The 53,652-nt window shown below is 71.0% G+C and carries 61 protein-coding genes (2 of these 61 running past the window's edge); 32 read left to right on the top strand and 29 right to left on the bottom strand.

Annotated features, from left to right (window positions below):
* The 3 genes in view from AB0H43_RS33100 to AB0H43_RS33090 are tightly spaced (each overlapping or abutting the next) and all read right to left on the bottom strand, a layout consistent with a single transcriptional unit that may run on beyond the window.
* A protein-coding gene (locus AB0H43_RS33100) for an ABC transporter ATP-binding protein (protein ID WP_360005905.1) crosses the window boundary here: on the bottom strand, nt 1-1,005 show its 5' portion. Its footprint begins 780 nt before the window's first position; the window shows 1,005 of its 1,785 coding nt (coding positions 1-1,005); it begins with the start codon at nt 1,003-1,005; its stop codon lies beyond the left edge, outside the window.
* Nucleotides 1,002-2,873 carry an ABC transporter ATP-binding protein gene (locus AB0H43_RS33095; RefSeq protein WP_360005903.1) on the bottom strand — a complete coding sequence of 624 codons (1,872 nt, stop codon included), beginning with the start codon at nt 2,871-2,873 and terminating at the stop codon, nt 1,002-1,004. Before AB0H43_RS33095 ends, AB0H43_RS33100 begins: the two co-directional genes overlap by 4 nt.
* Nucleotides 2,870-3,781, bottom strand: a complete 912-nt coding sequence (locus tag AB0H43_RS33090; protein WP_360005901.1) for a glycosyltransferase — start codon at nt 3,779-3,781, stop codon at nt 2,870-2,872. The genes AB0H43_RS33095 and AB0H43_RS33090 overlap by 4 nt, the downstream gene beginning before the upstream one ends.
* Nucleotides 3,782-3,977: 196 nt before the next feature.
* On the opposite strand from AB0H43_RS33090, the gene AB0H43_RS33085 reads away from it, so the two are divergent.
* The 3 genes from AB0H43_RS33085 to AB0H43_RS33075 all read left to right on the top strand — a co-directional run bounded on the left by AB0H43_RS33085 (nt 3,978) and on the right by AB0H43_RS33075 (nt 6,035).
* Nucleotides 3,978-4,856 carry a hypothetical protein gene (locus AB0H43_RS33085; RefSeq protein ID WP_360005899.1) on the top strand — a complete coding sequence of 293 codons (879 nt, stop codon included), beginning with the start codon at nt 3,978-3,980 and terminating at the stop codon, nt 4,854-4,856.
* Nucleotides 4,857-4,921: 65 nt separating this feature from the next.
* Entirely contained in the window at nt 4,922-5,170 is a 249-nt protein-coding gene (locus AB0H43_RS33080; RefSeq protein WP_360005897.1) for a nickel-binding protein, read from the top strand.
* 139 nt (nt 5,171-5,309) lie between these two features.
* On the top strand, nt 5,310-6,035 hold the full coding sequence (locus tag AB0H43_RS33075) for an NAD(P)H-binding protein (protein ID WP_360005895.1): 726 nt from the start codon (nt 5,310-5,312) through the stop codon (nt 6,033-6,035).
* Nucleotides 6,036-6,043: 8 nt separating this feature from the next.
* Here the strand turns inward: AB0H43_RS33075 and AB0H43_RS33070 are convergent, their stop codons facing one another.
* Complete coding sequence (locus AB0H43_RS33070; RefSeq protein WP_360005893.1) at nt 6,044-6,622, bottom strand: helix-turn-helix domain-containing protein; 579 nt, start codon at nt 6,620-6,622, stop codon at nt 6,044-6,046.
* 91 nt (nt 6,623-6,713) lie between these two features.
* Between AB0H43_RS33070 and AB0H43_RS33065 the strand changes: the two genes are divergently transcribed.
* Nucleotides 6,714-7,346, top strand: a complete 633-nt coding sequence (locus AB0H43_RS33065; RefSeq protein WP_360005891.1) for an SDR family oxidoreductase — start codon at nt 6,714-6,716, stop codon at nt 7,344-7,346.
* A gap of 83 nt (nt 7,347-7,429) precedes the next feature.
* Here the strand turns inward: AB0H43_RS33065 and AB0H43_RS33060 are convergent, their stop codons facing one another.
* Genes AB0H43_RS33060 through AB0H43_RS33050 form a run of 3 tightly spaced genes read right to left on the bottom strand, consistent with a single transcriptional unit; the run spans nt 7,430 to nt 9,803 of the window.
* Complete coding sequence (locus AB0H43_RS33060; RefSeq protein ID WP_360005889.1) at nt 7,430-8,494, bottom strand: hypothetical protein; 1,065 nt, start codon at nt 8,492-8,494, stop codon at nt 7,430-7,432.
* Between the two features lie 51 nt (nt 8,495-8,545).
* Nucleotides 8,546-9,205: a lysophospholipid acyltransferase family protein gene (locus tag AB0H43_RS33055; protein WP_360005888.1), complete on the bottom strand. Its 660-nt coding sequence runs from the start codon at nt 9,203-9,205 to the stop codon at nt 8,546-8,548.
* A gap of 1 nt (nt 9,206) precedes the next feature.
* Nucleotides 9,207-9,803 carry a TetR/AcrR family transcriptional regulator gene (locus tag AB0H43_RS33050; RefSeq protein ID WP_360005886.1) on the bottom strand — a complete coding sequence of 199 codons (597 nt, stop codon included), beginning with the start codon at nt 9,801-9,803 and terminating at the stop codon, nt 9,207-9,209.
* 200 nt (nt 9,804-10,003) lie between these two features.
* Here AB0H43_RS33050 and AB0H43_RS33045 point away from each other — a divergent pair, with 200 nt between their 5' ends.
* The 5 genes from AB0H43_RS33045 (at nt 10,004) to AB0H43_RS33025 (ending at nt 14,676) form a co-directional block, all read left to right on the top strand.
* A complete protein-coding gene (locus AB0H43_RS33045) occupies nt 10,004-10,978 on the top strand; it encodes an alpha/beta hydrolase (protein WP_360005884.1) in 975 nt (324 codons plus the stop codon).
* Nucleotides 10,979-11,038: 60 nt separating this feature from the next.
* Nucleotides 11,039-11,800 carry an SDR family NAD(P)-dependent oxidoreductase gene (locus AB0H43_RS33040; RefSeq protein WP_360005882.1) on the top strand — a complete coding sequence of 254 codons (762 nt, stop codon included), beginning with the start codon at nt 11,039-11,041 and terminating at the stop codon, nt 11,798-11,800.
* A gap of 20 nt (nt 11,801-11,820) precedes the next feature.
* Entirely contained in the window at nt 11,821-12,726 is a 906-nt protein-coding gene (locus AB0H43_RS33035) for an alpha/beta hydrolase (RefSeq protein ID WP_360005880.1), read from the top strand.
* Nucleotides 12,727-12,790: 64 nt separating this feature from the next.
* Nucleotides 12,791-13,303, top strand: coding sequence for a SigE family RNA polymerase sigma factor (locus AB0H43_RS33030; RefSeq protein ID WP_360005878.1), 513 nt, complete (start codon nt 12,791-12,793; stop codon nt 13,301-13,303).
* Complete coding sequence (locus tag AB0H43_RS33025; protein WP_360005876.1) at nt 13,300-14,676, top strand: hypothetical protein; 1,377 nt, start codon at nt 13,300-13,302, stop codon at nt 14,674-14,676. Before AB0H43_RS33030 ends, AB0H43_RS33025 begins: the two co-directional genes overlap by 4 nt.
* Before the next feature lie 10 nt (nt 14,677-14,686).
* Here AB0H43_RS33025 and AB0H43_RS33020 read toward each other — a convergent pair whose 3' ends face one another.
* Together AB0H43_RS33020 and AB0H43_RS33015 are read right to left on the bottom strand one after the other, a co-directional pair.
* Nucleotides 14,687-16,255, bottom strand: a complete 1,569-nt coding sequence (locus AB0H43_RS33020) for a glycoside hydrolase family 43 protein (RefSeq protein ID WP_360005875.1) — start codon at nt 16,253-16,255, stop codon at nt 14,687-14,689.
* A 9-nt stretch (nt 16,256-16,264) separates the two neighbouring features.
* Nucleotides 16,265-16,582, bottom strand: a complete 318-nt coding sequence (locus tag AB0H43_RS33015) for a DUF6223 family protein (protein ID WP_360005873.1) — start codon at nt 16,580-16,582, stop codon at nt 16,265-16,267.
* 163 nt (nt 16,583-16,745) lie between these two features.
* Between AB0H43_RS33015 and AB0H43_RS33010 the strand changes: the two genes are divergently transcribed.
* Genes AB0H43_RS33010 through AB0H43_RS33000 form a run of 3 tightly spaced genes read left to right on the top strand, consistent with a single transcriptional unit; the run spans nt 16,746 to nt 18,969 of the window.
* The gene (locus AB0H43_RS33010; protein ID WP_360005871.1) at nt 16,746-17,873 is read left to right on the top strand and encodes a sensor histidine kinase; all 1,128 of its coding nucleotides are present in this window, start codon (nt 16,746-16,748) and stop codon (nt 17,871-17,873) included.
* Complete coding sequence (locus AB0H43_RS33005; RefSeq protein WP_360005869.1) at nt 17,870-18,532, top strand: response regulator transcription factor; 663 nt, start codon at nt 17,870-17,872, stop codon at nt 18,530-18,532. The genes AB0H43_RS33010 and AB0H43_RS33005 overlap by 4 nt, the downstream gene beginning before the upstream one ends.
* A gap of 17 nt (nt 18,533-18,549) precedes the next feature.
* Nucleotides 18,550-18,969 carry a nuclear transport factor 2 family protein gene (locus AB0H43_RS33000; protein ID WP_360005867.1) on the top strand — a complete coding sequence of 140 codons (420 nt, stop codon included), beginning with the start codon at nt 18,550-18,552 and terminating at the stop codon, nt 18,967-18,969.
* Here AB0H43_RS33000 and AB0H43_RS32995 read toward each other — a convergent pair.
* From AB0H43_RS32995 to AB0H43_RS32985, 3 genes are all read right to left on the bottom strand, one after another.
* On the bottom strand, nt 18,956-19,675 hold the full coding sequence (locus AB0H43_RS32995) for a carbon-nitrogen hydrolase family protein (protein WP_360005865.1): 720 nt from the start codon (nt 19,673-19,675) through the stop codon (nt 18,956-18,958). The two genes, AB0H43_RS33000 and AB0H43_RS32995, sit on opposite strands and share 14 nt — an antisense overlap.
* A gap of 66 nt (nt 19,676-19,741) precedes the next feature.
* Nucleotides 19,742-21,001 carry a phosphopyruvate hydratase gene (gene eno / locus AB0H43_RS32990; RefSeq protein ID WP_360006040.1) on the bottom strand — a complete coding sequence of 420 codons (1,260 nt, stop codon included), beginning with the start codon at nt 20,999-21,001 and terminating at the stop codon, nt 19,742-19,744.
* A 173-nt stretch (nt 21,002-21,174) separates the two neighbouring features.
* Nucleotides 21,175-21,729 (bottom strand): helix-turn-helix domain-containing protein, encoded by a 555-nt coding sequence (locus AB0H43_RS32985; RefSeq protein WP_360005864.1) that lies wholly within the window; start codon nt 21,727-21,729, stop codon nt 21,175-21,177.
* Nucleotides 21,730-21,792: 63 nt separating this feature from the next.
* Here AB0H43_RS32985 and AB0H43_RS32980 point away from each other — a divergent pair, with 63 nt between their 5' ends.
* Nucleotides 21,793-23,043: an erythromycin esterase family protein gene (locus AB0H43_RS32980; RefSeq protein WP_360005862.1), complete on the top strand. Its 1,251-nt coding sequence runs from the start codon at nt 21,793-21,795 to the stop codon at nt 23,041-23,043.
* Between the two features lie 34 nt (nt 23,044-23,077).
* Here AB0H43_RS32980 and AB0H43_RS32975 read toward each other — a convergent pair whose 3' ends face one another.
* A complete protein-coding gene (locus AB0H43_RS32975) occupies nt 23,078-24,793 on the bottom strand; it encodes a sodium:proton antiporter (protein ID WP_360005861.1) in 1,716 nt (571 codons plus the stop codon).
* 52 nt (nt 24,794-24,845) lie between these two features.
* Nucleotides 24,846-25,145: a hypothetical protein gene (locus AB0H43_RS32970; protein WP_360005859.1), complete on the bottom strand. Its 300-nt coding sequence runs from the start codon at nt 25,143-25,145 to the stop codon at nt 24,846-24,848.
* A 169-nt stretch (nt 25,146-25,314) separates the two neighbouring features.
* Between AB0H43_RS32970 and AB0H43_RS32965 the strand changes: the two genes are divergently transcribed.
* The gene (locus AB0H43_RS32965) at nt 25,315-26,391 is read left to right on the top strand and encodes a class I SAM-dependent methyltransferase (protein ID WP_360005857.1); all 1,077 of its coding nucleotides are present in this window, start codon (nt 25,315-25,317) and stop codon (nt 26,389-26,391) included.
* Nucleotides 26,392-26,451: 60 nt separating this feature from the next.
* Entirely contained in the window at nt 26,452-27,609 is a 1,158-nt protein-coding gene (locus tag AB0H43_RS32960) for a low temperature requirement protein A (RefSeq protein ID WP_360005855.1), read from the top strand.
* On the opposite strand, the gene AB0H43_RS32955 is transcribed toward AB0H43_RS32960, so the two are convergent.
* Nucleotides 27,606-28,403 (bottom strand): family 1 encapsulin nanocompartment shell protein, encoded by a 798-nt coding sequence (locus tag AB0H43_RS32955; protein WP_360005853.1) that lies wholly within the window; start codon nt 28,401-28,403, stop codon nt 27,606-27,608. The genes AB0H43_RS32960 and AB0H43_RS32955 overlap by 4 nt on opposite strands.
* Nucleotides 28,400-29,425 (bottom strand): Dyp-type peroxidase, encoded by a 1,026-nt coding sequence (locus AB0H43_RS32950; RefSeq protein ID WP_360005851.1) that lies wholly within the window; start codon nt 29,423-29,425, stop codon nt 28,400-28,402. Before AB0H43_RS32950 ends, AB0H43_RS32955 begins: the two co-directional genes overlap by 4 nt.
* A gap of 136 nt (nt 29,426-29,561) precedes the next feature.
* On the opposite strand from AB0H43_RS32950, the gene AB0H43_RS32945 reads away from it, so the two are divergent.
* Nucleotides 29,562-30,308, top strand: a complete 747-nt coding sequence (locus AB0H43_RS32945; RefSeq protein WP_360005849.1) for a metallophosphoesterase — start codon at nt 29,562-29,564, stop codon at nt 30,306-30,308.
* A gap of 192 nt (nt 30,309-30,500) precedes the next feature.
* Here AB0H43_RS32945 and AB0H43_RS32940 read toward each other — a convergent pair whose 3' ends face one another.
* A complete protein-coding gene (locus AB0H43_RS32940; protein ID WP_360005848.1) occupies nt 30,501-30,815 on the bottom strand; it encodes a hypothetical protein in 315 nt (104 codons plus the stop codon).
* Nucleotides 30,816-30,991: 176 nt separating this feature from the next.
* On the opposite strand from AB0H43_RS32940, the gene AB0H43_RS32935 reads away from it, so the two are divergent.
* Together AB0H43_RS32935 and def are read left to right on the top strand one after the other, a co-directional pair.
* A complete protein-coding gene (locus AB0H43_RS32935) occupies nt 30,992-32,332 on the top strand; it encodes a helix-turn-helix domain-containing protein (RefSeq protein WP_360005846.1) in 1,341 nt (446 codons plus the stop codon).
* Entirely contained in the window at nt 32,329-32,907 is a 579-nt protein-coding gene (gene def, locus AB0H43_RS32930) for a peptide deformylase (protein WP_360005845.1), read from the top strand. The genes AB0H43_RS32935 and def overlap by 4 nt, the downstream gene beginning before the upstream one ends.
* 150 nt (nt 32,908-33,057) lie before the next feature.
* On the opposite strand, the gene AB0H43_RS32925 is transcribed toward def, so the two are convergent.
* A complete protein-coding gene (locus tag AB0H43_RS32925) occupies nt 33,058-33,594 on the bottom strand; it encodes a heme-binding protein (RefSeq protein WP_360005843.1) in 537 nt (178 codons plus the stop codon).
* 386 nt (nt 33,595-33,980) lie between these two features.
* On the opposite strand from AB0H43_RS32925, the gene AB0H43_RS32920 reads away from it, so the two are divergent.
* From AB0H43_RS32920 to AB0H43_RS32910, 3 genes are read left to right on the top strand one after another with little or no spacing between them, the layout of a single operon-like run.
* Nucleotides 33,981-35,039: a sensor histidine kinase gene (locus tag AB0H43_RS32920; RefSeq protein WP_360005841.1), complete on the top strand. Its 1,059-nt coding sequence runs from the start codon at nt 33,981-33,983 to the stop codon at nt 35,037-35,039.
* The gene (locus tag AB0H43_RS32915) at nt 35,036-35,668 is read left to right on the top strand and encodes a response regulator transcription factor (protein WP_360005839.1); all 633 of its coding nucleotides are present in this window, start codon (nt 35,036-35,038) and stop codon (nt 35,666-35,668) included. Before AB0H43_RS32920 ends, AB0H43_RS32915 begins: the two co-directional genes overlap by 4 nt.
* A complete protein-coding gene (locus tag AB0H43_RS32910; RefSeq protein WP_360005837.1) occupies nt 35,665-36,342 on the top strand; it encodes an ankyrin repeat domain-containing protein in 678 nt (225 codons plus the stop codon). Before AB0H43_RS32915 ends, AB0H43_RS32910 begins: the two co-directional genes overlap by 4 nt.
* Nucleotides 36,343-36,359: 17 nt before the next feature.
* On the opposite strand, the gene AB0H43_RS32905 is transcribed toward AB0H43_RS32910, so the two are convergent.
* Together AB0H43_RS32905 and AB0H43_RS32900 are read right to left on the bottom strand one after the other, a co-directional pair.
* Nucleotides 36,360-36,941 carry a hypothetical protein gene (locus AB0H43_RS32905; protein ID WP_360005835.1) on the bottom strand — a complete coding sequence of 194 codons (582 nt, stop codon included), beginning with the start codon at nt 36,939-36,941 and terminating at the stop codon, nt 36,360-36,362.
* A gap of 81 nt (nt 36,942-37,022) precedes the next feature.
* A complete protein-coding gene (locus AB0H43_RS32900) occupies nt 37,023-37,442 on the bottom strand; it encodes a MarR family transcriptional regulator (RefSeq protein ID WP_360005833.1) in 420 nt (139 codons plus the stop codon).
* Between the two features lie 95 nt (nt 37,443-37,537).
* Between AB0H43_RS32900 and AB0H43_RS32895 the strand changes: the two genes are divergently transcribed.
* The 3 genes from AB0H43_RS32895 (at nt 37,538) to AB0H43_RS32885 (ending at nt 38,913) form a co-directional block, all read left to right on the top strand.
* Nucleotides 37,538-37,897, top strand: a complete 360-nt coding sequence (locus AB0H43_RS32895; protein ID WP_360005831.1) for a multidrug efflux SMR transporter — start codon at nt 37,538-37,540, stop codon at nt 37,895-37,897.
* A gap of 71 nt (nt 37,898-37,968) precedes the next feature.
* Nucleotides 37,969-38,289, top strand: coding sequence for a multidrug efflux SMR transporter (locus AB0H43_RS32890; RefSeq protein WP_360005829.1), 321 nt, complete (start codon nt 37,969-37,971; stop codon nt 38,287-38,289).
* 66 nt (nt 38,290-38,355) lie between these two features.
* Complete coding sequence (locus tag AB0H43_RS32885; RefSeq protein ID WP_360005827.1) at nt 38,356-38,913, top strand: hypothetical protein; 558 nt, start codon at nt 38,356-38,358, stop codon at nt 38,911-38,913.
* On the opposite strand, the gene AB0H43_RS32880 is transcribed toward AB0H43_RS32885, so the two are convergent.
* The gene (locus tag AB0H43_RS32880; protein ID WP_360005825.1) at nt 38,910-39,407 is read right to left on the bottom strand and encodes a MarR family transcriptional regulator; all 498 of its coding nucleotides are present in this window, start codon (nt 39,405-39,407) and stop codon (nt 38,910-38,912) included. The two genes, AB0H43_RS32885 and AB0H43_RS32880, sit on opposite strands and share 4 nt — an antisense overlap.
* Nucleotides 39,408-39,487: 80 nt before the next feature.
* On the opposite strand from AB0H43_RS32880, the gene AB0H43_RS32875 reads away from it, so the two are divergent.
* Together AB0H43_RS32875 and AB0H43_RS32870 are read left to right on the top strand one after the other, a co-directional pair.
* A complete protein-coding gene (locus AB0H43_RS32875; RefSeq protein ID WP_360005823.1) occupies nt 39,488-40,684 on the top strand; it encodes an amidohydrolase family protein in 1,197 nt (398 codons plus the stop codon).
* 46 nt (nt 40,685-40,730) lie between these two features.
* Entirely contained in the window at nt 40,731-42,356 is a 1,626-nt protein-coding gene (locus tag AB0H43_RS32870) for a DUF222 domain-containing protein (RefSeq protein WP_360005821.1), read from the top strand.
* 172 nt (nt 42,357-42,528) lie between these two features.
* Here the strand turns inward: AB0H43_RS32870 and AB0H43_RS32865 are convergent, their stop codons facing one another.
* Together AB0H43_RS32865 and AB0H43_RS32860 are read right to left on the bottom strand one after the other, a co-directional pair.
* On the bottom strand, nt 42,529-42,987 hold the full coding sequence (locus AB0H43_RS32865; protein WP_360005819.1) for a TIGR03618 family F420-dependent PPOX class oxidoreductase: 459 nt from the start codon (nt 42,985-42,987) through the stop codon (nt 42,529-42,531).
* Entirely contained in the window at nt 42,984-43,484 is a 501-nt protein-coding gene (locus AB0H43_RS32860; protein WP_360005817.1) for a cupin domain-containing protein, read from the bottom strand. Before AB0H43_RS32860 ends, AB0H43_RS32865 begins: the two co-directional genes overlap by 4 nt.
* 119 nt (nt 43,485-43,603) lie before the next feature.
* On the opposite strand from AB0H43_RS32860, the gene AB0H43_RS32855 reads away from it, so the two are divergent.
* From AB0H43_RS32855 to AB0H43_RS32845, 3 genes are all read left to right on the top strand, one after another.
* Nucleotides 43,604-44,194, top strand: coding sequence for a TetR/AcrR family transcriptional regulator (locus AB0H43_RS32855; RefSeq protein WP_360005815.1), 591 nt, complete (start codon nt 43,604-43,606; stop codon nt 44,192-44,194).
* 9 nt (nt 44,195-44,203) lie between these two features.
* Complete coding sequence (locus tag AB0H43_RS32850) at nt 44,204-45,016, top strand: oxygenase MpaB family protein (RefSeq protein WP_360005813.1); 813 nt, start codon at nt 44,204-44,206, stop codon at nt 45,014-45,016.
* Between the two features lie 92 nt (nt 45,017-45,108).
* Nucleotides 45,109-45,675 carry a class I SAM-dependent methyltransferase gene (locus AB0H43_RS32845; RefSeq protein ID WP_360005811.1) on the top strand — a complete coding sequence of 189 codons (567 nt, stop codon included), beginning with the start codon at nt 45,109-45,111 and terminating at the stop codon, nt 45,673-45,675.
* Here the strand turns inward: AB0H43_RS32845 and AB0H43_RS32840 are convergent.
* From AB0H43_RS32840 to AB0H43_RS32830, 3 genes are read right to left on the bottom strand one after another with little or no spacing between them, the layout of a single operon-like run.
* Nucleotides 45,654-46,220: a GerMN domain-containing protein gene (locus AB0H43_RS32840; protein ID WP_360005810.1), complete on the bottom strand. Its 567-nt coding sequence runs from the start codon at nt 46,218-46,220 to the stop codon at nt 45,654-45,656. The genes AB0H43_RS32845 and AB0H43_RS32840 overlap by 22 nt on opposite strands.
* Complete coding sequence (locus AB0H43_RS32835) at nt 46,217-47,623, bottom strand: HAMP domain-containing sensor histidine kinase (RefSeq protein ID WP_360005808.1); 1,407 nt, start codon at nt 47,621-47,623, stop codon at nt 46,217-46,219. The genes AB0H43_RS32840 and AB0H43_RS32835 overlap by 4 nt, the downstream gene beginning before the upstream one ends.
* Entirely contained in the window at nt 47,620-48,294 is a 675-nt protein-coding gene (locus AB0H43_RS32830; protein ID WP_360005806.1) for a response regulator transcription factor, read from the bottom strand. Before AB0H43_RS32830 ends, AB0H43_RS32835 begins: the two co-directional genes overlap by 4 nt.
* A 173-nt stretch (nt 48,295-48,467) precedes the next feature.
* On the opposite strand from AB0H43_RS32830, the gene AB0H43_RS32825 reads away from it, so the two are divergent.
* Genes AB0H43_RS32825 through AB0H43_RS32815 form a run of 3 tightly spaced genes read left to right on the top strand, consistent with a single transcriptional unit; the run spans nt 48,468 to nt 50,550 of the window.
* Nucleotides 48,468-48,848 (top strand): STAS domain-containing protein, encoded by a 381-nt coding sequence (locus AB0H43_RS32825; RefSeq protein WP_360005805.1) that lies wholly within the window; start codon nt 48,468-48,470, stop codon nt 48,846-48,848.
* Entirely contained in the window at nt 48,848-50,260 is a 1,413-nt protein-coding gene (locus AB0H43_RS32820) for a trehalose-6-phosphate synthase (protein ID WP_360005803.1), read from the top strand. Before AB0H43_RS32825 ends, AB0H43_RS32820 begins: the two co-directional genes overlap by 1 nt.
* Nucleotides 50,248-50,550: a hypothetical protein gene (locus tag AB0H43_RS32815; RefSeq protein WP_360005801.1), complete on the top strand. Its 303-nt coding sequence runs from the start codon at nt 50,248-50,250 to the stop codon at nt 50,548-50,550. Before AB0H43_RS32820 ends, AB0H43_RS32815 begins: the two co-directional genes overlap by 13 nt.
* Here AB0H43_RS32815 and AB0H43_RS32810 read toward each other — a convergent pair.
* The 3 genes from AB0H43_RS32810 to AB0H43_RS32800 all read right to left on the bottom strand — a co-directional run.
* Entirely contained in the window at nt 50,547-51,179 is a 633-nt protein-coding gene (locus AB0H43_RS32810) for a response regulator transcription factor (RefSeq protein WP_360005799.1), read from the bottom strand. The two genes, AB0H43_RS32815 and AB0H43_RS32810, sit on opposite strands and share 4 nt — an antisense overlap.
* Nucleotides 51,167-52,381: a sensor domain-containing protein gene (locus tag AB0H43_RS32805; RefSeq protein ID WP_360005797.1), complete on the bottom strand. Its 1,215-nt coding sequence runs from the start codon at nt 52,379-52,381 to the stop codon at nt 51,167-51,169. The genes AB0H43_RS32810 and AB0H43_RS32805 overlap by 13 nt, the downstream gene beginning before the upstream one ends.
* A 100-nt stretch (nt 52,382-52,481) precedes the next feature.
* Nucleotides 52,482-53,652, bottom strand: the 3' portion of a protein-coding gene (locus AB0H43_RS32800) for an ABC transporter permease (protein ID WP_360005795.1). Its footprint extends 1,304 nt past the window's final position; only the last 1,171 of its 2,475 coding nucleotides appear in the window; its start codon lies off the right edge, out of view — the gene reads right to left on this strand; it ends in the stop codon at nt 52,482-52,484.

The raw sequence follows: 53,652 nt of genomic DNA, 5'->3' as shown, positions 1-53,652 counted from the left end.
TTCCGGCGGAGCCTCCCGAGCCGGCTCTGCTGATGGTGGCGCGACCTGCTCCCGGAGCGTCCGCAGCCGTTGGTACGCGCTGCCCATCCGCTGCAGCGTCTCCATCAGGCTGACGGCCAGCGCCACCTGCTGGTTCACCTGCACCGCGAGCACGATCACCAGGACGACGTCGCCGATCGAGCCGTGGCCGGCGATCGCCTGGCGGATCACGAGGAGGACGGCGGCGATGTAGGAGACCGCGAACACGAGCTGCCCGACCGTGTGGACCACGGTCGCGAGGAAATGCCCGCGTGCCAAGCCTTTCGTGGCGGCCGACCAGTGCCGCCGGTGCCGGTCCAGGAGTTCCCGGCCGAGCCGGAAGACACGCAACTCCCCGGCGACGGTGACCGAGGTCGACAGGTGGAACAGGTTGAGCGCCACCCGTGTGGACTCGGCGGTGCGCGTACGCGCCCGATCGCGGGACCGCTCGGCCAGCCGTCCGGCGATCAACGGCGGCAGCGCCGCCACCGGCAACAGGAGCAGCAACGGATCGACCCGGACGAGCAGCGCCGCCGTGATGGCCATCGCGACCACCAGTCCGACCCCGTTCATCAGGGCGTCCATGGCGTTCTCGAACTGGCGGCCCTCCTGCCGCAGGACGGTGATCGCGTCGGCCTGCTCGGCCCGCTCGTGGTGCCCGATCCCGGGCGTGCCGTTCGAGACCTCCATGAGCTGGGCGTCGAAGTCCTCCTCGGCCATCTCCGCCAGCTCGAAGTAGGCGATGTGCGCGAAGTGGGAGAAGGTCAGCATCGCGATCGCCAGGACACCGGCGACGGCGCCGGCGGCCGCGGCCGCACCTCCGTCACGGTCGGCCAGCGCGTTGGTCATCCGGCCGAGGGCGTACGCCATGAGCGGTGCGGCGGCCGCGCCGCCCAGCATCAGGACGACTGCGGTGGCCGCCCGCCGGCGATCCAGCCGCCACGCCGTCCGCAGGATGCGCCAGGAGGCCGCCCATGCCTCGATCATGCCGCCACCTCCGTGTCGGTCGGAACTCCGGTCGTGGCGTCCACGAACCGGTCGGCTTGCAGGCTGAACAGGCCGGCGTACCGGCCGTCGAGGGCCATCAGCTCCTCGTGCGTACCCTGCTCCAGCACGGAACCGCCGTCGAGCACCACGATCTGGTCCGCTCGGCGAACCGTGGAGAACCGGTGCGAGATCAGCAGCGTCGTCGCCCCCTGGGTCAGGGCCGCGAACTCGTCGAAGAACTGTGCCTCGGCGCGTACGTCGAGGCTGGCGGTCGGCTCGTCGAGGATCACGACCGTGGTGCCATGGCGCAACGCGAACAGGGCGCGAGCCAGTGCGACGCGCTGCCACTGCCCACCGGACAGGTCGACGCCGCCGGACAGGTGCCGGGCCAGGGGAGTGTCGAGCCCGTTCGGGAGAGCGGCGATCGTGTCACCCAGTCCGATCGCCTCGGCGGCTTGGCGTACGCCGTCCCGGTCGCCCTTGGCGGCGACGGCCCCGAACCCGATGTTGTCGGCGATCGAGGCTTCGAACCGGGCGAACTCCTGGAAGATGACGCCGAGGCGGGCCCGCCACTCGTCGTGGGCGTACGCGCGGATGTCGATCCCGTCGGCGAGGATCGCCCCACCGGTCGGCTCGTAGAGCCGGGCGAGCAGCTTGACGACGGTCGTCTTGCCCGCCCCGTTGAGCCCGACGAGCGCCGTGCACTGTCCGATGGGGATGGTCAAGGTCAGCCCGTCGAGCACCGGAGTCGCCTGCCCCGGATAGTGGAAGGTGACGTTCTCGAAGCGGATCTCCGAGATCGGCGCGGGTGCGGCGCGTACCGCCGCCGGGGGAGCGGCGGCGTCGATCCGGTCGGTGAACCGTTGCAGCGCCTCGTATCCGTACATCCCCACGCAGGTCTGCGAGTCGGCCTCGGCGTAGTACTCCGACAGCCGGAGCGCGCCGAGAATCGACTGGACCACCAGCACGAACTCGGTGAGAGACAGGCCACCGACCGCGGTCGTGCCGAAGGTCGCGAAGACCGCGACCGACACCGCGAGACCCCAGAGCGTCGCCCAGATGAACGGCCAGAGGTAGACCCGCCGGCGCGCGGCCCGCACATCCCGGAGCAACAAGTCGTACGCCTCGCGCAACTGTTGCCGCAGCCAGACGAGCAGCCCGAAGACCCGGATCTCCTTGCCCGCTCCACTGTCGACGGCGAGCCCGCGGACGTAGTCGAGCTTGCGGTGGGCTCCGACGGTGTCGAACCGGACCTTGACGTACTTGCGTAGCCCCCCGCGCTGGCAGTAGCGGAACACGAGCACGGCGGTCACCAGCGCGGCGGCGGCGAGCCAGGAGAACACGACGCCGACGACGATCGCGAAGCCCAGCAGCGCCGTGTAGCGGGCGACGAGCGCGAACAACCCGGGGACCGCCTGGCCGGGACTCTGGAAGCCGAACTCCAGCTGCCGGGCCGCGTTGCGCAGGTCGTCGAGGGTGTCCTGATCCTCCAGCGCGCTGATGCCGGGGCTGCGCAGCGAGGCGGCCATCAGGTCCTCCAGCAGCAGCCCGTCGACCCGGCGCGCGGCCAGTTCCCGCAGCAGCGTCACGATCGGCGCGAGCAGTTGCTGCGCCACGAACGCGGCCGCACCGAGCAGGAACACCTTCAGCAGGCCCGTCCACTCCGCCGACGGCACCCCGGCCTGGACGGCGGCGGGCACGCGGCCGATGACGACGCCCGTGGCCACGACGAACAGCACCGGCAGTACGCCCAGGGCGAGGTTGATCAGCAGAAGTCCGGCCACGAGCCCGGGTCCGGCCCGGCCGGCGAGCCGGACGATCTTCCAGCGTTCGGTGATCCGCTGCGCCAACCAGTTCGTCGGGCTCATCGGGCCGTGACCCGCCTGTCGAACTCGTCGCAGCTCGGCAGGCCGCGGTCGCGGATGACGTCGTTGATGTTGAACGGGTGGACGGCCAGGCTCGCGAACTCGCGGAGCAGTCCGGTGATCGGGGTGTTGTACTTGGCCGCCAGGTACTCGTAGTTCCGCCGCTCGCCCTGCTTCGACTCGCGCTCATGCGGCACGTGCAGGCCCGCCGCGGCTCGGTTGACCGCGAAGTACGCGCCGGCCCGGTGCAACCGGTAGCCGAGGTCCATGTCCTCGCCGCCCCAGGCGTGCAGGCTCTCGTCGAACATTCCCACCTCGCGTAGCAACGCGGTGGGGGCCGAGACGTTGCAGGTCCAGTAGATGGCCCAGGGGGCGGGCTGCCGGCCGAAGTCGTCGCCGTACTTGGCGTAGTACTGATCGCGGATGTCGGGCCACCGCCCGCTCTCCCGGAGCAGGGCGATCGACCGGTCGGCGTCGTCGTAGTCGAGCAGCCGGTCCATCTCGGCGGCGCCCTCGGGATCGGCGTCGATCATGAGGCAGTAGACGTAGCCGACGAGCGCGAGCGGTCCCGGCGCGGCTTCGTGGGAGTCCACATGGGCCTGCAGGCAGCCCGACTCGGGCAGTACGCCACAGTCCAGCAGGACGCAGACGTCGGCGGCGGCCTGCGCGATGCCGAGGTTCCGGGCGGACGAGGCGCCGAAGCCGTCCCGCTTCTCCTGGTGGAAGTAGCGGATGGTGAGCACGTCGGCGAAGCTCTCGGCCACCGCGCGCGTCTGGTCGGTCGATCCGTCGTCGCAGATCAGCACCTCGAACTGATCCGGGGGCAGAGTTTGGCGGGCCAGCGCCCGCAAGGTGAATCGCAGCAGGCGTTCCCGGTTGTAGGTCGGAATGACAACGCTGCACCTCAGCATGGCGGCTCCTGCTTCTCGGGCGGTGCCGACCCGGCGCCTTCGGCGGGCGGCATCGAGCACGGAGCCGAGCGCGGCCCCGCTATAGCTGAGTCGTAGCCAGGCTGGGCGATTTCGACATCCGAACCGCGCAATCTGACGGGGATGCGGAGCGGAACCGGCGGCGCGACGGCGGCGTCCTACCGGAATGAAGCGATCCGTGCTCATGCTCTCGCTGCTGGCGCTGCCGCTGGCGGCGGCAGGGTGCGCGAAACCGATGGCCGACGGCGCGGCGGCTCCGTCGCCGGGCGTCTCGATCAGCCCGCCGGCCCCGGAGAACCTCGTCCGCGACGGCTATCACGGCCGGTTCCAGGTGACGGCGTACGTGTTGGCGAGCGAGCAGCACGGTCCCCAGCTCTGCCGGGCGCTCGCCGAGTCGCTGCCGCCCCAGTGTGGGGGTCCGGAGGTCGTCGGCTGGACGTGGGACGGACTCCAGTACGAGTCGGCGCTCCAGACGAAGTGGGGTGAATATCAGCTCGTCGGCACGTACGAGAACGAGAAGTTCACGCTGACCGAGCCGCCGCGGCCACCCGTCCGGGAGACCCCGCCCACCGGCCCCGCCGCCTTCCCGACGCTGTGCGCGCCGCCCGCCGGGGGCTGGAAGGTCGTCGACCCGGCCAAGGTGTCGAGCGATGCGATGGAGGCCGCGATCGCCGTCGCGCAGAAGTCACCGGACTATGCCGGATTGTGGATCGACGAGGCGAACGCCACTGCCGACCCGACCCCCCACAACGATCCGGGCCGGTTGATCGTCAACGTGCGGTTCACCAAGAACCTCGCCGAGCACGAGCACGAGCTCCGTGAGCAGTTCGGGGGCAAGCTGTGCGTGCTGCCGGCCCGGCACACGGAGAAGGAGCTGCTGGCGATTCAGGACCAGATCGTCGCAACGCCGGGTGTGACCGCGAGCAGCCCGGATCCGGTCACTGAGACCATCAACGTCCGGTTGTTCCTGGCCACCGAGGCGCAGCAGCGCGACTTCGACGCCCGGTACGGCGTCGGGCTGATTGTGCTGAAAGGCGAGCTCAAACCCCTCGACTGAGCGCATGCTGAAGGCGAAGGCGAAATCCTGCGGCAGTCGCCGCACATCCGAGAAGGGGGAGACGGATGCCCACGTTCATGGACGTTCATGAGGGGTTCGTCAACGCCACGGGGGAAGACTTTCGTAAGGCGCATCAGGCCGACCTCGCGATCGAGGCCGACGAGATGGTCCACTTCGAGAAGGCGTGGCTGGATCCCGTGTCCGGCAAGGCGTTCTGCCTGTCGACCGGGCCGGACAAGGAATCGGTGATGCGGGTGCACGAGAAGGCCGGTCACGCCACCGCGGAGATCTACGAGGTGTCGATCGAGGTTTAGGACGAGGTCTGACCACCAGGCCGGTGTCGGATCGGCGGACAGGTCCTCCGGAAGAAATTCCGGAGGACCTGTCACATTCGCGCGCCACGTCTCGTCAGTGGGTTGACGACACGATGAGCGAAGCAGACAGGAGCCGATCATGACGACGATTCTGGTCACCGGGGGTACGGGAACGCTGGGCCGCCAGGTGGTGCCCCGGCTGCGGGAGACCGGGGCGAAGGTGCGGGTGCTGAGCCGGAACGCGGCCCACGGCGACGTGGTCGCCGACCTGATCACCGGTGAGGGAGTGGCGGCGGCCGTCGACGGGGCGGACATCGTCCTGCACCTGGCCGGCGGGCAGAAGGGCGACGACGTGGCCACGCGCAACCTGGTCGCGGCGGCGCGGGAGGCGGGCGTACGCCATCTGGTCTACATCTCGGTGATCGGGGTGGGCCGGGTGCCGCTGGCCTGGCTGCGGATGAAGGAGGCGGCCGAGCAGGCGGTCGCGGAGTCGGGCGTACCGTGGACGACTTTGCGCGCCGCCCAGTTCCACGACCTCGTCCGCAAGACGCTGGCGGGCATGACGAAGTCGCCGATCGTGCCGGTGCCGGGCGGGCTGCGCTTCGAGCCGGTGGACGCCCGCGACGTGGCCGACCGCCTCGTGGAACTGGCCCTCGGCGAGCCGGCCGGACTCGTGCCGGACCTGGCCGGGCCGAAGGTCTACGACATGCGGGACCTGATCACCGGGCATCTGCGGGCGACCGGGAAGCGGCGGCTGCTGCTGCCGGTGCGGATCCCCGGCGCGGCCGGGAAGGCGTACCGGAGCGGGGGCAACCTGGCCCTCGCCGGCGCCGATCACGGTACGCGCACCTGGGAGGAGTTCTGAGCCGCCGCTCAGCCGAGTCCGGGCAGCAGGGTTCGCACGTATCGCTCCGCGGCGGCCCGATCGACCGGGCGTCCCTGGTAGTGGCAGAGGAAGGCGTGCTGGAAGCAGCAGCCCATGAGCAGGTCGGCCGCGGCGGCCACGTCGGCGTCGGCGCGTACGCGGCCCGCCTGCTGCTCGCCCGAGAGGTAACCGGCGACGACCTGGTTCACCTTGTGCGGGCCGGCGCCCTTCTGGCTCAGCCGCGCGCGGTGCGTCTCGAACACCCGGCGTTCGGCGAAGATCGAGCCCAGCAGCGGAAAGTTCTCGTGGTAGAACGCCATAGCCGCGGTCGCGATGGCGATCAGGTTGCCCTCGACCGTCCCGCTGCCGGGCTTGGCGGCCAGCGCGGCGTGCAGGGGTGGAAAGCCGGGCGACCGCTCCTGCAGGACGCCGAGGAAGATCTCCTCCTTGTCGGCGAAGTGCTTGTAGAGCGCGGCTTCGGAGAACCCGGCCTCCTGGGCGATCGCCTTGGTGGTGGCCTTGCCGAGGCCGCGCTCGCGGATCACGGTCAGCGCCGCGTCGAGGATCACGTCCCGGGTCTGGGCCACGGCGCCTCCTAGGGAATCGGGTTTGACAGGTGAGTGTTCACTAACCATCATAGTGGTTAGTAAGTGCTCACTAACCAGCTGGGGAGAAGCCATGAAAATCACCGTGTTCGGCGCCACCGGGCGGATCGGTCAGGAACTCGTGAAGCGGGCGCTGGTCGAGGGACACCAGGTCACGGCGGTCGTCCGGGACCCGAGCCGGCTGCCCATCCGAGGCGACCGGCTGGACACCGTGGTCGCCGACGTCTTCGACGGCGAGGCGATCGCGCCCGCGATCAAGGGGCGGGACGCCGTCCTCTCGGCGGTCGGCCCGCGTCCGGGCGGTCCCACCACCGTGTGCAGCGACGCCGCCGCCGCGTTCCGCTGGGCGATGCGAGAGACCGGCGTACGCCGTCTGATCGTCGTCTCGGCGTCCGGCCCCTATGTGGACAGTGGGGACGATCCGCTGACCCGGTACGCCGTCAAGCCGATCCTGCGCCGGCTGCTGCGTGAAGGTTGGGCCGATCTCGTGCGCGCGGAGGAGGTCGTGCGGGCCGGCGGACTGGACTGGACGATTCTGCGGCCGTCCCGGTTGACCGACAAGCCCGCCACCGGCCGCGTACGCCGCCGGCTCGACCGGAATCTGCCGCTCGGCATGTTCACGCCGCGAGCCGAGGTCGCGGCGGAGATGCTGCGAGTGCTCCGAGACCCGACCACCTTCGGGCATTCCATCGCGCTCGCCCGCTGAGTGCTCGCCCGCTGAGCGCTGGTCGTGAGGTGCTCGCCGTGAGGTGCGTGCACGGCCCCTGGGCGCCGTGCACGCACCGACGATCAGAGGATCGAGCTGGCGCTGACCAGGAATCCGTTACTGGACGGCGCACCGGCCGAGGTGAAGCAGTTGACGTCGCGGACGACGATGTCCGGTCCGGGGCCGAAGTTGCCCCAGAAGGTGTTCAGCCCGCAGAAGTCCGGCGTCGGCCCGTACGCGGTGACCTGCACGGTGTTCGGCGTGAACCCGATCCGCGGGAGGGTCACCAGGGACAGCCCGGCCCCGGCCGAGACGATCGTGTTCGCGCTCAGCCCGGCGATCGAGTTGAAGTTCGTCGTCGGCGGGCCGACCGGCGGCATGTTCAGCACGTACCCGAAGTACTTCGGCGGGATGGACGCGCCGTAGAGCGAGACCTTGTACTGGTACGTCACGGTGAACGCCGTGTTCATGAAGGCGCCGGCCGCGTTGAAGCAGTAGACCAGCACGTCCTGGCCGGCCGCGGTGGACGACCACTTGGCGATCTTGCAGCGGGCGCCGGTGCCGGAGTTGACGGCGGTCGCCTGGAGACTGCCGTCGAGCGGGCCCCCGGTGACCAGGCCGGGGAACTTGACGAAGTACTGCCCGACGGGTCCCGGGGTCACCGTGTTCGCCGCCCCCGACGAGTTGTACTGATTGAGCACCGTGCCCGTGGCGCTGCTGAAGGCGTACCCATAGGGTCCGAACGCCCCGAGGCCCGACGAGCTGGTGAAGAACGCGCTGAAGCTGGTGGGGTCGAGGAACCCGCCCGCCTTGTAGCAGCGCAGGATGACGATCTCGTCGGCGGCCGAGACGCCCCACGCCTCGACCTGGCACCAGTGCGGCACCGTATTGATGGCCGTAACGTGGACGACGCCGCCGGCCGCCGCCTGGCCGGGGAAGACCACCTGGTAGCGACCTGCCGGGGCGAGCGGGATGACGGTCGTGGCGGCCGGCCAGGTGCCCGACGCGACGGTGCTGGCGCCGGGAGCGTTGTAGAGCACCCAGCCCTTGCGGTCGGGGACCGCGGCCTGGCTCGGCGCGGTGCTGACGGTGACGAGTGCGAGCGTGGCGGCCACGGTGGCGGCCAGCCGGAACAGTGTGCGCTTCATGAAAGCACATCTATATAAAAGACAGATGTGCGTCAATGTAGATGTCGCGATTCAGTCTGTCGGCAGGTACGCCGGCACGCGCTCCTGACCGGACAGCTTCGCGATCGCGTCCATGATGTCGTCGGTGACCGAGCGCCGAGCCTGGTTCGCGGTCCTGCCCTCGGAGCCGTCGAAGTAGAGCGGCTGCCCGAATCGGACGGTGACCCGGCCGAACCGGGGAATCCGCGCGCCGACCGGCAGGATGCGCGCGGTGCCGAGGACCGCCACCGGCACGACCGGCGCGCCGGTCTCGAGCGCCAGCCACGCGACCCCGGTACGCCCACGGTAGAGCCGTCCGTCGCGCGACCGGCTGCCCTCGGGATGGATGCCGAAGGCGCCGCCCTTGGCGAGGAGCGCGCGGGCGGCGTCGAGCGAGCCGAGCGCGGCGCGGGACTGCGTCCGGCTGACGGGGATCGCGTCGATCCCGAGCATCACGTTGCGCAGGAGCCGGCCGGTGACGCCGGGGCGTTCGTAGTACTCGCTCTTGGCCATGAACGACACCCGCCGCGGCGACAACGGCGAGATCAGGAAGCTGTCCAAGGCCGAGACGTGGTTGACCGCGAAGATCACCGGGCCGCGGCGCGGCACGTTCTCCCGGCCCTCCACGGTCGGCCAGAACGCGAGCCGGAGCAGGGCGGTCGCGACGGGGCGTACGGCGGATTGCAGCAGCATCTCAGGCTCCCGTCCGAACTTCGCCGCGTTCGGCGCTGGAGTCGGTCCGGCCCAGGTGCGCGTCGATCGCCGTACGCAGCAACCCGTCGACGTCGTCGGAGCCGGCGGCCAGCTCGAGGCTGCCCCACAGATGCAGCTGGGCGATGCCCTGGAGGTTGGCCCAGAGCGCGGCCGCCCGTCGCCGGGCCGGTTGGGCGCCCGCCCGCTCGGCGAGACGGACGAGGACGTCGAAGAGGGCGAGGCTGTCCTGCCGCAGCCCGATCTCGTTGCCCCGCAGCAGGTCGTGCCGGAACATCAGCTCGAACATGCCACGATCGGACTCGGCGAAGGCCACGTAGACCCGGCCGATCTGAAACAGCTGCTCCGCTGGGTCCCCGCCAGCTGCGGCAACAGTGCTGATCCGGCGGTCGAACTCCCGATAGCCCTCGCGGGCGATCGCGCCGAGCAGCCGCTGGTGAGTCGGAAAGTAGCGCCGGGGAGCACCGTGGGAGACTCCGGCCCGGCGGGCGATCTCTCGCAAGGAGAGCGCCTCGACTCCCTCCTGACGCAGCAGCGCCACGCCGGCCTGGACCAGCCGATCCGGCAGGTTGTCATGCATAGACACTGTCTACCACGGGAGCGTAGACAGTGTCTACTTGGCGTCGGGAGGCCGCTGATGATGGGCGCGGGTCACCTGATGATGGGAGCGGGTCACCGTCCCTCGATCGTGGACGGTCTGCGCTCAGTCGTGACACATTCGGTGCCTTTGTAGGGTATTCCCGGAAGCGCGGAGTGGGTGTCCGGGCATACCGTGGACGGATGAACACGCTGGCAGACGCGGAGGGGCGCGTCGCCGTCGCCTGCGGTGTGACCCCTGTCGGATACCTCGTCGAGATACCCGGTTTCGGCGGCCGGACCCGCGTGCTGGAGTCCGGATCGGGGCCGGCCGTGCTGCTCCTGCACGACCTCGGCACGGCGGCCTCGGTGTGGCTGCCGCTCATGGCCCGGCTCGACGGGCATCGGGTGCTCGCCGTCGACCTGCCCGGCTTCGGCCAGGCCGACCCGACGGATTACCGCACCGTCTCCTACCTGCGCGGGTTCGCCGTCGGCTTCGTGCACGGCGTGGTTTCCGCGCTGGGGCTCGACGCCGTCGCCCTCGCGGGGAACGGTGTGGGCGGACTGTGGGCGCTGTGGACCGCCGCCGACCGGGCGGAGTGCGTACGCGCGATCGCGTTGCTCGGCGCCCCCGCGGGCACCGCCGGGACGCCGGTGCTGACCCGGCGGAAGCTCACCGGCTGGCCGCTGATCGGTCGCCGGAACGGGGTGTCCCGAGACATGTGGACCCGGCTCGGGCATACCGCGGATCGGCTACCGGACGGCTGGGCCGAGCTGGCCGAGGCGGTAGCCGCCCAACCCGAGTACGAGACCGCGTTCAGGACCCTGTCCCGGGCGACGAGCGGCAGCGGCGGCTTCGGCGCGACCGACCTCGGGCGGCTGGCTCAACCGATCTGCCTGCTGTTGGGCGAACGTGACCCGCTGGCGCGGCTGGAAACGCTCGGCACGATCGCCGACGTGATCAGCGGACCGGCGATCTACGCAGGCGCCGCCGGTCACCTGCCCTGGCTGGACAACGAGCAGGGCGCCGCCGACGTCCTGGGGGCATTCCTCGCCGAGACCGACAGCGCTCCCGCGCTCGGGCGGGCCGATCGAGCGGCGAAGGCCTGGCCGGTTCCCGCACCGAGGTCGGCGTCGACCGCTCCGGTCGCGGACCCGGGTGCGTCGGCCCCGCGTTAGCGCACAACTGGGCCGCGCGTCGCCGCCGCTTCGGGTAGAACCGAGGGCGGAGGTGGTGACATGTACGAGGATCTACGCGACCGGGTCGTTCTCGTCACGGGCAGCTCACGAGGCATCGGTGCGGCCGTGGCGGTCGCGTTCGCCGAGGTGGGCGCGCGAGTCGTGGTGCACGGGCGCGACGAGGTCGCGCTGGACGGCGTACGCCGCCGGGTCGAGGCGGCCGGTGCTTCCGCGTTGGCGGTGACCGGTGACGTCACCCGATCGGCCGATCTGGCCGCCATGCGGGACCGGATCACCGCCGAGTTCGGCGCGGTCGACGTGCTCGTCACCAGCGCCGGGAGCAGCTCCAGCCGCCCGATGCCGATCGAGGAGATCGACGAGGAGGACTGGCGTGCCGACGTCGAACGTAATCTCACCTCGACGTTCCTGACGGTCAAGTGCTTCCTGCCGGGCATGAAGAGCCGAGGGTCCGGGGTCATCCTCACGTTGTCGTCGGCCGCCGGACGGCGCGCGAGCGCGCGCACCCTGGTCGCGTACGGGGCGGCGAAGGCGGGCGTGCAGATCTTCACGCAGGACCTGGCGGCGCAGGTGGGGCCGGCCGGAATCCGGGCCAACTGCATCGCCCCCGAGACGATCCTGACCGAGACCAACGAGAAGTGGATCCAGGGCGAGCAGCGGCAGCAGCTCATCGACATGCATCCGATCCGCCGGCTGGGCACGGTGGACGATGTGTCGCGCGCGGCGTTGTTCCTCGCCTCCGAGGAGTCCGGCTGGATCAGCGGGGTGGTGCTCGACATCGCCGGCGGCGCGACCCTCGTCTGAAATCCGGCTAGGGTCGGACCATGGGGGAGAAGCTGATCACCGTCGGTGACGTTCAGCTGTGCGTCGAGGAGTTCGGCGACCCGGCCGACCCGTCGATTCTGCTCATCGGCGGCGCGTCCAGCTCGATGGACTGGTGGGACGACGAGTTCTGCCGCCGGCTGTCCGTGGACGAGGAAGGCCGGCTTTCGGGGGACGAGGCGGACGGCCAAGGCGGACGGCACGTCATCCGGTACGACCATCGCGACACCGGGCGGTCGGTGGCGTACCCGGTGGGCAAGCCCGGCTACACCAGCCAGGACCTGCTGGAAGACGCCTCGGCGCTGATCGATCTGCTGGCCGGCGGTCGGGCGCATGTCGTCGGGGTGTCGATGGGCGGCGGGCTCGCCCAGGATCTCGTCCTCCGTCACCCGGCCCAGGTGGCCTCGCTGACGCTGATCTCCACCAGCCCCATCGCCCGGCGCGATCCGCGCGTGCCGCTGCCGCCGATGGCGGCGCGGTTGAGCGGGGTCTCGCTGCCGGACCCGGACTGGTCGGACCGGGCGTCCGTAGTGGAGTACTTCCTGGCGCAGGAGGAGTTGTACGCCGGGCCGGCGTCGTTCGACACCGAGCACACCCGCCGGGTCGCCGGACGGGTCTTCGATCGGACGGCCGATCTGGAGGCGAGCGCCAAGAACCACTGGATCGTGATCGCCGCCGAGGACGAGGACGACGATGTGCGTCGCGACCTGGGCACGGTGACGGCACCGACGCTGGTCGTCCACGGCGGTGCCGACCCTATGTTCCCGGTCGAGCACGGCGCCGCGCTCGCGGCGGAGATCCCAGGTGCGACGCTGCTCGTCCTCGACGGGGTCGGCCATCAGGTCCCACCGCCGGCCACCTGGGATGTCGTGGTACCGGCGATCCGCCGGCACACCGCCGGGAAATGATCCGGGCCGCGGCCACAACCGGGGACCGCGGTGCCTCAGTCTGACTCTTGACGGAGGGAGTCGGATGCGGGAGGACGACGAACGCGGGTACGCGCAGTTCGTGCAGGCCCGGGTGCCGGCGCTGCAGCGGACTGCGTACCACCTGTGCGGCGACTGGCACGAGGCGCACGATCTGGTGCAGGCCGCGCTCATCCGCCTGTACCGGCACTGGCGCCGGGTCAGCGCGGCCGACTCGCCCGACGCGTACGTCCGCCGGACGCTGGTGAACGTCTTCCTGGACCAGCGCCGCGGCTGGTGGTCCCGGCACGTGCGGCCGTTCGGCGACCCGCCGGAGCCGTCCGCCGGGGATCCCGGGCCGGATCTGGCCGTGGACCTCACGGTCGATCTTCGGGCCGCGCTCGCCCGTTTGTCGCCCGGCCAGCGCGCGGTGCTCGTGTTGCGTTACTGGGAGGGGCTCGACGTGGCCGAGACCGCCGCCACCCTGGGGTGTTCGCTGGGCACGGTCAAGAGTCAGACGTCGTACGCGATCACGGCGTTGCGCCGGCTCCTCCCCGAGTACGCGAAGGAGACCCGGTGAACGACCTGCAGCTCACCACCCTGTTCGCCGAGTCGGATCTGAGCGGGCAGCCCGACCTGCCGCCGGATTACCTGCCGGCGTTGCTGATCCGGGCTCGCCGGTCGGTCCGGCAGCGGCGCTTGGTGACGGTGCTCGCAGCCGCGGCCGTCGTCCTGATCGCGCTCGGGCTGACCGCCGTCATCCGTCCACATGCGACTGGTTTGCCGCCCGCCGATCGCCACCCCGGTACGCCGACCATCCCCGACCGCGTCGCGCCCTACTCGCTGCTGACCGGCGAGGTCGCGGCGAGCCCGCCCGGCCGGGCGCTCATGATCTACGAGTACGGCAGCGGGGAGCTGTTCAACGAGTGGCAGTCGCTGGTCCTGAGCGCCGACGGCGACGTCTATCGGCAGCTCGGCGCGGTCGCGAAGCGTCGCCAGTGGCTGCTGTCGCCGGACGGCCGCACGGTGATCCTCGCCGAGGACGCGCGGGTCACCACCGCACTGACGCTGCTGGACCTCACCACCGGCAAGGCACGCCAGGTGCCGTTGGCGCAGGCGATGGGCGTCGTGCTGCTGGCGGTCTCGCCGGACGGACGGCAGGTGGCGTACTCGTCGGCGCCGTTGCCGGAGGACATGAGCGCGGGGAACAGCATCGAGTTTCAGAACGCCCAGCTCGGCACGTTGTCCGTCGTAGACCTGACGACTGGCGCGGTCACCGCGGTGCCGGGCTACCAGCCCGTGGTGGCCGCCTCGTTCTCGCCCGACGGCCGACGGCTCGCGATCCAGGCCAAGCGGAAGATCTCGATCATCACCCTGGGCGGCGGTTCGGCGGTCCCGGTCGACCTCCCCGGCGAATGGGGGATGGCACCGCAGAATGCGTGGTCACCGGACGGCACTCGGCTGGCCACCACCACATGGCGGACCGATTCGTGGCAGACGCTCGACGGCGGCACGGCGAGCGCGTACGTGGTGGACTCCTGGTACGGCTACGGCCTCGTCGACCTTGCCACCGGCACGCATCGGCAGCTCAACGCCAGCACCGACACCTTCCTCGGCTGGCGCGACCGTGATCACGCGATCGTCTTCGCGCCGAGCGGGCTGGACAACGGGGACGACGAGATCGCCGAGGTCGCCCTCGACGGCGGAGCGCGTACGCGCCTGACCGGGTTCGACACCGGGAAGACCTGCGAGCTGGGTACGCAGACCTGCCAGACGCTTCGGCTGACGGTCGCCGCCGGGCTGCTGCCCGACCTGGCGACCCGCCCCGCCGGTGATCCCGATCGGGGTCCGTGGCCGACCTGGGTCTGGCTTGCCGTCGGCGTACCGCTGCTCGCGGTCGCCCTCGTCGCCGCGTTGGTCGTGCGGCGGCTCCGGCGGCGGCCAGCGCGCTGAGGCGGGCCGATCACACGTCCACTGTGTACGCACTCCGGTCGAAGTCGGCGGGGTGGCCGTGCCCGGTCAGGTCCCAGACCCAGAGCCCGGCGAACGCCCCGGTGAAGCCGAGCGACCGGATCTGGTCGCCGTCGAACTCGACCACGTGTTCGTCGGAGACCACGGTCGCGTCGAGCGCCGGGCCGATGCGGAGCCATTCCGTCGTGGTGGCGTACCAGCAGGTCAGCTCGGCGTCGTCGAAGCGCAGCCGGAGCCGGACCGGCTCGATCCCGGGTACGCCGACCGTCTCGGGGTGGACGACGAGCCGGCCCTGATCACGGGTGGCGACCCGGAGTACGCGGTCGCCGTGGTCGTCGGCGGTCAGGTAGAGGAAGTGCCAGTTGCGGGTGTTGTAGTACGCGGTGACTCCCGCGAGCTGCTGAAACGCCGTCGGCCGGAAGTCCACGTCGGCCTCGAAGGTGGCCTTGGGTTCGGTGACACGGCGAGCGACCAGGCTCGGCCCGACGAGACTCTGCGGCGACCGGCCGCCGCGGATACGCAGGTGTGAGGGCCGTTCGGTCAGCGACAGCCAGCTCGGGTCGGGCAGCCGCCGCAAGGTCGACCACTGTGGACTCAGCTGGTCGGCGTCGAAGTCGTCGAGGTCATCGGCTGGTGGCGTGGCCTCCCCGGCTAGCGGCGGCAGACCGCCAGGCACGACAGGCCAGTCGTCGGCGGTCCATTCCACGTGGGCGAGCGCCGTCTCGCGACCGAGGACACACGGGCCGTGCTCTCCGATGGGCCGGGCGACCAGGTACGCCAGCCACCACTCGCCGTCGGCCGTTTCGACGAGGCTGCCGTGCCCGGCCTTCTGCAACGGCCAGTCCGGGCGGTGCTTCGCCGTCAGCAGCGGGCTGTTCGGATCGCGTTCGTAGGGGCCGGTCAGCGTACGCGACCGGGCGACGGTGACCTGGTGCTCCCAGCTGGTGCCGCCGTCGGCTGTGATCAGGTAGTACCAATCTCCGCGCCGGTACAGGTTCGGCCCCTCGATCCAGCCCGCTTTCGGCGGGAGCTGGATGCGTTGCGGCGTACCGACGAGGCGATGGGTGGCTCGGTCGTAGCGGGTCGCCTCCAGTCCGGCTGAGCCGCCGTACCCGGGTCGCCAGTCGTGCACGAGATTGACGAGCCAGCTTTCCTCGCCGTCGTGGAACAGCGACGCGTCGAAGCCACGGGCGTGCAGCAGCACGGGCTCCGACCACGGCCCCGTGATCGCGGGCGCGGTGACGACGTAGTTCGGGCCGTCGCTGAAGCCGCCCGCGTACGCGGAGATGTTGCTGTAGACGAGATGGAACAGGCCGTCGGCGTAGCTGAGGCTCGGCGCCCAGACGCCGCCGGAGTCTGGGCAGCCGGCGAGGTCCAGCAGCCGGGCCTCGTCGAGGATGCCGCCGAGCGTCTGCCAGTGCACGAGGTCGCGCGAGTGATGGACGCGCACGCCCGGATACCACTCGAACGTCGACGTGGCGATGTAGTAGTCGTCGCCCACCCGGAGGATCGACGGGTCGGGGTTCGACCCGGGCAGCACTGGATTGGTTGATCTCGGCACGCGCCGAGCCTAGCGGGCGCGCGACAACGCCAGTCCGCCGAGCACCGTGGCGATCAGGCCGATCGCGAGCGCGGCCCAGCCGCCCACGACGCCGTATCCGGTGCCCGGCCCGCCCTTGGCGAGACCGACCACGAACCCGCCGACCACCAGGCCCGCGAGACCGGTGCCGAGCGCGAAGGTCGCCCGGCGGCGGGCTGCGGCCGGGCGGATCAGCGCCAGTGCGCCCAGCACCGCGCCGGCCAACGCCAGGAGCGCGGCCACGGTGCCGAAGAGTCGTCCGGTCGTCAAGGTGTACGCCGCTACGGCGGCCGTCGTCGAAGTGTCCATGTCTGGAGCGTCCCGCCGCGGCGGGTTCCCGTCGTCCGGCGTACGCAGGAGGGCTGGCTTGCCGCGTACGCGGTAGTGAGGCGATCGGCTACCGCGTACGCAGTAGTGCGAAGGCCTGCCCGGGCAGGCGTCGGCGATCCGCCCGCCCGGCTACGCTGCGCCCATGGCCAACCGACGTTTCCGTGTGCCGGCCGGGGTCACCGACTGGGCGATCGCGGTCGGCGTCGCGGTGACCTTGTTGATCGCGGGTCTGTCCGGGGAGCATCCCACCCAGGACGCCGGGCTCGCCTACGTCTTGCTGGTGGGCAGCGGCCTGGTCCTGGTGCTCCGCCGTCGCCGCCCGGTGGCCGTCCTCGCCGTGACCGGGCTGTGCGCCCTGGCGTATCAGGCGCTGCGGGTCGACGTGCCCGTGGTCGCGTTCCTGTTCGCCGTGTACGCGGCCGTTCGCGCCGGGCACCGGCTCGTCACCGTCGTGGCGGCGGTGTTGATGCTGGTCACGATGCCGATCGCGGTCCTCGTCACCGCGCCGGGCATGCCGGTGAGCGCCGCGTTGGCCCATTCCCGGGGTGCGCTGGAGATCGCGTGGATCGTCGCGGCCTTCGCCGCCGGTGAAGCGCTGCGCCAGGCGGAGTTCCGAGCGGACGAAGCCGAGCGTACGCGGGAGCAGGCGGCGCTGCGCCGGGCCAATCAGGAGCGGCTGCACATCGCGCGGGAGCTGCACGATTCGCTGACTCATCAGATCTCGGTCATCACCGTGCAGGCCACCGTCGCCGTTCACCTCGCCCGGAAGCGGGGCGAGCCGGTGCCGGACGCACTCGTCGCGATCGAGCAGGCCGGCCGGGAGGCGGCTAGGGAACTGCGGGCCACGCTGGAGGCGTTGCGGGACGACGGCAAGGTGTCGGCGCACGGTCTCGATCAGGTGCCGGAGCTGGTGGAACGCGCCCGGACGGGCGGGCTCGCCGCGACGCTGACCGTCGAAGGACAGCCGCACACCCTGCCGGTGGCGGTCGACCGGACCGCGTACCGGATCGTGCAGGAGTCGCTGACCAACGTCGCCCGGCACGCCGGGGCCGCCACGGCCTCGGTACGCATCGGCTATCGTCCAGGCGCCCTGGCGATTCAGGTCGACGACGACGGGCGCGCGCTGCCGAGCGCACCGCCGACGCCCGGTGTCGGGCTGCTCGGGATGCGGGAACGGGTCAGCGCGCTCGGCGGGCGGCTGCGGGCGGAGCCCCGCGACGAAGGCGGGTTCACGGTCGAGGCCGAGCTTCCGGTGGATCAGCCGGCATGATTCGCGTCCTGCTGGCCGACGACCAGCCGTTGATCCGAAGTGGATTCCGGGCGCTGCTGGAGGCCGAGGACGACATCGAGGTCGTGGCCGAGGCGGCCAACGGCATCGAGACGCTGGCGCTCGTCCGGGAACGCCTGCCCGACATCGCTCTCGTCGACGTCCAGATGCCGGGGATGGACGGCATCGAGGTGACCGGCCGGATCGCCGCCGACCCGGCATTGGCCGGAGTGCACGTCGTCATCCTCACCAATTACGGTCGCGACGAGTACGTCTTCACCGCGCTGCGGGCGGGGGCGGCCGGGTTCCTCGTCAAGGACATCGAACCCGAAGACTTCCTGCACGCCGTCCGCGTCGCGGCGCGGGGGGACGCGCTGTTGGCCCCGTCGATCACCCGGCGGCTCATCGACCGGTACGTCACCGAGCCGCCGCGGCGGGACGCCGACGCGACGCTGAAGTGGCTGACCAACCGGGAGCGGGAAGCGGTCGTGCTGGTGGCGACCGGGCTGTCCAACGACGAGATCGCCGACCGGATGGCGATCAGCCCGGTGACCGCCAAGACCCACGTCAATCGAGCCATGACGAAGCTGCACGCGCGGGACCGCGCTCAGCTCGTGATCATCGCGTACGAGACCGGGCTGGTCACACCGCGTACGCCGTGAACGGCATACTCGTCGGTATGAACCCCGCCGAGCTCAGCTCCGCCCACCTCAGTCCAGCCGAGGTGGTCCGCCGGTATCTGAAGGTGTTCGAGACCGGCGACGTCGCCCAGATGGAGACGCTGGTCGCCGAGGACGTCGAGATCTGGGGCGCGGGCAATCACGTCGTCGGCCGAAGGTATCCGATGGGCGCGGCGGTCACGCCGGGGCTGACCGACTGCCGGATGGAGATCGTCGAGCTGTTCGAAGCGGGCGATCGGGTCGTCGTGTACTTCCACAACACGTACCGGCACGAGGCCAGCGGGCAGGACGCGCTGCAGAGCGGTCTGAAGATGTACGAGGTCCGCGACGGCAAGATCGTCCGGTTCTGGGGCGAGACCGACCTCTATGGACTGCTGATGCGGCTGGGCAAGGTGCCGGCCGAGGTCAGCTTCGAGTAGGCAGCACGCTGTCGTCGAGGTCGACCAGGACGAGGTCGGACAGGCCGGACCGGTTGCCGGTCGCCAGCCAGTCGCCGTGCGGGCCGATGACCCCGGCCGGCATCGCGTGGCTGACCCGGGCCGGCACCGAGACCGACACCCAGGCCATCGTCGTGGCGGCCCGGTCGCGGGCGGCCAGCTCGAACATCGGATCCTCGGCGTATGAGGAGAACAGGATGCAGTCGACCCCGGCTTCGGCGTATGCGGCCCACAGTTCGGGGACGTTGACCTCGACGCACAGCAGCAGGCCGAAGGTGAAGCCGTCGACCGTGAAGGTCACCGGATCCCGGCCGGGCGTGAAGAACTCGTCGACCTCCCCGTCGGGTAGGTAGCGCTTGTCGTACCGATCCACGAGAACGCCCTGGTCGGAGATGACGTAGAGGCTGCTGTGCGGCCGGTTCGGCGGGGTGAGCCGGTGGTGCGAACCGGCCACCACCCAGATCCCCAACCCGGCCGCGAGGTCGGCGATCTCGGCCAGTTCGTCCCCGAGCGGTTTCCAGTCGACCTCCCCGCCGATGTGGCCGCTGACCGCCCCCTCGGGCATGTGCACGAGTCGGGCGCCCTCGTTGTACGCGCGGCGCATCAGGTCTCGCAGAGTCGCGCCGTTGGCGGCCGGATTGATGGTGATCGGGCTCTGTACCGTTGCGATCCGCAGGCGGCGAGGCATGGTTCAGGGTAGCCGCTGCGGACGTCCATCCACATTGGTATCCAGTGTGACCATTGCATCAGTGGGTCAGCGGCCGGCGTACCGGGCGGCCTCGCCCAGCTCCTCCTCGATCCGGATGAGCTGGTTGAACTTGCTCGTGCGGTCGCTGCGCGACAAGGATCCCGTCTTGATCTGCCCACAGGCGAGGCCGACGGCGAGGTCGGCGATCGTGGTGTCCTCGGTCTCGCCCGAGCGGTGCGACATCACGACGCCGTAACCCGCGTCCTGGGCGATGCGTACGGTCGACACCGTCTCGGTGAGTGTGCCGATCTGGTTCACCTTCACGAGGACCGCGTTGGCGATGCCGTCGGCGATGCCCTGGCGCAGCAGCGACGGGTTCGTGCAGAAGACGTCGTCACCGACGAGCTGGCACCGGTCGCCGAGCGTCCGGGTCAGCTGGGTCCAGCCCGCGAAGTCGTCCTGCGCCACACCGTCCTCGATAGACATGATCGGGAAGGCGCTCGCCAGTTCGACGAGGTACGCGACGTGCTCCTCGACGGTCCGGGTGCGCTGCTCGCCGGCGTACGCGTAGACGCCGTCCCGGAAGAACTCGGAGGCGGCCGGGTCGAGGGCGATCGAGATGTCGACGCCGGGCTTGTACCCGGTGTCGGCGATGGCCTGGGTGACGAAGGTCAGCGCCTCTTCCGCCGTCCGCAGATCGGGGGCGAAGCCGCCTTCGTCGCCGACATTGGTGTTCTGCCCCGCCTTCTTCAGCGCACCGCGCAGGGTGTGGAAGACCTCCGAGCCCATGCGGACGGCGTCGAAGAAGGACTTCGCGCCGACGGGGGCGATCATGAACTCCTGGAAGTCGAGCGGGTTGTCGGCGTGCGCGCCGCCGTTGACGATGTTCATCAGCGGCAACGGAAGCAGCGCCGAGCCGGCGTCGAGGTGGCGGTACAAGGGAAGTCCGGCGCTCGCCGCGGCGGCCTTGACGACGGCGAGGGAGACGCCGAGAGTGGCGTTCGCGCCGAGCCGGGACTTCGTCGGGGTGCCGTCGAGGTCGATCAGAGTCCGGTCCAGCCCGGCCTGGTCGAGCGCGTCCAACCCCTGGACGGCGGCCAGGATCTCGCCGTTGACGGCGTCCACGGCCCGGCGTACGCCCTTGCCGTGGAACCGGTCGGCGTCGCCGTCGCGCAGTTCGACGGCTTCCCGCGTACCGGTGGAGGCGCCGGAGGGGACCGCGGCGCGGCCGAACGAGCCGTCGTCGAGCTGGACGTCGACCTCGACGGTGGGATTGCCGCGGCTGTCGAGGATCTCGCGGGCGTGGACGGTGCTGATCGTGGGCATTCGTCTCCTCCTGGCAGCGGATGGCAGCGGATGGCAGACGTGGTCGACCGCGTTGTCGGTCACGAGGCGAGGCTATGCGTTCCCAAGAGGCAATGCGTTCTCAAGAGGCAATGCATTCCCAAGAAGCAGTGCGTTCCCAAAGGGAACTGAGCACCTCGGCCCGGCAGAACCTATCACGCCGTGCCGGTCGGGCCGTCAGTCGGCTCGGCCGTGGGGAACTGGACGAGGCTGACCAGGCGAGGGTGACGACCCGGTCCCGGCTCGTTGCGGGCCAACGGGGCGATGAAGTTCTGCAGCTGGTCGGCTAGTCCGGTGAACTCCTCGTCGGTGAGCCAGAAGATCCCCTGCCGGTAGCCCACGCGGTCGGCGTACGGGTCGGCCCCCGGGCGGTCGAGGTAGGCGTTGAACTCCGCGTGGACGGCCGCCATCGAGGCGGCGAAGCCCTGCCGGTGGTCCTCCAGCGTCATGGACCTCCCGCTGTCGGCGCTGAGTGTCGGGCGATCCCGGCGCAGGCGGTAGTAGCGCTCGACCGCGCCGCGGACGCGTTGCTCGTCGGCGACCTCGACGACGCCGCCCTCGATCAGCAGCGCCACGTGCCGGTAGACCGACGCCTTCGGCACGTCCGGCACGCTCTCGCACAGCTCGGCGGTCGTGCGTACGCGGTCACCGGACAGCGCGTACACCAAGCGCAGGCGTACCGGATGCAGCAGCAGATCCAGGGTGTCCATGGCGTAACGATCTCATATCTGCTACCTTTAGCAAAATTAAGAATGGTTGAGGGGAAGGTCTGCGTGAAGACTTTGGAGGAGCTGTCCTGGCTCGACGACGTCGTCGGCTCCGCCCGGGTCGTGGCCATCGGGGAGAGCGCGCACTACAACGGCGAGTCCTACGAGCTACGGCACCGGGTGCTGCGCTACCTCGTGGAGCGCCACGGCTTCACGGCGTACGCGATGGAGTCCGGCTTTCCCGAAGGGTGGCGCGTCGACGACTGGGTACGCGGCGGCGAAGGCGACACCGGCACCATCCTGGCGACGGGGACGACCTCGCTCATGGGCCTGTGGCAACCGATGCGGGCACAGCTCGAGTGGATGCGGCACCACAACGCGACCACGGACCGGCCGGTCGGCTTCTACGGATTCGACCTCGGCGGCTCCAACGCCTCCCTGGTGCCGGGACTGGACGCCGTGCTCGCGTACTTGGCCGTGGCGGATCCCGAGTTCCAGGCCGATCCGCGGCTCCGGCAGACGGCCGCTGCCTTCGGCGCCGCGTCGCCGTTCTCGATGCAGCAGGCCGTCGGTGCGCTGCTCAGCCTCTCGGCGGAGACGAAGGACGCGATGACGGCGGGGTTGACCGATCTGGAGGCCCGATTGGTGGGCCGCCGACTCGTCTACGGCGAACGCACCGGCGTCGACGCGTACGAGCGGGTGCTCCGGACGATGCGCCTCACCGCCGCGATCGACTGCGCGGCGCGGGCCTTGGTCCGGGGCGACCAGCAGTCGGTGATGTATGCCCGCGAGGCCGCGCAGGCGGACACGGTCGACTGGATCCTCCGGCGCGAGGACCGGGTGGTATTGGCCGCCCACAATGGACACGTTCAGCGCTGGCCCATGACGATGCCGGGGCTGCCGCCGACGACCTCGCTCGGGCTTCAGCTGGCCGACCGGCTCGGCGACGACTATCGGGTGATCGCGACGACCACGGGGACGGGCGAGACGCTGAACACGGCGCCGGACTTCTACGCCGGCCGGCTCTTCATCGAGCAGGCTCCGCCCGAGGCGGGCAGCCTCGACGCCGTGCTGGACGCGCGCGCCGACCTCCCGTACGCCGTCGACCTGCGGCGCATGTCCGCCGAGGAGGAGGCGGCGATCCGCGGAGTCACAAGGCAACGCTTCGGCGCGTTCTACGAGGACATCGACCCGACGACGGCGTACGACGCAGTCGTGCACCTGCCGAAGGTGACGGCGGCCGTCCCCGACGCCGACGCCGTGGCCGCCTCGCCGGACGACGTCCGGGCGGCGTTCGCGGCCTGGGCCGCGTTCTGAGAAGCCGCGCACCGGGCCGCTTCCTGGGAAGCGGTCAGCTCTCCTCGACGAACCGGGAGACCCGGGCCTCCTCGGTGTCCAAGGCATCCTGGGCTCGGGTCAGCACCCGGGAGCTGTAGGTGCCCAGCGTGCGGGCGGTCAGCAGCTCCCGCCGCTCGGCCTGGAGGATCTCGGTCCGCAGCTGCACGTACTGCTCCCGGAGTCCGGTCATGGAGGCCGTCGCCGCGGTCGCCGGGCGGGTCTGGCGTACGGCGAGTTCCTCGCGGGCGCGGTCGAGGATCTCGGGGGAGTACTCGGTGCCGTCCGGCATCCGCAGCTCGGGGTCGTCGACGTGGGCCAGCGCCGCCACCGACAGCTGGGTCAGCAGATCGCCGAACTCCTCCCGGTCGGCCGCCCGGTCGTCGCCCGGCACCCGCGCCTTGCGGATCACCCAGGGCAAGGAGAGCCCTTGGAGCAGCAGCGTCGTGATCGCGACGACGAAGGCGATGAGCTGGAGTTGCGGTCGGTAGGGCGTACTCGCCGGGAGGGTCTGCGCGGCGGCGACGGTGACCGCGCCGCGCATCCCAGACCAGGCGAGCACCACGCCGCCCCGCCAGCCGAACTTCTCCGCTACCGCGAACCGCAGGTCGCTCTTGCGCTGGGTGAACCGGACCGTGAACCGCTTCTTCTGCTGCTCGGACAGCTCGTCGTTCTGGATCATCTCGTCGAGCTTGGCCTGCACGGCGTCGATCCGCGGCTGGGCGGCCTCGGCTCGGCTGGCGTCCCGGCGCTGCCCGGCGACCAGGGGTGCGACGTAGACCATGCGAGCACCGATCGCGAGCACCGAGGCGAGCAGGCCGATGCCGACGGCCGTGGCGATGCTGGGACCGGAGGCGTGCGCGTCGTCGAGGACCGTCTTCAGTTGCAGGCCCATGAGGAGGAACAGGCCGCTCTCCAGGAGGAACGACACCGTGCTCCAGTTGATCGCCTCGGTCACGCGGTCGGCCGCCCGCAGGTAGCGAGGGCTCTGGTGACCGGTGATCACGCCGGTCACGACGACGGCCAGGACGCCCGAGGCGTGGATCGCCTCCGCCGGCACGTACGCGACGAAGGGGAGCACGAAGGAGATCGCCGTGTTGAGGACCGAGTCCTTCAGCCACGCCCGGACGCGTACGTTGAGCTGGCCGATCAGGATCCCGACGACGGTGGCCGCGACGACGGCGTACAGGAAGTCGCCGCCGATCGTCCAGAGGCTGACCGTGGCGGTCGTCGCCGCGATCGCCGAGCTCAGCAGCACCAGCGAGGACGCGTCGTTGACCAGGCCCTCGCCTTCGAGGATGGTCAGCAGCCGGGAGGGCAGCCCGAGTCGCCGGCCCACGGAGGTCGCCGCCACCGCGTCGGTCGGGCTGATGATCGCGCCGAGGGCGAAGGCGTAGGCGAGTCCGAGCCCCGGCAGCAGCGAGTTGAACAGGAAGCCGGCGCCCAGCGTGGTCAGCACGACGAGGACGACGGCCAGTCCGGCGATCGCCTTGAAGTCACGCCGGAAGTCGTGGGCGGGCATGCGCACGGCGGCGGCGTACAACAGGGGCGGCAGGACCCCGGCGAGCACCAAATCCGGCTCGATCACGATGTGCGGCACGCCTGGCAGGAAGCTCAGCGCCGTGCCGACGACGACCTGGCTGAGCGGCGCGGCGACGCCGATCCGGCGAGACAGCGCCGCCACCACGACGATGCTGACGATCCCCGCGACCGCGACCAGGGTGAGTTCCATCGGTCCTGATTGTCCGGCTGATCTCCGCAGGACGAGCGTCGCGACACTCGCGTCAGTGTGGTTCGGCGGCGGCCAGTTCGCAGACCGCGACCGCGTCGCCGGGCGAGATGTCGAGGTGACGAGTCAGCCAGGCGGGCGAGTGGCCGTCCCGGGCCATCGTCCAGGCGACGAAGGCCGTCGACGCGGGCAGGTGAGCCAGCCGGTCACGGGCCTGATCCGGCAGCCGGGTCCGGAGATCGTCCGGTCCGGGGACGGCCGGTTCCGGCGCCCGGCGCTGCGCGGGAACCGGTACGCGGTCCGCCGAGCGCACCTCGAAGACATGGAGCGCGTAGGTGTGCCACAGGGCGACCACGAGCTGAGCGTAGGCCTGGATCGCGCAGAACGCGCGGAACGTGGCACAGAAATCCGCCCACCGGTGACGGTCGCGCCCGCATCCTGCCACTGCCCGCCGGCAGCGGGACTACGCTGAAGCGAAGTGCTGATGGTGAGCACGTGCGTCCGCGATCTGCGAGGTGAGCACGATGGCCGCAAGCGAACAGGCGATCGAGGAACTGTCGGGCAAGATCTTCCTCGCGGCGCTGGGGGCGACCGAGATCTGCAACGTCTACCTCGGGCACAAGCTCGGCCTCTATCGGGCGTTGGCGAACAACGGTCCGCAGACCAGTGCTGGACTGGCCGCTCTCGTGGGCGCCGACGAGCGCAACGTACGCGAATGGCTGCAGGCCCAGGCGGTCAGCGGCCTGGTCACCGCGTCGGGTCCGGATCTGGCGACGGCGGAGTTCACCCTGGTCGAAGGCGGCCGCGAGGTGCTCGTGGACGAAACGTCGCCGGCGTATGTCGCACCGCTGTCGCAGGCCGCCGTGACCGTCGGGCGGATGATGTCGCGCTTGGTCGAGGCGTTCCCCGCCGGCGCAGGCGTCGCATACGCCGAGTATGGCCCGGACGCCATCGGAGCGCAGGCGGCGCTCAACCGACCGGCGTTCGTCAACGAACTCGTCGCGACCTGGCTTCCGGCGTTGCCCCGGGTCGCCGAGCGGCTCGCCGACCGGTCCAGTCCGGCGGCGGTCGCCGACTTCGGCTGCGGCAGCGGCTGGTCGTCGATCGAACTGGCGAAGGCGTACCCGCACATCTCGGTGACCGGATTCGACGCCGATCCGACCTCGATCGACGCGGCGACCAAGGCGGCCGCCGAGGCCGGTGTGGCCGACCGCGTCACGTTCCGGCTGCGGGATCTGGCGCAGCCGGTGGACGGGCGGTACGACGTCGCGTTCCTCTTCGAGTGCCTGCACGACTTCGGCTACCCCGACCGCGTGCTGACCACGGTCCGGGCGGCGACCCCGGACGGCGTCGTCGTGGTGATGGACGAGGCGGCCGACGACGTGCTGGTCGCCCCGACCGACGATCCGGTGCAGCGGTTCTTCGCCAACATCAGTCCGTTGTGGTGCCTGCCGCAGGGGCGCGACGAGGCCGACATGGACCCCGTCGGGACGGTGATGCGCCCCGACCGGCTGCGCGAGCTGGCCACCGGGGCGGGCTTCGGCGAGGTCGAGGTCGCGCCGATCGAGCACCCGTTCTTCCGCTTCTACACCCTCGCCTGAGCCCGTCGCGCTCCCGGCCTGACCCCGGGGGATGATCGACGGCACCGGCATACTTGCCGGGTGACGAGCAACGCGACGCCGCTGCGGGAACGCACGCGCGAACAGGACCGGGTGACCTTCACCGAGCTCTTCTTCGACCTGGTCTACGTCTTCGCCGTGACGCAGCTGTCGCATCTGCTGCTGAGCAACTTGAGCTGGACCGGCGCCCTGCAGACGGCGATGCTGCTCGTGGCGGTCTGGTGGGCCTGGCAGTACACGACGTGGTTCACGAACTTCTTCCACCCCGACCACCGCCAGGTACGCGTAGTGCTGTTCGCGGTGATGCTGGCCGGACTGGTCATGGCCGCGATGCTGCCGTACGCGTTCGGCGATCACGGCGCGGATCGGGGGCTGGCCTTCGCCGTCGCGTACGCCGTGATCCAGGTCGGCCGCACCGGCGCGGCGGTGTTCTTCTTCCGCGGAATGCCGGTGCAGTACGCCAACTTCCTGCGCATCCTCTTCTGGAACGCGTTGGCCGCGTCGGCGTGGATCGCGGGCGGCTTCGCCCACGGCACCGCCCGGTACGCCTTCTGGCTGGCCGCGATCGTCCTGGATCTCGCGGGACCGCCGTCGCTGTTCCCGACGCCGATCCTCGGCCGGTCGCGGACCACCGAGTGGGACATCTCCGGTAAGCATTTCGCCGAACGCTGCCAGCTCTTCCTGATCATCGCGCTGGGCGAGTCGATCCTCGTGACCGGGGCGACCTTCAGTTCGCTGCCGTTCACCTGGGATCGGCTGCTGGCTCTGGTCACGGCGTTCCTCGGCGCCGTCGCGTTCTGGTGGGTCTACTTCGATCGCAACGCCGAACTCGGCAGCGACGTCATCGCGCACTCGACCGATCCGGGTGCGTTGGGCCGCAACGCCTTCACCTACTTCCACCTGCCGATCGTGGCGGGCGTCATCGTCAGCGCGGTCGGCGACGAGCTGGTCATCGCGCATCCGCTGGGGCATTCCAGCTGGCCGGCGATCGCGACGGTCCTCGGCGGCGCGGCGCTGTTCCTCGCCGGGCACGCGCTCTACAAGTGGGCGTTGTCGCGCAAGCTGTCCCGTGGGCGGCTGATCGCGTGTGCCGCGCTGCTCGCGGTGATGCCGGTCGCGCCGCACCTGCCGCCGATCGTGCTGGCCGGGCTGGCCGCGGTCGTCGTCGCGGCCGTGGCCATCCGGGACAAGCGTCGCTAGTGGACGGAGACGCTCGCCTCGGCGGTGAGCGCCAGGAACGTCAGCGACTCCTGGAGGTACAGCTCGACGACGTTGGCGTCGTGGGCCAGGTATCCGATGGACAGGTCCTGGCCGAGGTGCAGTTCGTAGTCGCCGCCCCGGGTCGAGACGAGCAACGCGCCGGACAGCGCGGGCGCCCAGATGATCTCGCCGTCCTTGAGCAGCCGGCCGAGGTGCTGGTGGATGGGGTAGCCGTGATCGGTCGTCTCGGCGACTGCCGTGTACGCGTCGGCCGACAACAGCAGGCTGTACGGACCGGCGACGCCGGCCAGCCGCAGGGCGCTCATCGCCCGGGCCACGGTATCGGGGAACTCCCGGATGTCGGCGGGCATCTCCAGCGGCGCGTTCGAGCTGAACGGTCCGATGCCGACGATCCCGGCGGCCGGGGAGCCCTCGAAGATGGTGCGGTCCTCGGCGAATCCGATCCGCTTGGCCGCGTCCTTCACCGGTTGCCAGTCGGAGTCCTTCGCGCCGCGTTCGACGTCGTCGACCGCCTGCCGGGTCACGGTGAACGGGACGCGCAGCTCGACGACCGGCTGCGCCAGCCGCTGCCGGACGATCACGCCCTCGAGCCGGGCGTCGAGGTCCCGCAGATGACCGGTGCCGACAGCGGACAGCGTGACGCCGGACGGCCCGACCACGTCCACCACTCGGCGGCCGCCGACGTTGCGGGTGAACGTGCGGCGGGCTTCGGCCTCGATCTCGGCCCAGGCGACCTCAGAGATCGGGGCGAGTTCCCGGTGCAGGTTGTTCATGACTGTCCGCTCCCTTTCAGGCTCCCGATCGTCAGCGACCCGTCGGCCGGGCTCGGCTCGGCGGGTTCGCCGATCGTCGTCCGCAGGGCGAGGCGGGCCGGCGGGTCTTCGAGGAACTCCGCGGTGGGCACGAAGAAGAGGTTGCCGGTGACCGCGGTGGAGAAGTCGAGGATCCGGTCGTGGTTGCCGGGCGGGTCGCCGATGAACATGTTGCGCAGCATCTGCTCGATCACGTCCGGGGTGGCGGCGTACCCGATGAAGTAGGTGCCGAACTCGCCCTTGCCGATCGAGCCGAACGGCATGTTGTCCCGGACGATCTGCCGCTCGGTGCCGTCGGCGTCGGTGATCGTGGTCAGGGCCACGTGCGAGTTGGCCGGCTTCACCGCGTCCGGCAGTTCGATGTCGCTGAGCTTGCGGCGGCCGATCACCCGTTCCTGCTCCTCGACCGGCAGCCGATCCCAGGTCGCCAGGTCGTGCAGGTACTTCTGGACGACGACGTAGCTGCCCCCGGCGTACTCGGGGTCCTCGTCGCCGACGGTCACGGCGGCGACCGCGGCCGACCCGACGGGGTTCTCGGTCCCGTCGACGAAACCCAGCAGGTCCCGCTCGTCGAAGTAACGGAAGCCGTGGACCTCGTCCACGACGTCGGCGTACCCGGTCAGGCGGGCCATGATCTGGCGAGCCAGCTCGAAGCACAGGTCGAGGCGTTTGGCCCGCAGGTGGAACAGCAGGTCGCCCGGGGTCGAGACGGCGGTGTGGACACTGCCGGTCAAGGTGGGCAACGGGTGCAGCCCGATCGGCGGCGTCACCCCGTAGGCCCGGTCCCAGAAGGCCGAGCCGATCCCGGCGACGCAGCTCAGCCCGTCCTCCGGTACGCGAAAGCCCACCGCGCGGGTCAGCCCGGCGACGTCGGCCAGCAGGTCGCGTACTTCGTCCTCGGCGCCGGGCCGCACCGTGACGACGAGGAAGATCGCCGCCTTCGCCGGTGGCGCCAGCACGTTCTGTGGCTCGAGCAAGGTCATCAGATCACCCTGGGCCAGCCTATCGGCGTGCGGGCCGTTCAGCGGGCGAATGACGGACGAGATCCACGCGGGCGGGCGAGCCGGTCGACGCCGATTGGCGCTTGCCCGGCGCGCCCGCGTGGTGGATGGTGAGGTCATGATCTTCGCCCACGTCAGCGACACCCATTTCGACGGCGGTGAGCGCGCTCGGTCCCGGGCTCGGCGGACGATGTCCTGGCTTCGCGGCATGCCGCTCGACGCCATCCTGATCAGTGGGGACATCGCCGATCACGGTGCGGTCGCGGAGTACGAGGAGGCGCGGGCCGATCTCGTCGCCGACGTGCCCGTGCTCCTCCTGCCCGGCAACCACGACGTACGCACGGCGTACCGCAAGGTGCTGGGCGGCGACGGGACGGGCGACCAGCCGATCAACCGGGTCGTGCGCGTCGGCCGGGTTTTGTTCGCACTATGCGACTCCAGCATTCCGGGCCGCCACGACGGGCGGCTCGCGCCGGAGACCCTGGCCTGGCTGCGTGACGTGCTCGCGAGCGCCGACGGGCCGGTCTTCGTGGCGTTGCACCATCCGCCGATCGAGCTGCGGCATCCGCTGATGGACCCGATCATGCTCGGCGAGCCGGCCGAGTTCGAGGAGCTGATCCGGCGTTCGGCGGCCGTCGTCGCCGTCCTCGCCGGTCACGCCCACTCGGCGGTGGCCTCGACCTTCGGCGGCCGGCCGCTGTTGCTGGCTCCGGGGGTCGTCTCGGCCATCCGGCCGCCGTGGCTCGTAGCGGAGGAGCTGACCTGGGCGAACGCCGTGGATCTGGCCGAACCGCCCGGGGTGTCGTTCCATGTGCTCGACGACGACGGTCGCCTGACCACACACTTCCGCACCGTGCCCGCCTGACGGGAGAGCCGGGCGCCCTGTCCGTGGGGCGCCCGGGCGGTCAGCATCAGGCCGGCATCGTCAACCTCCTCCAGACGTGACGGACGGCCGGTTCCGTCCCGCGAGGCCAACGACTCCGTCCCGGCTTTGGAGAGGGGGCGTCTGGGGGAGATCACCCGCACGCGCCGCGCGATCGGGCCAACGGGTGACGTGTCAGGCCTGCGGATCGGGGTGGCCGCGCGTACGCCGCATCCGGCGGATCGCCGGCTTCTGGACCGCGCCCGATCGGGCCAGGTGGTCGAAGATCGCGTCCCGGTACGCGACCACCGCCACGACCAGGTCGGAGGCCAGTTCCAGGTCCGCCTTCGTCAGGTCGCCGCCCTCGCTGGCGGCGAACGGGGTGAGCATGATCTCCATCAGACCGGAGCGGATCCACAGCATCGGCGGGCCGCTCTCCTCGGTGTCGGTCCGGATGATCGCCTCCGACCCGAGGCGGACCACCACCTCCAAGGCTGACGGCTCCCGCACGGCGTCCTCCGGTGTCCTGCCGGTTGTCTTGCCTGGTGTCTTGCCTGGTGTCACGGGGACCAGCCAACCAGGTACGCCGCCCCACCGACACGGTGACAACGTGGCAGAAAGGTGGCATCCCCGTTGCACGGGCTGTCCTGATCTGCGTAAATATGCAAAACGGTAGGGGGTGGACGGTGCGGCGCCGGGCGTTGGCGGAACGACGCAAGACGATGGGCTTCAGCCAGGAGGAGCTGGCCGCCGCCCTCGGCGTCGACCGGACCACCGTCATCCGCTGGGAGTCGGGCGAGACCGAGCCGCAGCCGTGGCACCGTCCCCGGCTGGCCAAGGCGCTGCGGCTGCCCGTCGAGGATCTCGCCGGTCTGCTCAGCGGACCGCCGCCCGCGTACGCCCCCGCCCCGCCGACCGGCCCGGCTCTGTCTTTTGAGGACGGACCGGCCCGGGAGCTGTACCGGCGCGGGTACGGGCTGCTGGCGCACGACGACCGCGAGGGGATCGAGGCCGCCGAGGCGCTGCTGGAACGGGCGGTCACGCACGATCCGACCTTCGCCGGGGCGATCGCCGCCCGCGGCTACACCCAGTGGCGGAAGTACTTCGCGGGCTGGGCCGACTCCAGCGAGGCGCTGAACCGGGCGCTGCGTGACGTCGCGGCGGCGCTCGAAGCGGACCCCGGATCGGTCATCGCCCACATCACCTTCATCCGGGCCTGCTGGGACATGGGCTGGCACGAGCACGCCCTGCGGGCGGGCCGTTCGGTCTACACCCGGCACCCGGACAGCCTCGACGCCTCCGTCGCGTTCGCCCGCGCGCTGACCAACGCCGGGCTCGCCGACGTCGCGATGCCGCTGGTCGACTCGGTGCTCGCGGCCGACCCCACCGACCTGGCCGCGCAGAAGCTGCGGATCTGGTGCCTGATGCTCCTCGGCCGCCACGAAGCCGCCGTCGAGACCGCGCGCGCCTACCTGACCAGTCATCCCACCGACGCCAACACGCGCTGGGCGGTCGCGCTGGCGGCGTACCACATGGAAGACGGCGGGGAGCTCGCGGCGCGAGTGGCCCGCGAAGGCGTGGAGGCCGATCCCACGGACGTGACAGTGTGGACGCTCCTGGGCTATCTCCGCCCGGGGACCTGGGCGGAGGCGCTGGAGCGACTCGGCGCGACCGAGGCGAACAGCCGGACCACCGCGTGGCTCGCGAACATCCACGCGGCCGCAGGCCACGCGGAGACGGCCCGGCGGCTGGCCGACGAGCTGCGCGCCGCACATCCGGCCAACGGCTACATCACCTATCGATTGACCCATGTGTACGCGGAACTGGGGCAGACCGAGCCGGCGCTGGCGTGTCTGCGCGCCGCGGTGGAGCTGGGTTTCCTGTCCGTGCAGCTGCTCCGCCGCGAAGAGGACTTCGGCCTCGCCTCGCTCCGGGGCCTGGACGCCTATGAGACGCTCGTCCGGCAGCTCGACGACAATGTGGAGCGATGCCGGCGCTTGTATGTTCCGTGGGGAGCCGCGAGATGAGCTTGGCCAAGAGCGACCGCGCCTGGATGTCCGGCCTCGCCGGGGAGGGCCTGGTCACGATCGGCGACCCGCGGCTGAAAGCGCCCGTCGCGGTGATCGATCCGGTCACCGAGGCCCACGAGCTGCTCGACGCGATGGTCACGCGACTGCGGTCGCTGAACGGTGCCGGGCTGGCCGCGCCGCAGGTCGGCGTGTCGGCCCGCGTCGTGGTCGTCGAGGTACGCAAGACCGACGTCTTCCCCGACCGCCCCGAGACGCCGCTCGTCGAGATGATCAACCCCGTGATCGTGCGGCGTTCCCCGGCCGACGTGCTGGGCTGGGAAGGGTGCTTCAGCGTACCGGGGATCATGGGGGTCGTGCCGCGATCGTTCTCCGTCGTCGTCACCTTCGCCGGGCGCGACGGCGCGGAAACGCACCAGGAGTTCACCGGGTACGCCGCCCGCGTCGTCCAGCACGAGGTCGACCACCTCGACGGGTACGAGTTCGTCGACCGGATGGGTTCGATGGCGAGCCTGACCACGGTGCAGAACTACCTGGACCATCGGCGCGACGACCCCTCGTGGGTCACCGCTTAGCGCTGCGGCTTTCTAGGGCTTCCTGGCGCTTTCTGGGCCTTCCTGGCGCTTTCTGGGGCCTTTCTGGGGCGCTGGATCAGGGTTCCCGGTCGAATCTTGCTCCAAGATTCGGCCTAGAACCCTGATCCAGCCGCCCATTGAGGGGATGGGTCAGCGGAGGGCGGCCGCACCGGCGGCGGCGTACTTCTCGTCGAGGTCGCCGCTGGGCGCCCCGCCCACGCCGATGCCCGCGATCGGCGCGCCGTCGACGACGACGGGCACCCCGCCGCCCAGGAACAACGTGCCCGGGATGTCGCGGATGGACGGTCCGTCGCCGCCGGCCCGGGCGGCGAGCGCCGAGGTGGCCTGACCGAACGAGACGGCGGTGAACGCCTTGCGCTCGGCGGACTCGTCGGTCTGCGGTCCGGCTCCGGCGCTGTGCAGGGCGATCCGGACGACGCCGGAGCGGTCCATCACGACGACGGAGACCTTCTGCCCGTCCTTGGTCGCGGCGGCGAGCGCGGCCTGCGCGGCGCGCATCACAGCGTCGTCGCTGAGCGTACGCACCTCGACGGTGGAGCGGACGGACACCGCGGGGGCGGCGGTGACCGCGGCGGCGGTGGTGGCGGGCAATGCGACGCCCAGAGCGCCGGCGGCGGTCAGTGCGCCCGCTCCGACGGTGAGGGCGAGACGACGGCTGATCTGCATGATCCCAATCCTTTCTAGCGACTGATCCGGTTGGCCCGTGGACAGGCGGGCTCCTGCTTGCGGGCTACCCGCCTCGCAAGATCCCGGGATAACGTGGCTATTCGTCTCCGGATAACCGCGTTATCCCGGGATTCCGCGAGTGGATTGCGCGGATGGATTCCGTGAGTGGATTCCGTGAGTGGATTCCGTGAGTGGATTCCGTGAGTGGATTCCGTGAGTGGATTCCGTGAGTGGATCCCGCGAGTGGATTCCGCGAGAAGCGACCCAAGCGGGCCAACGAGATCGAGTCTTGCCGGGGAAACATGCCCTCACTTGGTGCGGGAGATCGACGGCGGCATCCATCGAATGGTTGATGGCGGCGTTCCCGGCGACCGTAGGGTTGGATCATGCGCGTTTGGATGCATGCCGGCTTCTACCTGCTGCTCGCCTCGTCGGCGGCCAGGTATGTGGCCCGGCACGGCTGGAGCGCGCCGGTGCTCGGGCTCGCGGCCCTGCTGGCGGTCGCGTACGCGCTCACGATGGTGTGGAAGCCGCGCCGGGTGGGGCTGCTCCTCGTGGCCGTCATCTGGCTGGCGATCGTCCTGCTCGCGCCCTCTTTCGCGCTGTGTGCCGTGCCACTCGTCTTCGTCGCGCTGGACGACTACTCGCCCCGGACCGCGGTCACGATCATCGCCGTGCTCACCGCCGTGGTGGTGCTCTCGTTCGTCCGGCTGAACGGCTGGCATCCCGATGTCGGGCTCATCGCCGGCCCGGCCGGGGTGGCGATCATCACCACGGCCGCGTACCTGCAGCTCGCCCGGACGAGCCAGGCGCTGGCCGAGAGCCGCCGCCGCGCGGGTGCGCTGGAGGAGCGGGCGCGGCTGGCGCGCGACTTGCACGACACCATCGCGCAGGGCATGTCGAGCGTGAATCTGCTGCTCCAGGCGGCCGACCGGGCCTGGCCCGCGGCCGCCGCCCAGGCGAATCTGCGGCAGGCCATGACGGTCAACCGGGACACGCTCGGCGACATCCGGACGGTCGTGATGGACCTCAATTCGTTGCGGGGGCGCAGCCTCGAGCAGGCGATCGCCGACGTCTGCGCCGGCATTCGCGGCCCCGCGGTCCGGTTCGCCGTCGACGGCGACCGCTACGCGTTGCCGGAGTCCACCGCGATGACGCTGTTGCGGATCGTCCAGGGCGCGCTGGCGAACGTCGCCGAGCACGCCCAAGCGCAGACAGCCGCGGTCACCCTGAGTTACCTCCCCGACGAGGTACGGCTCGACGTCGTGGACGACGGGGCGGGGTTCGATCCGACCCGGCCATCGGCTGGTCCGGGCCGGGGGTTCGGCCTGGAGGCGATCGGGCGGCGCGCCGAGTTGGCCGGTGGCCGGGTCACCGTCGAATCCGAGCCCGGCCGGGGCACGGCGATCGCGGTGGCGATCCCGACGGAGGGAGCCTCCTCATGAGATTGTTGCTGGTCGACGACCACGTGGTCGTCCGGGCGGGTCTGCGCGCGCTGCTGGAGTCGCAGCCGGGCGTCGAAGTCGTCGCGGAGACGGGCACCGGCGAGCAGGCGGTGTCGCTGGCGGCCGCGCTGCATCCGGAGGTCGTCCTCATGGATCTTCAGCTCGGCCAGGGCATCGACGGGGTCGAGGCGACCCGGCGACTGCTCGCGCTCGACCCGGCTCCCCGGGTGCTCGTGCTGACCACCTACGACAGTGACGCCGACGTGGTGCGGGCGATGGCCGCCGGTGCGGTCGGCTACATCCTCAAGGACATCGCGCCGGACGACCTGTTCCGTGCGATCGACGACGCGGCGGCGGGGCGTACCGCGCTGTCGGCGGCGGTGGCCGGTCGGCTCGCCCGTCAGGTGCACCAGCCGGGCGTGGCGCTGTCCGCCCGGGAGACCGAGATCGTCACCCTGCTCGCCGAGGGCCTGACCAACCAGCAGATCGCCCGCCGCCTGCTCATCAGCGAGGCCACCGTGAAGACCCACCTGGTCCACATCTTCGGCAAGCTCGGCGTCGACTCGCGTACCGCGGCGGTCACGGAAGCGGTCAACCGCCGCCTGATCACCTTGCGAGGCCGTCCATGAAGCGCCGTCTCGTCATCCTCTTCGCGGTCCTCGCGGCCGCGCTGTCCATCACCGTCGTCACCCTGCAGAAAGTGAAGACCACCATGCCCTCCGCCGAAACCCTCCTGTCCGCGTCCGCTTCCGGTGACACCGCGACGGTACGCCGAGAGCTGGCGGCCGGCGTGCCGGTCGACGTACGCGACGACCATCGGCGTACGCCGTTGCTGCTGGCGGCGCTGAACGATCACGTCGACACCGCGAAGGCGCTGCTGGACGCGGGCGCCGACGTGGACGCGCAGGACGACCGGAACGACAGCCCGTGGCTGGTCACCGGCGTCACCGGCAGCGTGGCGATGCTGGAGGCACTGCTTCCGGCCGAGCCTGACATGAATCTGCGCAACCGGTTCGGCGGCATCTCGGTGATCCCGGCCAGCGAGCGCGGCCACGTCGACTACGTACGCCGAGTCGTGCAGACCGGCATCAACGTGAACCACGTCAACGATCTCGGCTGGACGGCGATGCTCGAGGCCGTGATCCTCGGCGACGGCTCAAGGCCGTACGTGGAGATCGTGGGCATCCTGCTGGATGCCGGAGCCGACCCGGCGATCGCCGACAAGGACGGCGTGACGCCGTTGCAGCACGCCAAGCAGCGCGGCTACGCCGAAATCGCCGAGCTGCTGGACTCCCGGGCCTGACCGCGGCGACCGACGGCTCAGGTGCGGGGGAGCGCCTTCGCGATCTCGGTCAGCGCAGCGGCGAGCGCCTGGTACTCGCGATCACCGACCTGGTCCTCCTCGTGGAGATTCCGCAGGTGGCGGCCCGCGTCCGTCAGGTCGCTCCAGGCCCGCCGCGTGCGGCCGCTCGCCACGTCGCGGGCGAGGTCACGCAGGTCGCCGCCGAGGATGTCGGCGGCCTCCTCGTCGACGCGGCCGGCCCGCGCGTAGGAGTCGAGTAGGGCGCGGGTCGACGCGATCAGCTGCGCGGCCGTCTTCTTGGCCGGTGCCGGCGAGGGCTTTCGAGTCGGCGACGGCGACACCGTCGTGACCTCGGGCGACGGCTCCAGGGTCTCCTCTTCAGTGGGTTCGGCGGCGGCCGTCGGTCCGGCGGCCGTGTGCTTCGGCTCCGGGGTGCCGCCCGTCAGCAGCAGCCCGGTGAGGATGCCGAGGAGGATCGCCAGCACGGCGGCTCCGCCGATCACGCCGAAGAGCCACCGGTTCGGCGAGCCGGGTGCGGCGTGCCGCCCCTGCTGGTGAGTGGGCAGCAGCTGCGTCGGCGGATCCGGGTCGTACGCCATGCCGCAGATCATAGGTCGCGGCGGCGGCCGGGTCGTGGACGGGCAGGAACGCTGAGCCGATCTTGGCCACGCTCGGGGAGCCTACTTGGCCTGCCCGTACGCGCGCAGGGCGCGGATGAGCGGTTCGGTCTCGGCGGCGGCGTCGAGCGCGTCGGTGAGCGTCGCCGCGTAGTCCGGGCGAGCCTTGGTCTGCCGCGTCCGCCCGGCCGCCGTGATCACCGCGTACGCCCCACGCTTGTCCTCCGGGCACGTGTCACGGGCGGCGTAGCCGGCGGCGATCAGCCGGCCGAGCAGCCGGGTCAGCGTGCTCTGGGTGAGGCCGAGCCGGTCGGCCAGCTCGGTCATCCGCAGTTCGCCGCCATCAGACGCGGCGAGGTGACTGAGTGCCCGGTATTCGGAGAGCCCCAATCCGTGCCGCCGTTGGAGCATCGTCCCCAACCGGCCCTCGACCTGCGAATACGCCCCCAGTACGCCGGCCCACAGCCGTTCATCGTGATCCACGCCGCCGTCCTTTCGTCTTGACAACAGCTTACTTGTACATACAAGCTTTGTCTCGGCTAGTACTTGTACATACAAGCAATTGGAAGGCGCTCGTCATGGCCTGGATCTACCTGCTCATCGCCTCGGTCTTCGAGGTCGTCTTCGCCCTGGCGACCAACGCGACCGAGGGCTTCACCCGACTCGGGCCGTCACTGCTCACCATCGTCGCCGCGGCCGCGGGGATCTTCTTCCTCAGCCTGGCCCTGCGGACCCTCGACGTCAGCGTCGGCTACACCGTGTGGACGGGGATCGGCTCGGTCGGCACCGTCGTGCTGGGCACGCTGATCTTCGACGAGTCGCTCAACGCCGGGAAGATCATCGCCTTCTTCCTCATCATCGGCGGCGTCCTGGGCCTCAAGCTGGCCGACCGGCCCGCGCGTCCGTCGACCGAGCCCGAACTGACTGCGCCGAACTGACTGCGCCGAACTGACCACGCCGAACTGACCACGCCGAACTGACCACGCCGAACTGATCGCGGAGGAACGTCATGTCCTGGATCTATCTCGCCGTCGCGATCGTCTTCGAGATCGCCTTCGCCCTCGGGACCAATGCCACCAAGGGTTTCACCCGGCTGTGGCCGTCGGTGTTCACCCTCCTCGCCGCGGCCGGCGGCGTCTTCACGCTCAGCCTCGCCCTGCGGACCATCGAGGTCGGGGTCGGCTACACGATCTGGACCGGGATGGGGTCGATCGGCACGGTCGTGTTCGCGGCCCTGGTCTACCGCGAGAAGCTCACCCTGCCCAAACTGCTGAGCTTTCTCGCGATCATCGCCGGGGCGATCACGCTTCGGCTGTCCTCCGGGCTATGAGCCGACCGTCGCCTTGTCGGGTTAGTCCCGTTGTGTACGCAGGTCCCGCCGCCCTACCGTTCATTCATGGAGAAAACGCCGCTATCCCCCAAATTGGATGCCGCTTTCGACCAGATCGACACCGCCCGGCGGGGCCTGATCGACCGCACCGCGCTCCTGCATCAGGCCGGCCGGGTCCTCAGCGCTTTCGGGCAGGAGACCTCCACCGCCCGGGGCCGCGAGACGATCAGCCTCTACGGCTGGTACTGGGACTGTCTCTCGGCGCACGCGGGCATACCGAGTGACGGGCGCATGACCCGCGAGGAGTTCGGCGCGGCCTTCCAGGCCGCCTTCATCGACGGCGAGAAGTTCGCCGCCGTCTACACGCCGATGGCGCTCGCCACCATCCGGCTTGCCGACAGCGACAACGACGGCTACCTCGCTCCCGGCGAACTGGCCCGGTTGTGGCAGGCCATCGGCTCTTCCGTCGACGACATCACCGGCGCTTTCACCGCGGTCGACGCCGACGGCGACGGGCGGCTGTCCGTCCTCGAAGTGCTCGACGCGATCCGTGACTACTACACCAGCGAGGACCCCGCGTCCCCCGGCAACCTGCTGTACCGGCAGGCGGCGCCGACGGCCTAAGGCCGGTCGCCGAGCGCCAGCAGCACCTGCCGAAGCGCGGCGATTGCCGCCTTCCGATCGGGCTCCGGCACGGCCACCAGTGCCGCGGCCTGGGCGGCGGTCGCCGCGCGGACGGCCTCCTCGGACAGGCGCACGCCCTGTTTCGTCAGGCGTACCCAGGAACTGCGGGCGTCGGCCGGATCGGCCTCGCGGTCGAGCAGCTTCGCCTCGGTCAGGCGGCGTACCAGGTTGCTGGTGCCGCCGGAGGACAGCATGAGCCGAGTGGCCAGATCGGACGGTCGCAGGCGGTAAGGCGAGCCGGACGCGCGCAGCACCGCCAGAATCTCGTACTCCGCCTTGGTCAGCCCGAGCCGGGCCAATTCGGCGTTGACCTTGTCGCCGAGGATCGCCGCGAGCCGCGCGGCCCGCTTGGCCAGCTCCAGCTCCTCGCCGACGACCCCGGGCAGCTCCAGCGCCCAGGCCGCCGCGATCTCGTCGGTGGAGTCCCTGCTCACGCCCTCGATGGTAGAGGAGGGTTGCGGGCGCGCTCGATCGTGAGATACCTTTTAAAAAAGCTTTCTCGAAAGGTATCTCTATGCTGCTTCTCCAGAACGCCCATGTGGTGCCGGGCGACGGCCACCCCGAACTGCCGGCCACCGACGTCCTGGTCCGCGACGGCGAGATCGCCGCCATCGGCCGGGGCCTGGACGCGCCGGGCGCGGAGGTCGTCGACGCCACCGGCCGCGTGCTCATCCCCGGCCTCGTCGACACTCACCGCCACGTCTGGCAGGCCCCGCTGCGCGGCATCGGCCCCGACATGACGCTGCCCGATTACTTCGCGGCCGTCCTCGGCCGCGCGCTGGTCGCGTACCGGCCGGAGGACACAAACCTCGCCGTCCGGCTCGGTGCGGCGGAAGCGCTCGACGCGGGGGTCACGACCGTCCTCGACTGGAACAACACCCCGCATGTGGACGCGGCGGCCGAGGCCTATCAAACCCTGGGGATGCGCGCGGTCATCGCGAACGACCAGCTCCGCACAGATCTCAGGGGTACGCTCAGCGCAGCGCTCGCCATCCTCGGCCCGGAATACGGCCCCGCCGACGAGGCCGAGGCACACCTGCGCCGGGCGCGGGATCTGGGCATCCTGGTGACGATGCACCTCGGCGGCGGGCGTACGCCGTCAGCAGTGTCGCGAATGGACGAAGTGGGACTGCTCGGTCCCGGCGTACACCTGGTGCACCTGAACTCCGTGACCCCCGACGAGGCCAAACTCCTCGCCGACACGGGTGCCGGAGTCACCGTGACCCCGCTCGTCGAGGAACTCATGGGCCACGGATCTTCGGCTTACGGGCGGCTCGCCGACGCGGGCTGCCGGCCCGCGCTGGGCGTCGACGTGGTGGTCAACTCGGTGCCCGACCTCTTCGAGGTCATGCGGGCGACCCTGCGAGCCGAGCGTACGCGCACCGCCCCGCTGCTGCCCGCGGCACGCATGCTCGACGCGGCCACCATCGACGGCGCCCGTGCCATCGGCCTGGCCGACCGGATCGGCACCATCACCGTCGGCAAACGCGCCGACCTCGTCCTCCTCGACGGCCTGGCACACCTCGCCGGGAACGGCGACTGCGCAGGCGCGGTGGTCACGTCCCTGCGGCCGTCCGATGTAGACACTGTGATCGTCGACGGCCGCATCGTGAAACGCGCCGGTCGCCTGATCGGCGTCGACCTCGCGGAGCTACGCGCCTCAGCAACCGAGATCGCGCATCGCGCCCGGGATCGTGGCACTTTCTTGTGACCTTGACCCTCTGGAAGGTGTCGTACCTTCGTTCTAATGTTGGTCTGTGGACGGGGTGTTGGCGCAGGTGGAGGCGGATGTCGCCGAGCTGCTTGCCGGTCCCCTGTGGACGCTTTCGGACGCCGAGGTCACCGACGAAGTCCGGCGTACGTTCGCGTTGATTCAACGTCTGTCGGGTCGGTTGGCGGCGTTGATCGCCACCGCCGACGGGCGTGAGGTTCCGCATAACGCGGGTGCGACCGGGACGGTGAACTGGCTGACGTTTCTGCTGGCGATGCGGGATAAGGACGCCCGCGCGTGGACCTCGTTGGCGTCGATGCTGCCCGCTGTTCCCGTGGTGGAGTCCGCGCTGTCTTCCGGGCAGGTCAACGTGGAGCAGGCGCGGGTGATCGCCAAGACCGTCCACGACCTGCCCTCCGCTGTGGGTGAGGTCGGCAAGGCGAAGGCCGCCGACGCGCTGACAAGGTTGGCTGTCGACGACCACCTTCGCCCGGAGGTGTTGGAGAAGCACCGGTCGCAGATCCTGGAGATGGTCGCACCCGAGATCGCCGAGGAACGCCTGCGCCGGGAGGTGGAACGCGCCGAACGGTCCGCCCACGATCGGCGCGACTTCACCCTCGTCCCCTACGGCGACGGCGAATACCGCGTACGCGGTGTCCTCGACGCGGAGATGGCCGCGATCGTCCGGACCGCCCTCGACCCGCTGTCCGCGCCCCGCAAACCCGCCCCGACCGCCGCAGCCACATCCGCATCCGCGTCCGGCGCGTTCGCCGGTGCCGGTCCCGGTCGCGCGTGCGCCGGTGCTGGCGCGCCAAGCGGGAACTGCGGCGCGCACCGGAACCTCGGCGCGAACGGGAACCGCGGGGCGGGGTGTGGAGGCGACGCGAGCGGCGATGGCCACGCAGGCTGGGAAGGTAGCGCGAGCGGCAACGGCAACGCGAGCGGAGGTGGCGGCGCAGGCTGGGAAGGTAGCGCCGGGTGTGAAGGCGGCGCGAGCGGGAACGGCAACGCGAGCGGAGGTGGCGGCGCAGGCTCGGAAGGCGGCGCGGGCCAAAGCGGTGCTGTGGGCTCAGCTGGCCGGACGCTGCCCGGCGAGGCGGATTTGCGTTCGGCCGGTGCCCGGCGGGCTGATGCGTTGATCGAACTGTGCCAGCGGATCCTCAACGCCGGCGAGCTACCCGACAACGGTGGCGAGAAGCCGCACCTGACCGTCACCCTGCCCTGGGACGCCCTGCAAGCCAAAGTCGGCGCCGGCCTGCTCGACACCGGTGACCTGCTCACCCCCGAAACGGTGCGACGCCTCGCCTGCGACGCCATGATCATCCCCGCCGTATTAGGCGGCGACGGCCAAGTCCTCGACGTCGGCCGCGCCCGACGATTGATCGACGGACCCCTGCGGCGGGCGCTTGTCTTGCGGGACAGGGGATGCGCCTTCCCGGGATGCGATCGCCCACCCCAGTGGTGCCACGGCCACCACCTCAAAGCCTGGGCAGACGGCGGAGACACCTGCCTGGCCAACTCCGTCCTGCTGTGCGGATTCCACCATCGCGAAATCCACCGCGGACACTGGGATGTACGCATCCGACCCGACGGCTTCCCCGAATTCCTCCCACCCACCTTCATCGACCCGCAACGAAAGCCCGTCCGCAACACCCTCCACCGAAGATGCTGAGCACGCATGGCACGCGGGATCGCGGCGACATTCGCCCTGCGTATGCGCGAAACGGCCGCTGAACGCACACCGAGGGCGAATGATCACCGGAAACGGGCAGAGATCGCACACCACGGGCACACGTGCGGGATCACGGGAGCTGGGCGGCCCCGACGTCAGGGTGTGGCGGTGCTCAGGATGTGGCGATGGTCAGGGCCGCGCCGTAGAGGCGGGCGACCCGGATGCGGATGACCACTCGGCGATCGGCCACGAGCTGATCGAGGAACTCCTGTTCGGCGGCGTGGTCGGTGAAGCCGGGCGTCATCGCGAGCAGCTCTCGGCCGACCGCGTCGCCGGGTTCGGCTGACGGCTCGGAGACTTCCGCTTCTCCTTCGGCGACGGCGTATGACCAGATGGTGGGGCCGCTGACATGCAGGGCGGTGCGGGGGTCGCGCCGGAGCTGGCGGACTTTGAGGCGGTCGGCGGTGGAGGAGACGCGGATCGTGCGGTCGGCCTCACTCCACCGATAGAGCACTGTGGACAGATGGGGATGACCGTCTCGTTTGACGCTGGCGAGGATGCCGAACCGCTGTCCGCCGAGGAGCCGGGCGGCTTCCTCCTCGGTCAGCGGGGTCGGTGGTGCGCCGCTCATGGCCAGAGTTCCGAGGGCACGTAGTGCGTGTCGTACAGCTCCTGCGTCTGCAGCAGGTCGTCCCAGGTTGCCTCACCGGCGTGGACCCGGTCGAGGAGCCGGAAGTAGTCGGCGCGGGGCGTACCAGGGGTGAAGACGCACAGGAAGTCGGCGTCGTGGCCGGGCGCCGGGGCGTACGCGTGGGGCATGTAGGGCGGCACGAGCAGGAAGTCGCCCTCGTCCAGGGTCAGGATCTCCTGGCCGAGCAGGACGCGCAGCCGGCCGTCGAGGACGAAGAACAGCTCGTCGCAGTTGGCGTGGAAGTGCGGCGGGGCGCCCGGTGTGCCGTCTCGGAGGGTCGTGCGCTGGCTGGTGAGGACGCCGCCGGTCGCCTCGGCGTCGGCGAGCAGCGTGATCACGCTGGACGGGTCGCTGCGGAGGATCTCGGCGTCGGCGTCGCGGACGAGCACGCCGCCGCGGAGCAAAGCGAAGCCGCTGAGCTGGGTGGAATCGGACACGAAGGCCTCCGGGACGAAAGAAGAAGACGAGACGTCCTGTCTCGCGTTGAACTGTGCCCTGAGAGATCGCGATTGTCAAGACGAGACGTTTCGCCTCGCGAGCGGTAGAGTGATGGTCCGTGAGCCGTCAACCCGATCCCAACCGGCGCAACGAGCAGTCGCGGCAGGCGATCCTGACCGCCGCCGCCGACTTGTGCGCCGAGGTCGGCTACGCCGCCGTCACCGTCGAGGCGATCGCCTCCCGGGCGGGCGTCGGCAAGCAGACCATCTATCGCTGGTGGCCGTCGAAGGCGGCGGTGCTGCTGGAATACATGCACCGCGTACGCGAGGAGCGGGCCGGCTTCCCCGACACCGGCGACCTGTACGCCGACCTGCTCACGCAGACGACCGCACTGCAAAGACTCTTCGGTTCCGACGCCGGTGCGGTGTGGCGTGGTCTGCTGATCGCCGCGCAGTCCGACGACGTCGCCGCCGACGGCGTACGCGAACTGCTGGAGCAGGCCGTCGTGGAGGCGAAGGACCGCCTGGCGAAGGCGCAGGGCACCGAGGAACTGAGGGTCGACGCCGACCTCGACATGGCCGTCGAGCTCATCTTCGGCCCGTTGTACCACGCCTGGCTGCTCCGGGCTCGGCCACTGCCGGAGGCGTACATGTCGGATGTGCTGAAGCTGGCGTTCGACGGCCTGAAGCCGGCCCACGTGGCTCGATAGAGTTCGCGGATGGACGACGCCCACCGGATCTACCGGGAGTTGGTGTTGCGTGAGTTCTGGCCGGAGATCCGTGTGGGTCTCAACCTGGCGTTCTATCGGACGTATTGCGTGCCGCGCATCGCGCGGCTGCTGCTCGGCACCGGGGAGCTGACGGGGCGGCCGCTCAAGCGGGCGTATGACACCGGTGTGATCATGTACGAGCTGATCGCGCACGGCGTCGACCATCCGCGCGGACGCCAGGTGCTGTCGGCGCTGAACCGGATGCATCGCGCGCACGACATCAGCGACGAGGACTACCGGTACGTGCTGGGCACGCTGGTGTTCATTCCGACGCGGTGGGTGGACCGGTACGGGCCGCGTCCGCTGACCACCGTGCAACGGGCGGCGACGCTCGGCTTCTATCGGCAGGTCGGCGCGGCGATGGGCATCCCCGCGATCCCGGCGACGTGGGAGGAGTTCGAGGCGGAGTTCGAGGCTTACGAGCGCGCCGCTTTCGCCTTCGACCCGGCGGCGGCCACACTCTTGGCGTCGACGAAGGACCTGATGGTGCAACGACTGCCGAAGGCGGTGCGCCGGTTCGGATTCGTCCGCTCCATGACGGCGGCGTCGCTGGACGTGCTGCTCGACAAGCCGGCGCGACGAGCGTTGGGGCGGCCGGAGCCCAGCCGGATCCTGGGCCTCACCGTCCATGTCGGACTGAGGCTGCGGGCGTGGATCCGGCGGTGGCGACCGGTGCCGGTGGCCGACCAGTGGGAGCCGGGGCGGGCCAACGTGGCGTATCCGGCCGGATACACGCTGGACCAGATCGGGCCGCACACCTGATCTACCGGGCGATGTGGCGGTCCCGACCAGATCCCATGACGGATCGATGACAGGTGGCCGGAGTGGCCGGTCGCGCGGTTAGCGTGCTCCGCGTGTGGCAGCATTCCCGGCTCAACGCGCCCCCGGCCAGTGGGTTGCCGGATCGGCCGCCCTTCGAGGTCCTGACGGCCACGGTACTCCTCGATCGGCTCGTCCGCGCCCGGCCCCAACCGTCGAGCCTGCTCGACGTGGGGTGCGGTGGGGGACGGCTGTTGCGGTTCGCGTTGCGTTTCTTTCCGGGTACGCCGATGACGGGGGTCGACGCCGATCCGCAGGCGCTGCCGGTGGCGGCGGCCAACGCGCGGCACGCTCGCTTCGTCCGGGGTACGCCCAACGCGCTGCCGATGCCGGCGGCGAGCGTGGACATGGTGACGACCCGGCAGCTCGCACCGTTCGCGCCCTGGCCGGTCGAGCTGGCCGAACTCCGGCGGGTGCTGGTGCCGGGCGGCGTCCTGGGACTGGCCGGCATCGCCACTCCGTCGCCGGGTCACCTGGTGGCGTACGGGTTCGCGATCGTCGACACCCAGTTCGTGCCCGCCACCCCGGCCGAGCCCGGGTTCAGCGTGCTGATCGCCCGCGCCGTCGGCTCACTGCCCGGTTATCCCAACAGCTCGCTGTAGTCGGTGGCGGTCAACGGCCCCTCCGACAGCGATCCGTCCCCTCGCGGCACGCCCACCGGCAGCCCGTTCCGGGTGAACACGACGCCGTGGATGTCGCCCCGGGCGGTCAGCGTGCAGACGAGCTGCGCGTACCCGAGAGCCTCGTCGGCGCGGCCGCTGCCCTCGACCGGGACGGCCAGGGCGATCTCGGCCCGGTCGCCCACGACCGAGACGGCCGCCACGACGTCGGTGCCGCCGAGCGCGGTGGCCAGGCCGGTGTCGCGCTCGGTCTGCGTCGGGCCGGCCTGCAGGGCGCTGATCAGTTCGTCGACGGTCGGCCAGGCGTCCACCCGGCGGTTGATCCGGACCAGCTTCCCGTCGAGGACGAAGTACAGCACCTCGGTGAGGCGCCCGGTCGGCGTCGTCGCCGGCGCGGACGGCACGGGCGAGCTGAGCCCGGCGAACGGGCCGGGCGGCGGCGACACGCTGCGGGGATCGGACTCGGCGGGGACTCCGCAGCCGGCGGCCAGCAGAACGGTGAGGAGGACGGCGACTCGGCGTCTCACCCGAGCCTCCCGTCGGCGGGACCGGAGCCGCTCGGCTGCTCCTGGGTGAGGTCGAGGTCGACGCGGAAGCGGGCGCCGCCGCCGGGCCGGTCGACGACGGTCGCGTCGCCGCCATGGGCCAGGGCGTGCTGCCGGACCAGTGCCAACCCCAGGCCGGTGCCGTCGGAGTCGGCCCGGGCGTTCGCGGCACGCCCCCGGACGAAACGGTCGAAGATGGACACACGATCGGTGGGCGGCACACCCGGACCCTCGTCGTCGACCTCCAGCCGACCCGACGCCGGGGTGCCGCCGAGGCGTACGGCGACCGGGCCGCCGCCGTGGCGTACGGCGTTGTCGAGGAGGTTGGCGATGATCTGCTCGAACCGGCGCCGATCGACCGGCCAGACGAGGTCGGCGCCCGGCTCGGTGACGACGGTCGCCGGATCGAAGCCCTTGCGGGCGACCACCTGCCGGGCCAGCTCGCCCACGTCGGTGGGACGGCGATCGACGGCTTGATCGGCGCGGGCGAGCTCGAGGAGATCGGTGACGAGCGTCTGGAAGCGTTCCACCTCGTCGGCGACCAGCGAGGCGGCCTGGGCCGTCCGGGGATCGAGCTGCTCGCGGCGGCGGGCCAACACACTCGCGGCGGCGGCCAGCGTCTGCAGCGGCGAGCGCAGCTCATGGCTCACGTCGGCGGCGAACCGGCGGTCGCGTTCCAGCCGTGCGGCGAGCTGGTCGACCATGCGATTGAACGAGGTGGTCAGCCGCTCGAGATCGGGTTCGGTCGCCGGATCCAGCCGGGCCGTCAGGTCGCCACCGGCGATGTCCCGGGCGGCGTCGGCCACCACGTGCATCGGCCGCAGCACACGGCGGCTCGCGTACGCGCCGAGGGCCGCACCGGCCGCCGTGGTCGCCGCCGCCACCAACGCGAGCACCAGCGACATGACGCGCAGCGTCCGGTCCAGCTCGTTCATCGAGTCGATCATGTAGAAGCGGCTGCCGTCGGGCAGCGGGATGCCGATCGCCAACGCCGGCCCGCTGTCGGTGCGTACGCGTTGCACGGCGGTCTGCCCGGAGCCGACCAGGGACTGCAGGTCGGCGGGCAGCGCCTTGGTGTACCCGGTGTCGGCGGTACGCGAGTAGAACCGCCCGTTCCGGTAGACGATCGCGTGCCGGCTGCTGCCGGTGTCGAGCGTACGCAGCACCTCATGGACGTCGGGGTCGTAGTCGGCGGCCAGCCCGGCGTTGGTGACGTTCGCGTCGAAGTACGCCGCCCGCAACGCCGACCGCTCCCGCCCGCTGAGCAGTGTCTGCTGGGTGATCTGGAACGACGCGATCGCGATCGTCGCCGAGATGACCAGCGCGCCCAGGGCGAACGCCGCCGTCACGCGTACCCGGAGTCCGGGGTGCCGGAGTCGCCTCATCGCTGCAGCTTGTAGCCCAGGCCGCGGACGGTGACGAGGTGCTTCGGGGCCGACGGCTCGACCTCGATCTTCTGGCGCAGCCGCCCGACGTGGACGTCCACGAGGCGCTCGTCGCCGAAGTCGTACTCCCAGACGCGTTCGAGCAGCTGCTGCCGGGACAGCACCATGCCGGGGTGTTCGGCCAGCTCACACAGCAGCCGGAATTCCGTACGCGTCAGCGCGACCGGTTCGCCGTTCAGGGTGACCTCGCCGGCCAGCGGCAGGATGGTCAGCTCGCCGAAGGTCAGCGTCGGCATCGCCGTCGCGGCGGCCCGCGCCCGGCGACGCAGGGCTCGCAGCCGGGCGGTCAGCTCCTTGACGGCGACCGGTTTGACCAGATAGTCGTCCGCGCCCGCCTCCAGCGCGGCGACGATGTCGTGGGTGTCGCTGCGCGCGGACACGACGACGATCGGGACGTCGTCGGCGCGCCGAAGTTCCCGGATCGTGTCGAATCCGTCCAAGCCGGGCAGCATGAGGTCGACCAGGACGGTGTCGGCCGGATTCCGTCGTTGGCGGGCCAGTCCCTCCTCGGCGGTCGGGGCGCCCTCGGCCGCGTAGCCCTCGTCCTCGAGGGCCAGCACCAGCGACAGCCGGATCCGGTCGTCGTCTTCAATCACCAGCACCGAGGCCATGTCGGCCATCATGCCGACCCATCGCGCCGCTGACCAGCGACGAAGCGGGCGTATGAGACGTGATCGGCGGTTTGTCACGAGACTGTCATGCATTGGGGCCGCAGTCGCCACATCCGTTTCCCAAGGTCGGAGCGTCACCAGAAAGCAGTGGGCAGACAACCGGAGGTGGGACTGTGGGACGTACGTCGGTGAGCCGGATACCCGTCGTCGAACTGGTCATCACCGAGGAACTCGACCTCTGGGCGCTGTCGCGGCTGACGAGGCTGCTCGACGACGCCCTGGCCGTGTCGCCGGTCGAGATCGTGATCGACCTGGCGCAGTGCCCCTACCTGGACGCCGCCGCGATCGGGGTGCTGCTGGAGGCGCATCGGCGCGCCCGGCTCGACGGCGGGCTGCTGACCCTGCGGTCGCCGTCGGAGCGACTGCGGCGCAATCTGCGGCTGGCGCGCGCCGACCGGGTCCTGCACGTCATCCCACCGGAAGTCCCCGCCGAGCTGCCCGCCGACATGCCTGCCGAGCTGCCCGCCGGCATCCCCGCCGACCGGGAGGTCTGATGCGGCCCGAGACGTTCGAACTGGTCACGCTGGCCCACGCGCTGCCGGTCGAGGTGACCTCACCCGGCTGGCGGCTGCGCCGCCGGCCTGCCGATCCCACCGCTGGATTCGCGGAGGCGACGGGCGAGCGGGAGGGAGTCTGGCTGGCGCTCCACGACACGCTGCCCCGTGACGCCGAGGTGGCGGGCGCCTGGCTGTCCGGCCTGTTCGCGCCGCGCGCCGACATCGACGAGTACTACCTCGGGCAATGCCGGGAGACCCTGCTGCCGCTGATGCACGAGTGCGGTCCGCCGCCGCAGTTCCACCAGCCGTGGCAGGCGGCGTACCGGCGGGTCAACCATCGGTACGCCGTCGCGGCGGCCCGGCTCGCCGCGCCGGAGGCCACCGTGTGGGTGCACGACTACCACCTGCTGCTCGTGGCGGGCTACCTTCGCCGGGCTCGGCCGGATCTGCGGATCGGCGTACAGCTGCAGGTGCCGTTTCCGCCGGTGGAGCGATTCCTGCGGATGCCCATGCGGGACAAGGTGATGCGCGGGCTGCTGGGCGCGGATCTGCTCGGGCTGCCCGACGCGCGGTCGGCCGCCAATTTCCTGGACGCGGCCCACGAGTTGACCGGGCTGCGCCGGGGTGACCGCCTCCTGCTGGCCGACGGGCGGATGGTGGTGGCGACCGCCTTCCCGCCCTCGGTCGACGCCGACCGGTTCGCCGGGCACGCGGCCGACCCCGACGTCCGGGAACGTGCCCGCGAGTTGCGGGAGAGCCTCGGCGATCCGCGTACGGTGCTGCTGTCGGTCGGCGCGCTCGACGAGCACGAAGGCGTGGAACAACGGCTGGACGCGTACGCGCACCTCATCGCGGAGGGCCGCGTCGATCCGCTGTCGACGGTGCTCGTGCACGTGGCGGCGGCCGGTTCCGAGACCGCTCATCCGGCGGCCGTGCAGGAGCGGGTGGACCGCCAGGTGGCGCAGATCAACGGGATGTTCTCCCGGCTGGGTCATCCCGTCGTCCATTACGTCCGCCACGAGCTGGACCCGGCCGAGCTGACCTCGCTGTACCTGGCCGCCGACGTGCTGCTGGCCCTGCCGCTGCGGCAAGGGGCGACGCTCGCGGCCAAGGAGTACGCCGCCAGCCGCCTCGACGACACGGGCCGGATCGTGCTCTCGGAGTTCTCGGGGACGGCGGCCGAACTGCCGGAGGCGACCATCGTCAACCCCGAGGACCTGGCCGAGGTGAAGGACGCGATCTGCGCCGCGATCGACCTCCGGGGCAAGCCCGACGAGGCGATGGCGGCCATGCGTGGACGCGTACGCGGTCACGACGCGCCGAAGGCTACCCGAGCATTTTTAGCCACAGTGGACGCGGTGACCGCGTATCGCACGTCGGACAAGGCGAAGACGGCGTGCGCGCGGTGATGTGGCGGCTGCTCGCCGGGGTAGGGTCGGTGATGCTTCCGTACACACCGGACGATTCGCTCCCGAAGGAACTCGCGATCGCCCGGGCGATCGCCGCCGTTCCGCATCGGGGGGACGGCGTCCGCGAATGGACGTTCGCCGGTGCGACGCAGGCCCACGGCTGGTGGCTCGTCGTGCTGGAGGAGCCGCGCTCGGTCCACGTCGTGGAGGTGTGCGCCCGGACCGGTGACGTCCGGGTGATCACCTCCCGGGACGCGACCCCGCCGGCGGGCCGCCGCGGCCGGCTCTAGGCGTTCAAGTACGCCAGCACCGCCAGCACCCGCCGATGGGAGTCGTCCGAGGGCGGCAGGCCAAGCTTGGCGAAGATGTTGCCGATGTGCTTCTCGACGGAGACCGGGGCGAGCACGAGGGCGGCGCAGATCGCGGAGTTCGACATGCCCTGCGCCACGAGGTCGAGCACTTCACGTTCCCGGGGCGTGAGCGCGGTGACGCCCTGGTTCTGGGCGTTGCGGGCGAACAGCTGGCGCACCACTTCGGGGTCCATGGCGGTCCCGCCCGCTGCCACGCGTTCCACCGCGTCGAGGAAGTCGTCGAGCGCGGTCACCCGGTCCTTGAGCAGGTAACCCACCGCGCCTTTGCCGTCGGCGAGCAATTCGGCGGCGTACGTGCGCTCGACGTATTGGGACAGGATGAGGACAGGTGCCGGGCGAAGCTTCAGTGCCGCTCGGATGCCCTCGTCGCGGTAGGACGGCGGGAGCCGTACGTCCACGATGGACAGATCAGGCCGGTGCTCGGCGACCGCTTCGAGCAACGCGTCGGCGCTGTCGACGGCGGCCACCACCTCGTGGCCGGTGCCGGTCAGGATGCGGACCAGGCCGTCGCGGAGCAGCAGCAGGTCTTCGGCGATCACGATGCGCATGGGATCTCCGCTCTCAGGCGGGTCGGCCCGCCGGTGGGACTGGTGACGGTGAACGCGCCGTCGAGGGCCTCGATCCGGCGGCGCAGGCCGTCCAGCCCGGAGCCGCTCGGGTCGGCGCCGCCCGTGCCGTCGTCGGTGACCTGGACCAGGAGCCGGTCACGGACCGACATCGCGACCGAACAAGAGGTGGCCGCCGCGTGCTTGACCGCGTTCGCGAGGCCCTCCGCGACCACGAAGTACGCCGCCGACTCCACGGCGGGGGCGAGCCGCTCAGGCACCTCGATCGAGACGGCCACCGGGATGGGGCAGTCCCCGGCGAGCGCGCTCACCGCTGCGGCCAGCCCCCGGTCGGTGAGGATCGGCGGGTGGATGCCGCGGACGAGCCGCCGCAGCTCGGCCAGCGCCTCGTCGAGCTGACGGCGGGCGGTCGCCACGTCGTCGGCGAGGTCGGGGTGCCCTGGGCGGGCCCGGCGTTCGGCCAGCGCAAGCGTCATCCCGGCGGCGACTATGCGGGCCTGGGCGCCGTCGTGCAGGTCCCGCTCGATCCGGCGCAGCTCGGCCGCCTGGGCGTCGACCACCCGGGCGCGGGTGTCGGCCAACTCCTGGGCGCGCCGGACGAGCCGGCCGTGCTCACCCGGGGCGAGCAACGCGACCGCCACCCGGGCCTGCGCCGACGCCAGCTGCCGCACCAGCCACAAGACGATCGGGATTCCGGCGATGCCGACCGCCGAGATCAGGAGACGGCCGCTGTGCGTACCCATGGCTTGCTGGATCAGGGGATGCGCGCGGCGTTCGGGGACCGACCAGGCCCAGGCCGGGGCGACCACGGCCGCCGCCGTGACGACGGTCGGGACCACCGCGACGATGCCGAGCGTGAGGCCGAGCGGGAGCAGTAGTGCGAACCAGGCCATGTCGCGCCACGTCGCAGGCTGGGCCGCGAGCTGGCGGACCCGCGCTCGGCCGGTGGCGGTGGCCGGGAGGTACGGCGAGGCGATCGGCGTGCCGAGGACCCACGCGGCCCGGCGGCGTTCGAGACCGGCCAGGTGGCGGTCCGCCCAGGTGACGGCCAGAAAGACGGGCGCGCCGAGGGCGGTGACCGCGCCGACCGCCATCAGCAGCGTCGTGGCGAGCGTCCACAGGAACCCGGCCGGCCCGGCGACCAGGCTGGTCACCAGATAGGCGAGGGATCGGGCGGTACGCACCAGGCGGAGTGTAGCTCGCATGATCATTGCGTCGGCCATGCTGCTTGCGGCGACGAATTGTCCGTTGAAACGACGTGGCTGACGCAATGATCACACCTCCTCAGATCGGCCGGACGGAGCGCAGCACCAGGCGTGCGGGGAGGGTTCCCGCGGCCAGGCCGAGCAGGCCGACCACCCCGAGCAGCCCCCCGTACGCGACGGGGTCGACGATCAGCCGCAGCGTCCCGTCCTGGGCGGTGCTGAACGCCGCGACCACGACGGTGGTGACCACGATCCCGAGCGCCAGCCCGACCGCGACGGTCAGGACGGCTTCCCGGGCGGTCATCCGGCGGATCTGGCCGGGGGTCGCGCCGAGCAGCCGCAGTTGGCTCAGCTGCGCCCGCCGGGCGGCCGCCGCCACCGCGAAGGTGTTGACGACGGCGATCGCGGTGAATCCGAGCGAGACGGCGATCATGATCTCCCAGGCGCCCTGCCGCTCGTCGGCGTCGCCGGACGCCTGCGCCTGCGGCGGCACGACGTGCATGCCGTCGAGCGCGAGCGAGCCGTGGAACGCGACCGAGGTGACCACGCCTCGCGGATCGTGCGCGGCGACGAGGTCGGCCGGGGCGAGCAGGTCGCCGAAGCCGCGGTTGTTCGCGAAGACGCCGGTCAGCTTCAGCTCGGTCGCGTAGCCGTCGGGCAGCCACACCTTCACGGTGTCGCCGACCTGCCAGCCGTTGGCCCGCGCCAAGTATTCGCTGGCGGCCAAGCCGGGCGAGCCAGTCGCACCGCCCTCGGCCGGGGCCGTGCCGCCATCGGCCAGGGTCGCACCGCCCTCGGCTGGGGCAATGCCGCCGGGCAGGTTGCCGACGGTGAAGCTCAGGTCCAAAGTGGGCTTGCCATGCTGCTGGATGCCATAAGCCGCGTAGTCCTCCGGCTTGCCGCCCTCGTCGACGATCAGCCGGGTCGGCAGCAGCGCGGTGTAGTCGCCGGTGCCCGGGAGCGCGGACAGGGGGAGCGCTCCGGTTGCGATGGACGAGCCGGAGAGGCGGGCGCGTGACTGGTCCGCCGCGAGATCGGCGGACAGGGCGCTGTTGAGCAGCATCGGCGCGTTGATCGCCACCATCAGGGCGAGCGGCACCGCGACCGAGGTGACCCGGCGGTTCTCGGCCCGGGTGAACGCGCCGGCCAACCAGCCCGCGATCCCCGTCAGCCCGGCCAGCCGGGACAGCAGCCCGCCGAGCAGGCGGACCAGCAACGGACCGGTCGCGCCGACCGCGCTCAACAGCAAG

It is taken from the genome of Hamadaea sp. NPDC050747 (assembly GCF_040654195.1).
Taxonomy (GTDB): Bacteria; Actinomycetota; Actinomycetes; order Mycobacteriales; family Micromonosporaceae; genus Hamadaea.
This window is presented reverse-complemented; position numbering and strand designations above follow the sequence as displayed.

Bases quoted from the DNA above. Each gene is read 5' to 3' on its own strand.
- AB0H43_RS32830 (WP_360005806.1), bottom strand. From the start codon at position 48,294: ATGGCCTCGGTGCTGGTGATTGAAGACGACGACCGGATCCGGCTGTCG.
- AB0H43_RS33000 (WP_360005867.1), top strand. From the start codon at position 18,550: ATGAACCCCGCCGAGCTCAGCTCCGCCCACCTCAGTCCAGCCGAGGTG.
- AB0H43_RS32955 (WP_360005853.1), bottom strand. From the start codon at position 28,403: ATGAACAACCTGCACCGGGAACTCGCCCCGATCTCTGAGGTCGCCTGG.
- AB0H43_RS32925 (WP_360005843.1), bottom strand. From the start codon at position 33,594: ATGCAGATCAGCCGTCGTCTCGCCCTCACCGTCGGAGCGGGCGCACTG.
- AB0H43_RS32965 (WP_360005857.1), top strand. From the start codon at position 25,315: ATGGCCGCAAGCGAACAGGCGATCGAGGAACTGTCGGGCAAGATCTTC.
- AB0H43_RS32910 (WP_360005837.1), top strand. From the start codon at position 35,665: ATGAAGCGCCGTCTCGTCATCCTCTTCGCGGTCCTCGCGGCCGCGCTG.
- AB0H43_RS33050 (WP_360005886.1), bottom strand. From the start codon at position 9,803: ATGCATGACAACCTGCCGGATCGGCTGGTCCAGGCCGGCGTGGCGCTG.
- AB0H43_RS32975 (WP_360005861.1), bottom strand. From the start codon at position 24,793: ATGGAACTCACCCTGGTCGCGGTCGCGGGGATCGTCAGCATCGTCGTG.
- AB0H43_RS32810 (WP_360005799.1), bottom strand. From the start codon at position 51,179: ATGCGCATCGTGATCGCCGAAGACCTGCTGCTGCTCCGCGACGGCCTG.
- AB0H43_RS32885 (WP_360005827.1), top strand. From the start codon at position 38,356: ATGGAGAAAACGCCGCTATCCCCCAAATTGGATGCCGCTTTCGACCAG.
- AB0H43_RS33090 (WP_360005901.1), bottom strand. From the start codon at position 3,781: ATGCTGAGGTGCAGCGTTGTCATTCCGACCTACAACCGGGAACGCCTG.
- AB0H43_RS33075 (WP_360005895.1), top strand. From the start codon at position 5,310: ATGACGACGATTCTGGTCACCGGGGGTACGGGAACGCTGGGCCGCCAG.
- AB0H43_RS33005 (WP_360005869.1), top strand. From the start codon at position 17,870: ATGATTCGCGTCCTGCTGGCCGACGACCAGCCGTTGATCCGAAGTGGA.
- AB0H43_RS33040 (WP_360005882.1), top strand. From the start codon at position 11,039: ATGTACGAGGATCTACGCGACCGGGTCGTTCTCGTCACGGGCAGCTCA.
- eno (WP_360006040.1), bottom strand. From the start codon at position 21,001: ATGCCCACGATCAGCACCGTCCACGCCCGCGAGATCCTCGACAGCCGC.
- AB0H43_RS33065 (WP_360005891.1), top strand. From the start codon at position 6,714: ATGAAAATCACCGTGTTCGGCGCCACCGGGCGGATCGGTCAGGAACTC.
- AB0H43_RS32835 (WP_360005808.1), bottom strand. From the start codon at position 47,623: ATGAGGCGACTCCGGCACCCCGGACTCCGGGTACGCGTGACGGCGGCG.
- AB0H43_RS32890 (WP_360005829.1), top strand. From the start codon at position 37,969: ATGTCCTGGATCTATCTCGCCGTCGCGATCGTCTTCGAGATCGCCTTC.
- AB0H43_RS32950 (WP_360005851.1), bottom strand. From the start codon at position 29,425: ATGACCTTGCTCGAGCCACAGAACGTGCTGGCGCCACCGGCGAAGGCG.
- AB0H43_RS33080 (WP_360005897.1), top strand. From the start codon at position 4,922: ATGCCCACGTTCATGGACGTTCATGAGGGGTTCGTCAACGCCACGGGG.
- AB0H43_RS33045 (WP_360005884.1), top strand. From the start codon at position 10,004: ATGAACACGCTGGCAGACGCGGAGGGGCGCGTCGCCGTCGCCTGCGGT.
- AB0H43_RS32820 (WP_360005803.1), top strand. From the start codon at position 48,848: ATGCGGCCCGAGACGTTCGAACTGGTCACGCTGGCCCACGCGCTGCCG.
- AB0H43_RS33015 (WP_360005873.1), bottom strand. From the start codon at position 16,582: ATGGACACTTCGACGACGGCCGCCGTAGCGGCGTACACCTTGACGACC.
- AB0H43_RS33060 (WP_360005889.1), bottom strand. From the start codon at position 8,494: ATGAAGCGCACACTGTTCCGGCTGGCCGCCACCGTGGCCGCCACGCTC.
- AB0H43_RS33035 (WP_360005880.1), top strand. From the start codon at position 11,821: ATGGGGGAGAAGCTGATCACCGTCGGTGACGTTCAGCTGTGCGTCGAG.
- AB0H43_RS33010 (WP_360005871.1), top strand. From the start codon at position 16,746: ATGGCCAACCGACGTTTCCGTGTGCCGGCCGGGGTCACCGACTGGGCG.
- AB0H43_RS32865 (WP_360005819.1), bottom strand. From the start codon at position 42,987: ATGAGCGGCGCACCACCGACCCCGCTGACCGAGGAGGAAGCCGCCCGG.
- AB0H43_RS32915 (WP_360005839.1), top strand. From the start codon at position 35,036: ATGAGATTGTTGCTGGTCGACGACCACGTGGTCGTCCGGGCGGGTCTG.
- AB0H43_RS32945 (WP_360005849.1), top strand. From the start codon at position 29,562: ATGATCTTCGCCCACGTCAGCGACACCCATTTCGACGGCGGTGAGCGC.
- def (WP_360005845.1), top strand. From the start codon at position 32,329: ATGAGCTTGGCCAAGAGCGACCGCGCCTGGATGTCCGGCCTCGCCGGG.
- AB0H43_RS32875 (WP_360005823.1), top strand. From the start codon at position 39,488: ATGCTGCTTCTCCAGAACGCCCATGTGGTGCCGGGCGACGGCCACCCC.
- AB0H43_RS32850 (WP_360005813.1), top strand. From the start codon at position 44,204: ATGGACGACGCCCACCGGATCTACCGGGAGTTGGTGTTGCGTGAGTTC.
- AB0H43_RS32985 (WP_360005864.1), bottom strand. From the start codon at position 21,729: ATGGACACCCTGGATCTGCTGCTGCATCCGGTACGCCTGCGCTTGGTG.
- AB0H43_RS33055 (WP_360005888.1), bottom strand. From the start codon at position 9,205: ATGCTGCTGCAATCCGCCGTACGCCCCGTCGCGACCGCCCTGCTCCGG.
- AB0H43_RS33095 (WP_360005903.1), bottom strand. From the start codon at position 2,873: ATGAGCCCGACGAACTGGTTGGCGCAGCGGATCACCGAACGCTGGAAG.
- AB0H43_RS32920 (WP_360005841.1), top strand. From the start codon at position 33,981: ATGCGCGTTTGGATGCATGCCGGCTTCTACCTGCTGCTCGCCTCGTCG.
- AB0H43_RS32895 (WP_360005831.1), top strand. From the start codon at position 37,538: ATGGCCTGGATCTACCTGCTCATCGCCTCGGTCTTCGAGGTCGTCTTC.
- AB0H43_RS33030 (WP_360005878.1), top strand. From the start codon at position 12,791: ATGCGGGAGGACGACGAACGCGGGTACGCGCAGTTCGTGCAGGCCCGG.
- AB0H43_RS32905 (WP_360005835.1), bottom strand. From the start codon at position 36,941: ATGGCGTACGACCCGGATCCGCCGACGCAGCTGCTGCCCACTCACCAG.
- AB0H43_RS32995 (WP_360005865.1), bottom strand. From the start codon at position 19,675: ATGCCTCGCCGCCTGCGGATCGCAACGGTACAGAGCCCGATCACCATC.